Origin of the sequence: Roseburia sp. OM02-15 (genome assembly GCF_003481835.1) — a bacterium.
Lineage (GTDB): Bacteria > Bacillota > Clostridia > Lachnospirales > Lachnospiraceae > Eubacterium_I > Eubacterium_I ramulus_A.
The window spans coordinates 112,204-169,874 of record NZ_QULX01000006.1 but is presented as its reverse complement, the minus strand read 5'-3'; the positions used below and the strand labels follow the sequence as shown (position 1 = coordinate 169,874).

General features: G+C 35.6%; 63 protein-coding genes (1 of these 63 running past the window's edge). 62 read left to right on the top strand and 1 reads right to left on the bottom strand.

Annotated elements, in window-relative coordinates:
• From DXB15_RS08185 to DXB15_RS07975, 43 genes are all read left to right on the top strand, one after another.
• Positions 1–974: the final stretch of a transglycosylase domain-containing protein gene (locus DXB15_RS08185; RefSeq protein ID WP_118702619.1), read on the top strand. Its footprint begins 1,774 nt before the window's first position; 974 of the gene's 2,748 nt are visible here — the last part of the coding sequence; its start codon lies off the left edge, out of view; its stop codon occupies positions 972–974.
• A gap of 71 nt (positions 975–1,045) precedes the next feature.
• The gene (locus DXB15_RS08180) at positions 1,046–2,506 is read left to right on the top strand and encodes a hypothetical protein (protein WP_118702618.1); all 1,461 of its coding nucleotides are present in this window, start codon (positions 1,046–1,048) and stop codon (positions 2,504–2,506) included.
• Between the two features lie 93 nt (positions 2,507–2,599).
• A complete protein-coding gene (locus DXB15_RS08175; protein WP_187119652.1) occupies positions 2,600–2,998 on the top strand; it encodes a hypothetical protein in 399 nt (132 codons plus the stop codon).
• A gap of 72 nt (positions 2,999–3,070) precedes the next feature.
• Complete coding sequence (locus DXB15_RS08170; RefSeq protein ID WP_118702617.1) at positions 3,071–3,349, top strand: hypothetical protein; 279 nt, start codon at positions 3,071–3,073, stop codon at positions 3,347–3,349.
• Positions 3,350–3,403: 54 nt separating this feature from the next.
• The gene (locus tag DXB15_RS16945; protein WP_158582221.1) at positions 3,404–3,574 is read left to right on the top strand and encodes a hypothetical protein; all 171 of its coding nucleotides are present in this window, start codon (positions 3,404–3,406) and stop codon (positions 3,572–3,574) included.
• A 58-nt stretch (positions 3,575–3,632) separates the two neighbouring features.
• Positions 3,633–4,118: a hypothetical protein gene (locus tag DXB15_RS08165; RefSeq protein WP_118702616.1), complete on the top strand. Its 486-nt coding sequence runs from the start codon at positions 3,633–3,635 to the stop codon at positions 4,116–4,118.
• A gap of 40 nt (positions 4,119–4,158) precedes the next feature.
• The gene (gene cas12a, locus DXB15_RS08160; protein ID WP_158582220.1) at positions 4,159–7,971 is read left to right on the top strand and encodes a type V CRISPR-associated protein Cas12a/Cpf1; all 3,813 of its coding nucleotides are present in this window, start codon (positions 4,159–4,161) and stop codon (positions 7,969–7,971) included.
• Positions 7,972–8,249: 278 nt separating this feature from the next.
• Positions 8,250–10,811 (top strand): VirD4-like conjugal transfer protein, CD1115 family, encoded by a 2,562-nt coding sequence (locus tag DXB15_RS08155; RefSeq protein ID WP_147404790.1) that lies wholly within the window; start codon positions 8,250–8,252, stop codon positions 10,809–10,811.
• A gap of 15 nt (positions 10,812–10,826) precedes the next feature.
• The gene (locus DXB15_RS16820) at positions 10,827–11,027 is read left to right on the top strand and encodes a hypothetical protein (RefSeq protein WP_147404789.1); all 201 of its coding nucleotides are present in this window, start codon (positions 10,827–10,829) and stop codon (positions 11,025–11,027) included.
• Between the two features lie 358 nt (positions 11,028–11,385).
• On the top strand, positions 11,386–12,393 hold the full coding sequence (locus tag DXB15_RS08145; protein ID WP_330427488.1) for a DNA adenine methylase: 1,008 nt from the start codon (positions 11,386–11,388) through the stop codon (positions 12,391–12,393).
• Between the two features lie 177 nt (positions 12,394–12,570).
• Positions 12,571–14,424 (top strand): hypothetical protein, encoded by a 1,854-nt coding sequence (locus tag DXB15_RS08140; RefSeq protein ID WP_118702611.1) that lies wholly within the window; start codon positions 12,571–12,573, stop codon positions 14,422–14,424.
• 92 nt (positions 14,425–14,516) lie between these two features.
• Positions 14,517–15,602, top strand: a complete 1,086-nt coding sequence (locus tag DXB15_RS08135) for a S1 RNA-binding domain-containing protein (RefSeq protein ID WP_118702610.1) — start codon at positions 14,517–14,519, stop codon at positions 15,600–15,602.
• Positions 15,603–15,659: 57 nt separating this feature from the next.
• Positions 15,660–16,298 (top strand): hypothetical protein, encoded by a 639-nt coding sequence (locus DXB15_RS08130; protein ID WP_147404788.1) that lies wholly within the window; start codon positions 15,660–15,662, stop codon positions 16,296–16,298.
• A 179-nt stretch (positions 16,299–16,477) separates the two neighbouring features.
• Positions 16,478–17,062, top strand: a complete 585-nt coding sequence (gene clpP, locus DXB15_RS08125; RefSeq protein WP_118702608.1) for an ATP-dependent Clp endopeptidase proteolytic subunit ClpP — start codon at positions 16,478–16,480, stop codon at positions 17,060–17,062.
• A gap of 16 nt (positions 17,063–17,078) precedes the next feature.
• Positions 17,079–18,362: an ATP-dependent Clp protease ATP-binding subunit ClpX gene (gene clpX, locus DXB15_RS08120; protein ID WP_118702607.1), complete on the top strand. Its 1,284-nt coding sequence runs from the start codon at positions 17,079–17,081 to the stop codon at positions 18,360–18,362.
• Positions 18,363–18,583: 221 nt separating this feature from the next.
• Entirely contained in the window at positions 18,584–19,732 is a 1,149-nt protein-coding gene (gene dnaN / locus DXB15_RS08115; RefSeq protein ID WP_158582218.1) for a DNA polymerase III subunit beta, read from the top strand.
• Between the two features lie 61 nt (positions 19,733–19,793).
• Positions 19,794–21,029 (top strand): DUF5688 family protein, encoded by a 1,236-nt coding sequence (locus DXB15_RS08110; protein WP_118702605.1) that lies wholly within the window; start codon positions 19,794–19,796, stop codon positions 21,027–21,029.
• A 411-nt stretch (positions 21,030–21,440) separates the two neighbouring features.
• On the top strand, positions 21,441–22,169 hold the full coding sequence (locus DXB15_RS08105) for a sigma factor (protein WP_118702604.1): 729 nt from the start codon (positions 21,441–21,443) through the stop codon (positions 22,167–22,169).
• Positions 22,166–22,501 carry a hypothetical protein gene (locus tag DXB15_RS08100; protein WP_118702603.1) on the top strand — a complete coding sequence of 112 codons (336 nt, stop codon included), beginning with the start codon at positions 22,166–22,168 and terminating at the stop codon, positions 22,499–22,501. The genes DXB15_RS08105 and DXB15_RS08100 overlap by 4 nt, the downstream gene beginning before the upstream one ends.
• A gap of 22 nt (positions 22,502–22,523) precedes the next feature.
• A complete protein-coding gene (locus DXB15_RS08095) occupies positions 22,524–23,366 on the top strand; it encodes a sigma-70 family RNA polymerase sigma factor (RefSeq protein ID WP_118702602.1) in 843 nt (280 codons plus the stop codon).
• Between the two features lie 97 nt (positions 23,367–23,463).
• Positions 23,464–24,198 (top strand): class I SAM-dependent methyltransferase, encoded by a 735-nt coding sequence (locus DXB15_RS08090; RefSeq protein WP_118702601.1) that lies wholly within the window; start codon positions 23,464–23,466, stop codon positions 24,196–24,198.
• A gap of 149 nt (positions 24,199–24,347) precedes the next feature.
• Positions 24,348–24,800, top strand: a complete 453-nt coding sequence (locus DXB15_RS08085; RefSeq protein WP_118702600.1) for a hypothetical protein — start codon at positions 24,348–24,350, stop codon at positions 24,798–24,800.
• 11 nt (positions 24,801–24,811) lie between these two features.
• The gene (locus DXB15_RS08080; protein WP_118702599.1) at positions 24,812–25,003 is read left to right on the top strand and encodes a hypothetical protein; all 192 of its coding nucleotides are present in this window, start codon (positions 24,812–24,814) and stop codon (positions 25,001–25,003) included.
• 19 nt (positions 25,004–25,022) lie between these two features.
• A complete protein-coding gene (locus tag DXB15_RS08075; RefSeq protein WP_118702598.1) occupies positions 25,023–25,631 on the top strand; it encodes a hypothetical protein in 609 nt (202 codons plus the stop codon).
• A gap of 251 nt (positions 25,632–25,882) precedes the next feature.
• Positions 25,883–26,962, top strand: coding sequence for a DNA cytosine methyltransferase (locus tag DXB15_RS08070; protein ID WP_147404787.1), 1,080 nt, complete (start codon positions 25,883–25,885; stop codon positions 26,960–26,962).
• Positions 26,963–27,116: 154 nt separating this feature from the next.
• Positions 27,117–27,323 carry a hypothetical protein gene (locus DXB15_RS08065; protein WP_118702596.1) on the top strand — a complete coding sequence of 69 codons (207 nt, stop codon included), beginning with the start codon at positions 27,117–27,119 and terminating at the stop codon, positions 27,321–27,323.
• 27 nt (positions 27,324–27,350) lie between these two features.
• Complete coding sequence (locus DXB15_RS08060; protein ID WP_118702595.1) at positions 27,351–32,276, top strand: helicase-related protein; 4,926 nt, start codon at positions 27,351–27,353, stop codon at positions 32,274–32,276.
• A gap of 61 nt (positions 32,277–32,337) precedes the next feature.
• Positions 32,338–33,855 (top strand): DNA cytosine methyltransferase, encoded by a 1,518-nt coding sequence (locus DXB15_RS08055; RefSeq protein ID WP_118702594.1) that lies wholly within the window; start codon positions 32,338–32,340, stop codon positions 33,853–33,855.
• A 39-nt stretch (positions 33,856–33,894) separates the two neighbouring features.
• Positions 33,895–34,200, top strand: a complete 306-nt coding sequence (locus DXB15_RS08050; RefSeq protein ID WP_147404786.1) for a hypothetical protein — start codon at positions 33,895–33,897, stop codon at positions 34,198–34,200.
• Positions 34,201–34,358: 158 nt separating this feature from the next.
• Positions 34,359–34,646, top strand: a complete 288-nt coding sequence (locus DXB15_RS08045) for a hypothetical protein (RefSeq protein WP_118702592.1) — start codon at positions 34,359–34,361, stop codon at positions 34,644–34,646.
• Between the two features lie 15 nt (positions 34,647–34,661).
• Positions 34,662–35,501, top strand: a complete 840-nt coding sequence (locus DXB15_RS08040; protein WP_118702591.1) for a hypothetical protein — start codon at positions 34,662–34,664, stop codon at positions 35,499–35,501.
• Positions 35,452–35,709, top strand: a complete 258-nt coding sequence (locus DXB15_RS08035) for a hypothetical protein (RefSeq protein ID WP_118702590.1) — start codon at positions 35,452–35,454, stop codon at positions 35,707–35,709. Before DXB15_RS08040 ends, DXB15_RS08035 begins: the two co-directional genes overlap by 50 nt.
• A 102-nt stretch (positions 35,710–35,811) precedes the next feature.
• The gene (locus tag DXB15_RS08030) at positions 35,812–36,003 is read left to right on the top strand and encodes a hypothetical protein (RefSeq protein WP_118702589.1); all 192 of its coding nucleotides are present in this window, start codon (positions 35,812–35,814) and stop codon (positions 36,001–36,003) included.
• A gap of 40 nt (positions 36,004–36,043) precedes the next feature.
• Positions 36,044–36,388 carry a hypothetical protein gene (locus DXB15_RS08025; RefSeq protein ID WP_118702588.1) on the top strand — a complete coding sequence of 115 codons (345 nt, stop codon included), beginning with the start codon at positions 36,044–36,046 and terminating at the stop codon, positions 36,386–36,388.
• 436 nt (positions 36,389–36,824) lie between these two features.
• Entirely contained in the window at positions 36,825–37,391 is a 567-nt protein-coding gene (locus tag DXB15_RS08015; RefSeq protein ID WP_118702586.1) for a hypothetical protein, read from the top strand.
• Positions 37,392–37,456: 65 nt separating this feature from the next.
• Positions 37,457–37,885, top strand: coding sequence for a hypothetical protein (locus tag DXB15_RS08010; protein ID WP_147404785.1), 429 nt, complete (start codon positions 37,457–37,459; stop codon positions 37,883–37,885).
• An 18-nt stretch (positions 37,886–37,903) separates the two neighbouring features.
• Positions 37,904–38,350 carry a hypothetical protein gene (locus DXB15_RS08005; RefSeq protein WP_118702584.1) on the top strand — a complete coding sequence of 149 codons (447 nt, stop codon included), beginning with the start codon at positions 37,904–37,906 and terminating at the stop codon, positions 38,348–38,350.
• Between the two features lie 14 nt (positions 38,351–38,364).
• Positions 38,365–38,691 carry a hypothetical protein gene (locus tag DXB15_RS08000; RefSeq protein WP_118702583.1) on the top strand — a complete coding sequence of 109 codons (327 nt, stop codon included), beginning with the start codon at positions 38,365–38,367 and terminating at the stop codon, positions 38,689–38,691.
• A 72-nt stretch (positions 38,692–38,763) separates the two neighbouring features.
• Positions 38,764–38,988 (top strand): hypothetical protein, encoded by a 225-nt coding sequence (locus DXB15_RS07995; protein WP_118702582.1) that lies wholly within the window; start codon positions 38,764–38,766, stop codon positions 38,986–38,988.
• A gap of 18 nt (positions 38,989–39,006) precedes the next feature.
• The gene (locus tag DXB15_RS07990) at positions 39,007–39,369 is read left to right on the top strand and encodes a hypothetical protein (RefSeq protein WP_147404784.1); all 363 of its coding nucleotides are present in this window, start codon (positions 39,007–39,009) and stop codon (positions 39,367–39,369) included.
• 83 nt (positions 39,370–39,452) lie between these two features.
• A complete protein-coding gene (locus DXB15_RS07985) occupies positions 39,453–39,644 on the top strand; it encodes a hypothetical protein (protein ID WP_118702580.1) in 192 nt (63 codons plus the stop codon).
• Between the two features lie 262 nt (positions 39,645–39,906).
• Positions 39,907–40,797 carry a hypothetical protein gene (locus tag DXB15_RS07980; RefSeq protein ID WP_118702579.1) on the top strand — a complete coding sequence of 297 codons (891 nt, stop codon included), beginning with the start codon at positions 39,907–39,909 and terminating at the stop codon, positions 40,795–40,797.
• Positions 40,798–40,832: 35 nt separating this feature from the next.
• Positions 40,833–41,048: a hypothetical protein gene (locus DXB15_RS07975; protein WP_118702578.1), complete on the top strand. Its 216-nt coding sequence runs from the start codon at positions 40,833–40,835 to the stop codon at positions 41,046–41,048.
• Positions 41,049–41,421: 373 nt separating this feature from the next.
• Here DXB15_RS07975 and DXB15_RS16815 read toward each other — a convergent pair whose 3' ends face one another.
• Positions 41,422–41,634, bottom strand: coding sequence for a hypothetical protein (locus tag DXB15_RS16815; RefSeq protein ID WP_147404783.1), 213 nt, complete (start codon positions 41,632–41,634; stop codon positions 41,422–41,424).
• 569 nt (positions 41,635–42,203) lie between these two features.
• On the opposite strand from DXB15_RS16815, the gene DXB15_RS07970 reads away from it, so the two are divergent.
• From DXB15_RS07970 to DXB15_RS16930, 19 genes are all read left to right on the top strand, one after another.
• Positions 42,204–42,536 carry a hypothetical protein gene (locus tag DXB15_RS07970; RefSeq protein WP_118702577.1) on the top strand — a complete coding sequence of 111 codons (333 nt, stop codon included), beginning with the start codon at positions 42,204–42,206 and terminating at the stop codon, positions 42,534–42,536.
• Positions 42,537–42,559: 23 nt separating this feature from the next.
• A complete protein-coding gene (locus tag DXB15_RS07965; protein ID WP_118702576.1) occupies positions 42,560–42,817 on the top strand; it encodes a hypothetical protein in 258 nt (85 codons plus the stop codon).
• A gap of 37 nt (positions 42,818–42,854) precedes the next feature.
• The gene (locus tag DXB15_RS07960; protein WP_118702575.1) at positions 42,855–43,076 is read left to right on the top strand and encodes a hypothetical protein; all 222 of its coding nucleotides are present in this window, start codon (positions 42,855–42,857) and stop codon (positions 43,074–43,076) included.
• A gap of 24 nt (positions 43,077–43,100) precedes the next feature.
• Positions 43,101–44,078 carry a tyrosine-type recombinase/integrase gene (locus DXB15_RS07955; protein ID WP_118702574.1) on the top strand — a complete coding sequence of 326 codons (978 nt, stop codon included), beginning with the start codon at positions 43,101–43,103 and terminating at the stop codon, positions 44,076–44,078.
• Positions 44,079–44,156: 78 nt separating this feature from the next.
• A complete protein-coding gene (locus tag DXB15_RS07950) occupies positions 44,157–44,450 on the top strand; it encodes a hypothetical protein (protein ID WP_118702573.1) in 294 nt (97 codons plus the stop codon).
• A gap of 97 nt (positions 44,451–44,547) precedes the next feature.
• Positions 44,548–44,745: a hypothetical protein gene (locus DXB15_RS07945; protein ID WP_118702572.1), complete on the top strand. Its 198-nt coding sequence runs from the start codon at positions 44,548–44,550 to the stop codon at positions 44,743–44,745.
• Complete coding sequence (locus tag DXB15_RS16940) at positions 44,742–44,912, top strand: hypothetical protein (protein WP_158582217.1); 171 nt, start codon at positions 44,742–44,744, stop codon at positions 44,910–44,912. Before DXB15_RS07945 ends, DXB15_RS16940 begins: the two co-directional genes overlap by 4 nt.
• A 170-nt stretch (positions 44,913–45,082) precedes the next feature.
• The gene (locus tag DXB15_RS07940) at positions 45,083–47,140 is read left to right on the top strand and encodes a hypothetical protein (protein ID WP_118702571.1); all 2,058 of its coding nucleotides are present in this window, start codon (positions 45,083–45,085) and stop codon (positions 47,138–47,140) included.
• A gap of 84 nt (positions 47,141–47,224) precedes the next feature.
• The gene (locus DXB15_RS07935; protein ID WP_118702570.1) at positions 47,225–47,881 is read left to right on the top strand and encodes a hypothetical protein; all 657 of its coding nucleotides are present in this window, start codon (positions 47,225–47,227) and stop codon (positions 47,879–47,881) included.
• Positions 47,882–48,160: 279 nt separating this feature from the next.
• Positions 48,161–48,475, top strand: coding sequence for a hypothetical protein (locus DXB15_RS07930; RefSeq protein WP_118702569.1), 315 nt, complete (start codon positions 48,161–48,163; stop codon positions 48,473–48,475).
• A 6-nt stretch (positions 48,476–48,481) separates the two neighbouring features.
• Positions 48,482–48,805: a hypothetical protein gene (locus DXB15_RS07925; RefSeq protein WP_118702568.1), complete on the top strand. Its 324-nt coding sequence runs from the start codon at positions 48,482–48,484 to the stop codon at positions 48,803–48,805.
• Between the two features lie 57 nt (positions 48,806–48,862).
• The gene (gene ligA / locus DXB15_RS07920) at positions 48,863–50,860 is read left to right on the top strand and encodes an NAD-dependent DNA ligase LigA (RefSeq protein ID WP_118702567.1); all 1,998 of its coding nucleotides are present in this window, start codon (positions 48,863–48,865) and stop codon (positions 50,858–50,860) included.
• 10 nt (positions 50,861–50,870) lie between these two features.
• The gene (locus DXB15_RS16935; protein ID WP_158582216.1) at positions 50,871–51,035 is read left to right on the top strand and encodes a hypothetical protein; all 165 of its coding nucleotides are present in this window, start codon (positions 50,871–50,873) and stop codon (positions 51,033–51,035) included.
• Positions 51,036–51,095: 60 nt separating this feature from the next.
• Positions 51,096–52,355 carry a reverse transcriptase domain-containing protein gene (locus tag DXB15_RS07915; protein ID WP_118702566.1) on the top strand — a complete coding sequence of 420 codons (1,260 nt, stop codon included), beginning with the start codon at positions 51,096–51,098 and terminating at the stop codon, positions 52,353–52,355.
• Positions 52,356–52,892: 537 nt separating this feature from the next.
• Positions 52,893–53,324 carry a hypothetical protein gene (locus DXB15_RS07910; RefSeq protein WP_118702565.1) on the top strand — a complete coding sequence of 144 codons (432 nt, stop codon included), beginning with the start codon at positions 52,893–52,895 and terminating at the stop codon, positions 53,322–53,324.
• Positions 53,317–54,219: a hypothetical protein gene (locus DXB15_RS07905; protein ID WP_118702564.1), complete on the top strand. Its 903-nt coding sequence runs from the start codon at positions 53,317–53,319 to the stop codon at positions 54,217–54,219. Before DXB15_RS07910 ends, DXB15_RS07905 begins: the two co-directional genes overlap by 8 nt.
• A 246-nt stretch (positions 54,220–54,465) precedes the next feature.
• A complete protein-coding gene (locus DXB15_RS07900; RefSeq protein WP_187119651.1) occupies positions 54,466–55,074 on the top strand; it encodes a DUF7666 domain-containing protein in 609 nt (202 codons plus the stop codon).
• A gap of 2 nt (positions 55,075–55,076) precedes the next feature.
• Positions 55,077–57,245, top strand: coding sequence for a PcfJ domain-containing protein (locus DXB15_RS07895; protein WP_118702563.1), 2,169 nt, complete (start codon positions 55,077–55,079; stop codon positions 57,243–57,245).
• Between the two features lie 128 nt (positions 57,246–57,373).
• On the top strand, positions 57,374–57,535 hold the full coding sequence (locus DXB15_RS16930; RefSeq protein ID WP_158582215.1) for a hypothetical protein: 162 nt from the start codon (positions 57,374–57,376) through the stop codon (positions 57,533–57,535).
• Positions 57,536–57,671: the final 136 nt, after the last annotated feature.

The window sequence follows — 57,671 nt, the reverse complement described above, 5'->3', positions numbered from 1 at the left end:
AATATGGAACTGCTCATGAATATGTAAACGATAATCAGGTATATGCTGGAAAAACAGGTACCACAAACAATAATAAGGATGCGTGGTTTTGTGGATTTTCCGCTTATTACACTACCGTAGTATGGACCGGATATGATACGCCTCAATCTGTAGACGGCTTGTATGGTAATACATATCCGGCGCAGATCTGGAGTAATTTTATGAATGACATTCATAACAATCTTGCAAAGGAAGAGTTTACAGTTCCAAATACGATAAAGCTGACAAATGGAACAGACAAAACCAATGTAGATTATTCAGATAACATTTACTGGTCACGTCCAGACGGATGGGATTACTGTTCTGATCAGTTGGAAGAAAAATATGAAAAACATCAAAAAGCGGAAGCAGAAAAGAAAAACACTGCTGCTGCTGAAAGTGCTGTATCTGAATTTGAAAGTTATATGATCCAATCTACAGATGAAGCAAGAAATCTTGATGCACGGTATCAGGATGTGTTGAATAAGATTGAACTGGTAAATGATGCAAATAAGAAAACGTCTTTATATGATCGTGCTGCCAGAAAATACGAAACGTTCACGACAGAGATAAAAGACAGTTGGCAAAAGGCAATTGAGCAAGAGGCAGCAGAGCAGGAAAATTTAAAAAATGAGCAAGAAGTTGTAGATGCGCAGGCTTCTTATGAAAAATCTCTGGAAATTTATAATACATCAAAAGTCCGGCTTGCGGATTGGTACATTAATCAATTAGGACAGCGGACTGTTTATGGGGAATATACCCAGAAATTGTTAAGTGATGGAGAGAGTGCAGTTGAGGCTTGTAATGGCTTGGAAGATTATGAGAATTTAAGGAAACAAATGGATGCAGTGAAACGGCGTGTTACCTCATTGCCGACAAAAGAGGACATCTTAAAGAAAAATACCACTGGAGGTTTGCCTTCTGAGGAAAGTTATCCAAGTGATGATCCATCATAATTTTTGTAATGTTGATCCGAGAAATCACTTCACGTTCTTATACATAATGCTTAGGGTAAGGAAAAACTATTATGGTAAAAAAAATTCAAATATCTAAAAATACAGAAAATGCAATATTATTCGCAGCAATGACGATTTTTCTGTTATTTATTTTGTTATCAAATAACTTGACCGCTAATGATTATTTTTGGCATGTAAAGATTGGTGAATATATTGCAAAAAATAAAACTGTACCGGTATCTGGCATATTTTCCTGGTCCGCGCAGGAAGCCGGACTCTATTGGACATCCCATGAATGGTTAAGCGAAGTTATTTTCTATCTGGTTTATTTACTGGGAGGGAATAGAGCCATTTACATTATGTGCATGTTAATGGGAATGGGATTGGTCATTCTGATCGCTTATCAAAATAAGGTATATCTGAAAAAAAATATGTTATTCACCGGATTCTACTCATTATTAGCAGCAATCATTATATTCATGGCAGTCACACCAAGACCGCAGTTGTTTAGTGGATTTTTGTTTTTCTTTTTGTTGCAGATCCTATATCAATATCTTCAAAAGGATACAAAACTGCTTTATCTGATTCCAGTGATTTTTGTCCTGTGGGCAAATCTTCATGGTGGAATGGCTACATTAGGGTATATTACGTTGGGTGTATTCATTATATCCACACGTATCCAGATACCATTTGGAAGAATCGAAACAACAGTTCTACCAATGAAAAGATGGGTAAAACTTATTTCTGTATCTGGTGCAAGTGTTCTCTACATGCTGATAAATCCGAATACTTACCATATTTTTTCGTTCGTATTTAATCTTATGGGAGATCAAGTTCCTATGCAGCTTGTAAGTGAATGGTTTGCGCCGGATGTAAAACAGTTTTCCCACTTAATCTGTTTTATCATGGTTGTGATCACTATAATCAGTATGATCACTACAAAGAAAAACATACGATTGCATGATTTATTATTGTTTCTGGCGCTTTTCTATTTATTTATGAGAAGTTATCGTTTTTCTTTTTATTTTGTGATCGCATCGGCTTTTTTTGTATTTCATTACATTCCAAAACTTATGATGGAATCCAGAATATATAACAGTGTCAAAAATTCCAAGAAAATACTGGGGATTCTGCTGCCGCTCTTAGTCATCTGCCTGTTTGGAATAAATATCAGATCATATCAGGGCATGAAGGATTCTGTATTGTCACAGGAAGCAATTCAGGTATTAAAAGACACTGGATGTAAGCGGATGTATAATCATTATGATCTCGGCGGTGAGCTGATCTATAATGATTTTGATGTATTCATAGACGGCAGAGGAGATATGTATCAAGGTGAAATCCTAAATGACTTTAAGGATCTTACGATAGATATGACTGATGCGGACCACATTGCAGATATTATTGAAAAATATGATTTTGATTGTTTCGTATGCATGAAAGCAGAGCAATTAAACACTTATCTAAATCTTACCGGTAATTATGATCTGATCTATCAGGATTCTGCAATTAATATTTACACCCCAAAATAAAATTATATTTCTATGGCATTCTTGTTGCGAAACAGGGATGCCATTTCGTATTTATTATTAGCAGAAAATATATGTCAAAGAGAGAGGATACGGATGAATATACTAAATATTACTAAAAATGAAGGTTCTGTAACGGCAGAATTGAGTGCAGATGATCTGGTAATGATATGCAATGCCCTGTATGCACAATATGAAGAAAACGGATGTAAAGAAAAATTTCTTGAACTGTATAGCGATATGATGTTGGCAAAAGATTTATGTCAGTATGGTCATATAGACAGTTTTACACTTCGTAAGATTGTCAAATGCCGTAATCAAATCGGGAAAGGATTAAACGGAGTCCTTCCAGACAATGATATTAAAATTCTAAATTCGTATCTGGAAGGTGAGGATATTAACACAGCATTTGAAAATTCAGACTGGTGTGAAGTATATCGGAAAATCGCTGGTGATAAAAACATGTCAAAGTTCCGTAAAAAACTGGAAGAATAAAATGATTTTTACTAGCAAGAAGAAAATATAAATGGCTTATCATAGGCTTTTAATCAAGATCGGAGAAGCAGAATGACAGAAAAACAAAATGATAAAGATTTACATATTCAGAGATTGTTTCATCAAATACAATTTCTGAAGGCTATACCTATTGGAACAGTCTTTACAATGGGAGAGCAGTCTGATACTGACAGCTATCATAAAGATAATAAAACCAAAAGGAAGTTAAAATTAGTGAATATCCTGCCACATTATATGAGATTTTATGATGAAAAACAAAAATTCTATATCTCATATACATTTCAGGAAGTTGCTGTAAATGGGAAGATAGAAACGGCTGATCAGTATTAAAGCTACCGATTAAAAAAGAGAAAATAAAAAAGAATCTCGAGGGAGGGAACGAAAATGCGGTTTTGTGAATTTGAAAAATGTGGCAGTACTGATTGTAAACGCCATATGAGTAATGCACCGGAAGATGGATTATTCGAAACCAGCTTCTATCGCAGATACAAAGGTCGTGGATGTAAATTTTTTGTAGATGATAACAGAACAGAAAATGGTAGTAAATCACAGTAATTCAGGAGCAAAAGTTTACATTTTTTAGAAGAAATCTTAAAGATCTGGAGGTATGAGTGTGGGAAAAAATATTATAGATTTCAATGAAAGAAAAATATCTTTAGCGGAAACCACCAATTGTCCGGAAGAGAACACATGCATAACTATTCATGCAGATTGGGTAAAAAATTATCTGATGGATAGAATTGATTTTTACCAGAATAGATTAGAAGTTTTAAACAATGCTATGGATTATGCAACGGATTTTATCAAAAAACATGGGTTTCATCCGGAAAATTTTACTGTTCTACCGGATTCAGTCAATGAATTTATCCATTCTTCATGGACCGAATTTGGTGAAAATATTATGAAAAAAGGAATTTGCTTTAGTTTTGATAATGGATCGGAAATATATATTGTTGAAACTATCCAGATAAAATCATTGGAAAGAAAAGAGGAGTATGCGATTGGCTGTCGCTTTTTGTGCCGATCAGCAGAAGAATTATATCAATTTGATGAACAGGAAAAAAGATGGGTACCTGCTAAAGAGCTGATTGATAGGTAAGTATGTTCCCAGAAAGATGCGCATTTTGAAAGGTAATAAGATGAAAAGAACAAAAAAAGAGAGATTAACAAAAGTATTGAGTTTTGAATTAAAACCAATAGGGAAAACCAGACAGACAATCACAGATAAAAAGTTGTTGAAAACGGATCAGGAGATAAATGAGCGACTGGATACAGTGAAACCATTGATTGATTTGTTTTATAAGCACTATATCCGTGAAGCTCTTTTTTTAATGGGACAACCGGGTAGTGATTATTATATAGATTTCACGAAACTGGAAGCAGATTATCGTTTCACAAGCGATAAGGAACTATCTGCGGAAAAACATAGAGTTGTCGTGAAAAATTATCAAAAAGATATTACAGAGATTCAGAAAATATTTCATGCTGCTTTCTTATCGGTTTGTCCGGTAAAAGAAAAGGATTTGATTTCAGCTAAATTATTTGAAGGTATAAAAAAATACGTAGACACACATTTGGTCGGTGATCCTAACTATATGGAATATCAGGAAATTATGGAAAATGTTACCGGTTGTGCAGTGTTGTTGAAAAAATTTATGAATACACGATTAACAGCTTTAAATACGGTTGGGAAGCGAATCATGGAAAATTTTGAGTGTTACTGCAATAATATAGCTAACATTCAGCTTTTTATGAAATCACAGGTATTTTCTGAGTTAGAGAAAAATTTCCCGGATCTGTCATCTTTTCAATATGCTGATTACTATGCAAAGATTCTAACACAGGAAGGAATTGACTATTACAATCTTATGATCAGCGGTATTTTCTATCCAGATGGGACTCGGGTAAAAGGATTTAATATGTGTGTCAATGAAGAAAATATAAAAAATCGTAATGATCATACCTATACAGGCTCATTTTTCAGGACATTGAAAAAATTGGATAAACAGATTCTCTATCCTGCAGAAAAAGTATTTTCGATTGAACACCTTGATTCTGATGAAGAGGTACGTATATTATTCAGGGAATTAAATGGCAAAGTACCAACCAAAAAATTACTGGATATTATTCTCCTCTTAAAGGAAACGACTGGCGATGGGATTTTTGTGATAGGTAATGATGTTCATACCCTTTCACATCTTTGCATAAAAGACCACAATACATATCCTGAATTATTGGAAAAAAATTATATTGTGCAAAGGACCAACGAGCTGGAAACAGTTTCAAAACAAAGTGAACGAAAAAAAATTGAGAAAAATATCATCAATGCCAGAAGTATTGTAGGATCTGGAAATATACAATATTCATTGGAAGAACTTTCTGTAATCTGTAAAAGTGATGTTAAATCTCTGTACATTCATGAACTGGAACTGCTGTATAAAAGAGTATTGAGTAAAAAAGAATTATTTGATAAATCTGGACTGATCAAATTTGGTGATTTTCACAGTAAAGTAAATAAGAAAATTATTAAAGATTACCTGGAGTCCATCAATGATTTCCGACATGTAGTGCAGCTTATCGCAAGGGGTGCAGAGTCTGAACAGGCGGATATTTTATTCTATGAAGACTTAAATAAACAGCTGGAGTGCTTTACAACAGCTAAAAAAGCACTGAATCTGGTACGAAACTATGTAACCAGAAAACCTGCTGATACAGCGAAAGGTGCCACAACTGAAACATTTTTTGGATCAGCTCAGAAGACAATAGCAAAATGGTGGAATGGTGTAGACAAAATTGATGTCGGTAAAAACCTTATTCTTCAAAAAGATAACCGATATTTTTTTGCAACACTTCTTCCGGGAAATTCAATTTCAGCAGATTCCTTATTAACGGGAAAATCAAATTATTCTGTGTTGACTGTAAAAAAAGGTTCAAATGGAATGAAAAATGAATTACCGAAAAGAATGTTTGGACAGTCAAATGGAAAGATCAGTGTCAAAAAAATGTTTGAAGCGGACATTGACTATTGTGAGTGGAGTGGTACCAAGCAGGACATGAAATATCCTGTAAAAATTTCACGTGAATTATATGAAGCAAATGAGAAAGGGTTGAAGACACAGGATGCAGTAAAAAAACATCTTTGCACAGAAGAGGAACGGCGCTACTGGGAAGTTGAAACTATTCGTCTGGCGCAGCAAATTTTACCATTAACTGTGAGTTATGCCAATGTCAATTGGAATTTTAAAGCACCTGAAGATTATTCTTCATGGTTAGAATTTTGTGCTTATTGCGATACCAAAGCAGCGTATTATTCCTGGCTGGATGTAGATGAAAATCAGATTAACTCATTGGTGGAAGATGGTGCTATGCTTTTATTCCAGATTTCACATCGTGACCTTTACAAAAATAAAAAAAATCCAGACAGTTATGTGAAAACATTAGAATATCTACTTTCAGAAGAAAATTTTAAAAATCCAGTGATCCACTTAAACGGCGCACCTTCTTTTCAGTATAGAAAAGCTGTTTATGAAAGAAAAATAACTCATAAAAAAGGTTCCATCTTGGTAAATAGATGGGATAAAAATGGGGAACAGATTCTGAATGATATTTATATGGAAATATATAATTATTATCAGGGGTATGTATCAAAAGAAGAACTTTCCAAAGAAGCACTGGAAGAACTTCCATTTGTTCGTACAAAAACTGCATGGATGAATTTTATAAAAAGCGCAAAATATACCAAAGAAAAATTCCTGATTCGGATTATTTACACCAAAAATGCTGATGTATTGAATTATGGATATAACATGATCAATGAGGAAACAAAAGAAGAGATTCAAGAAGCTGGAAAAGCTGTTCTTTCTATTTCACGTAGTATCTATGATTTATTATATTGTGTGCTTTTTGATAAAAACGGCAAAGTAATAGAAAAAAGAAGCCTTAATATTATTAATGGCATTGATTATTATTCCCTTTTGAAAAAAATAGATAAATACAGAAAATCAGAAAAATCAAACAACTGGGAATATACAACACGGATAAAGGATATCCGCACACATTATATTGATCTTGCCATTGGCGAAATTGTAAAGTATGTCACAACCTATGATGCTGTTATTGTTTTGGAAAAAGTAAATAATTCTTTTAAAAATAAGATGCAGATGATTGATAATCAGTTGTTTAAAACATTTGAAAGCAGGTTGGAATTGAGATTAAATGACTGCTATAATAAAAATATCTCTGATGGTGAAGCTGGCAGTCTGACGAATCCATATCAGCTTACCAAACAAGGAAATTTAAGTTCGGTTCAAAATGGTTATGTATTTTATCTTAATGGTGCATATACCAATATGTGTCCAGTATCCGGTTTTGTAAACTTTTTCAATTTTGGTAATATAAACGCCTTAAAAACGAAAAAGGAATTACTGCTGGCCATGAAAAAGATTTCCTATATCAACAATAGTTTTCAGTTTGAATTTAACTATAACAGCATGGAACGATTTTTAAAAGATTCATGGAAAAATACTACAAAAGAAGTTAAGAAAACAGGATATGTATTAAAAACGGATTGGCTGATAACGGCAGTAGGACCGGTAACCAGGTATGACAGAGAAAAGAAGAAAAATGGTTACGTAGCAGATCGTACCCAGAAAGCTTATGATTTGTTAAAGGAACATAATTGTATAAATGATAATGGAAACGTGCTTGTAGATACATTGAATAATACTTCTCTTAATGCAGTATATGACCTGTTTGCTGAAACTGTAACCAATACCACTGTAAGGAAATGCGATGTTGTACCCGAGGAATATTATGTATCACCTGTTGCTGGAGCTTGTCCAGATATTTCACCATCTGAAATAATGGCTGAAAATCTTGGAAGAAAATTTTTCTATTTTATGATGCATGATACGACAGAAGGTTATATTGGATATATGCAGGAACAACATTAATACTCACCGTGGAACTTTTCTCTTGAATTTGAGAAATCACTGTTTTTTGTAATATCTCGTACACTAATATAAATCGAAACTGGGAGTTTACCTGTGACATGGGACGTGAAAAACGAATAATATCTCATAAGCTTAGGCTAAGTGAGATAACAGTTTTTTTCTGAGACTCCATACAAAAATTCCTTATTTCTAATTGCAAAATACCTGCTGCAGACAGTAACTATTTTACAGCAGGAAGATTTTCTGATTGCAATATATGAAAAAGGACGGATTTTTAAGTGAATAATTTTAAAGAACTAATGAAAGGGGACTTTGCCAGTCTGGATGATCGCGATGAACAACAGGCAGGTTCCCCCAAAACACATATTCTATGTGGAATCGGTTTACTCATTCTGGCAGCATATGTAAGCGGCATAATAGGCGGATTCAGTATTGGGAATAAAAAATTATTTAATATTGTTTCAGCCTTTAAATGTACCTTTACGACAAGTGTCGGAAGAACAGTTTTTATCATTTCAGCATTTCTAATCTTCATATTAGTAGGACTTAGAATCGTATCAGTAAAATTCGGGAAAAAAATTGAACATACCATGAATTTTACCCCGACACAAAGAAGTTCGAAAAACTATGGAGATTCTAAGCTTATATCAAATGAAAACGACATAAGAAGAAAAGGGTTTGATATATCAGATAGTCCATTGGAAACGAGTGGAACAATTTTAGGAAGAACCTGTGATACACATAAAATAATTTCTATCCCGAAAGATATGGGATATAACCGAAACATGAGTATCTGTGGTACATCCGGAACAGGTAAATCAAACTCTATATCAAAACCATGGATCATGCATTATGCAATGCGTGGTGAATCCATGGTCATTACAGATCCAAAATCAGAATTGTACGAAGAAATGTCCTATTATCTGCGCAAAATGGGATATAAAGTATATCAGTTTAACACAAATGATGAAGCTATCTGGAATTCTAATAGTATTGATATATTGGAAGATGCTAAAAATGCTGATAGTTTTGAAAGAGAAACTATCATAAATATCATATGCCACACTTTAATTGTAAATACTTCCGTGGCTGGAGCCAAGACAGAAGCTTTCTTTGATAATCTGGAAGAAAGTCTCTTAAAAGCCTTGGTTTTTTATGTTGTCGAATTTAATACTGCCGACTCCAAAAGAACACTTGGCGAAGCATATAAATTTCTACTCACTAAAAACCTGGAAGAATTAAAAAGTATGTTCGAAAGCATTAATGATGTCAATTCCAAAGCGAAGCAGAATTTTAACAAATTTCTTCAGGGTGAAAAGTTTATGCCTAATGCGATTGTTGGTTTAACATCACGTATGGATATTTTTCAATCAGAAATCGTACAGCGAATAACAGGAACCAGTGATATTTGTATTGCAGACATCCCACGAAAGAAAACAGCAATTTTTCTGATCACATCAGTAAAGACAAATACCTATACGGTATTACAGTCCGTTATGATTTCACTTATATTCCATAATGTTATGACTTATGCGGAGTCGCGTCCTAACCGAAAGTGTGATATACCCGTAAATTTCCTTTTGGACGAATTCCCAGCGCTGGGATACATGGAGCAATTCAAAACCTGGCTACAGGTGGCACGAAGCTACAATTTAAGTTTGGTCATTATGTTTCAGGACCTTTCGCTTTTAAAAGCAAGATATGGGAATAATGAATGGGAAGATATCCTTGGAGAATGTGATTTTACCTTCTATTTAGGATGTAATGATAACACAACTTCTGAATATTATTCAAAATTAACTGGACAGACTACTATCCGTGTTGAAACACGCAGGGAAAAAGAGATGTTCCCGGTATTCAATATCACACAGGAAACCAATGATAGCTTTTCTGTTGGCGAAGGGCAAAGACCATTAATCTATCCGGATCAATTAAGAAGACTTCCACGGGAATATGTCGTTATGTTTTTGTTGGGCCAGACATATTATTTTGAAAAGTTCAATTATTATATACATCCGGCAGCATTAGCATTGAAAGTAATAAAAGCAAATGAGATTGTTCCTCTGTGGCGGATTATGAAAAATGGAACCGATTTAAAAAATAATAGCAGCAATATTGCCACCATCGATATGGTGATTGAACAAAAAGAGCAGGATGAGAGTGCATATGTAATCAAATCAGATGGAGATTACGGCAACCAGAGAAAACCTTTGATCGAACAGTTGCATGTGTATGAACAGTTATATGCTGATGATAGTGCTTTTCCTTGTGGTTTACCGTTTCTTAATGATGATGGAAATTTCATGTCTGATACGGATAAAGTTAATCTGAAACAGCAACTGACGCAGGAACGCATTGCGAAAAGGAATAAGATCTTCAATACAAATAAAAATATTGATACCAATGCCCAGCCTGCTGATGATACATCGGATTTTGATACGACTTGTTATGAATACGGAGATGATCTTTCTGAGATACCTGTAAATGTGCAGAAGATGATGCATTTATATGATACTAATAATCAGGATAGCGATGAAAAGACCGGCGAAAATCATACAGAATGTAACAAGGTATCTATGGAACCGAATGTTACAGAAGAAAAAGTTGAACAGGTGGAAGATGAATTTCCAGATACAGACCAAAATAGTGAGCCAAAAATAATTGCTGTTACAAGATCTGATGAAACTTCTGCAGTTGATGATGAGCCTGCAGAAACAATAGAAGGTGACTCATGGGACGATATGGGTGAAACTGATACAGTTGATAATAAACATAGCAATACATCTGGAAATTTAGGAAGGATCACAAGGGGATCTAACATAGGAAATTTGGATCTATAAGGAGGAATCCGAACAATGAGTGAAAATATACGATGGTCACAAATGTCAGATGCTGACATTATAAAAATCAAACGTGAAAAGTGCAATAAATGCTATTATGGGAGAAAAACGTCTTCTCCATCAAAAAATTACGGAAATGTATATTGCGATTATATTACGATTGAAGGGCATCCCAGAGGATGCAGACCGGAAGAATGTGATAAGTTCAGACGTTAATGAAAGCAATGTAAATATCTCATTATTTTTGAAACACACAGATGCAAGTGTAAAGTGTAGCAAAAAAAGACATCAGATGATGGTGTCACTGAGACGCATGGTGACTGGTGTTGGGTTTTAGTATATTCCATGGAATTATTTCTAATAACACATAATAATAGAGTCCTGTCCTTGATAAGGCAGGACTTTTTGTTGCACAAATACAGATTCATGCCGTATTTATCATTATAGGCAGAAACTGCGATAACTGAATCAGCTTTTTTAAAGAGTTATAGTCTTCTTTACAAGCTGAATGCATGAAAAATAACGTATATAGCCTAGAAAAAATGTCTGTAGTGCAAAAGAAGGGAAAAATATAGTGGATAGACGAGTAAGGAAAGATAATGGATATGTATGTGCTTTTTGTGGATTCTCATCCGAATTGCTTGATGATTTCGAAGAAGATTATCAATTGCATAGAGGATATTGGTGCCCAGTATGTGAAGGATTTAATAATTTCAATCAGCAAGAAATAAGTCATCAGTTTAAACTGATCTTAGAAAAGAAAGTAAACAATTGCCGAACTGACGCGTCAGGTAGCAGGTATAGACCAGGATTAAAAGTGCAGGTGTCTCCACTCAGATGGCCGGGTGGTAAAAGCCGATTGGCAGGAGATATTTTACAGATGTGTGATACAGATCATATGCTAAATTTTATTGAACCATTTGCCGGCGGTGGATCGGTGGGCTTATCATTATTGATGTCAGGCAATATCAAAGAATTATACCTTAATGATAAGGATTACGGTATCTATTCTTTGTTTCAGGTTATCAAAACTGATCCATTTCCGCTTCTGGAGCTGATTGATAATTTTGTCCCATCAAAAGAAGAATATAGAAAAGCACAGACGATTGTAAATCGTAAGTATGTTGGATGCGATTTGTTGGCAGCAGCGTGGAATCTGCTGATCACAAACCGCTTATCATTTTCTGGCATTGTCAAAGCTAACTGTATGAGTGATCCTGCTGCCAGATGGACTCCTAAAACCTTACGAAAACGAATCTTAGATATCCATTCATACAGCTCTCACATACATCTGTCAAATCAAGATGCCTGTGAGTTTATTGAAGAGATGTATTGGATGCCACATGCTACATTGTTTATTGATCCACCATATTATGAAAAAGGAAAACAACTATACAGTGAATACTACACAGAAGAAGAACATGAAAAATTGGCATTTTTACTAGAAAACCTGTATAAAGGCTTCCCAGGTACGGATATCATACTGACTTACGATGACAATCCGTATATCAGAAATCTGTACCAATATCCAACAGTAGAAGTAGTAGAACGCAAATACAGTATTGTTACACACCTAGCATAAGAAAAGAATTAAAAGATGGTGGTAACCAATAATCATAACTGTTAATATTAACATATAATGCACTTGTGGAAATGAAAACAGATGCATTTTTTGTTAAGTCAGGAAAGTATATATACCAGATGAAGCAGAGGATATGAAAAGAGAAGATATATAATAAGACAAAGAGGTGTAAATCAAATGAAAAATTTTATAGATATACTTAACCGGTATACAATAACAGAGCTGGTATTCCGACTTCATACGGCAGCAGCTACAGAAGAATACTATGATCTAAAACAGCAGATAGACAAAGATATTGTCCAATTATTGCCGATATTTCAAGAATTAGTTCCAGATAAATTGTGGGTAGGAAATACAGAATTGAGTTCGTATTTTACTAAAATCGAATTGATCAGGAAATATTTGGAAAACAGCGGGAAGAAATTTATCCCAGAAGATTATATCAAAATCTTCAATAATACGGCGATGCCTTTATCAAAGGAAAATCAAGAGATACTTAATAATCCGGCTATGATATATAAAAAGATAGACGAGGCAGGATTTACCAATCCATCAGCATTTGATAAAAATAAAAAGATAACAAAATATATAGCGGATAGTCGTGTCTGTGCCGATATGTCACGACAATATGTGGAAAAACTAATGGCTGATGATCTTGGGTATGGGGATTTTTATGATATACCTATGGTACAGAAAAATAAGGAGCGTCTGGAAAAGAGACTGATTGATTATTGTATTACACAATTTCTGCCACTTAGACATTTTATGCTGGATGGAAATGAAGTATCACTTAGCGCAATAAGTAAAGTATTACTATTTCAGGTTGCGCAAAATAACTGCACACCAGATAAGCTGATCTGGACACCTGGAAGTGCATCCTTTCATTTTCAACTAACGGAAGGAAGCGAAATGTGCAGAATCATTAATCAGCTTTTGGTAGATCAACACGTTTTGCTTGATATTTTTTCGATACATGCAGATGAAAGTGAAATCGCCAAATTGTCTGGAATTGTGGAAGAAAGATTGGATGATATTTTAAAAATGTATGTTTTTAAGGAATATGAAAAATGTTTCAAACAATCTACAGAAGCAGATGTGGATAATTTTAGTGAGTATTCTGCAAATAAAGGAATCAGAAGTATTGATATGAAAGAATTAATCACTAATTGTATCTGGTCCATTGCTACGGAGGCTGTATTATATCATGCACGAAAGAAGATTAAGACATACGAACTGACTGAATACGAAAAAGAAAATAGCATTGGATTAGAGCGTCAGACAAATCAACAACTATTAGATACGATAAGAAAACTCACCGAAGAAAATCGAACTTTGAAAAAAGAGCTGGAAGTGAAAGATTCCATGATAGATGCTTATCAACAATCACAACAAAAATTAAAAAAAGAGGCAGCTGGATTCGAAAATCCGGAAACACTGATGCTTCAAAAAGAAGTGTTAGAAAAAGAGCTGGCAGATTGTAAGGAAAAATTGGAACAGCAAAAAAAACAGTCCTCTGAAACAATAGATACCTTGCGCTATGACATTAAACTTCTACAAGAAAAATTAGAACAGAAGAATCCGTATTTAAGTATGAAGAAAAGTCAACAGAAAGGCCAGCATTCACATACGACGATCCTGTTAGATTCAAATGAAGAGAATTTTTACCCAGATGAAATACGGGATGTAGTGATTGCTGCCATTACAGAAAAGCATAAAAATATGTCCCATAATAAAAAAAATCTAAGTCGGCGACAATACCATATTTTAACAGATCTTGTTAAGACAAATACTATTACCGGAAATGCCAAAATATATAGAGATAAAGTAAAAACTATCCTACAAGGCAGTGGTGATTTGACTCCACGTATTAAAAACCAATTGGAATCATTAGGATTTGCGATTACAAAAGATGCACATTATAAGCTGCGGTTCCGTGATGATGACCGCTACCTGATGATTTTATCTGGAAGTCCAAGTGATTACAGGGTAGGAGAGAATAATGCACACATCATAAATAACATGTTATTTTAAGCTTGGATTGCAAAGTTGTATGCCATTTTAGTAATTACTATGTGGCAACGAAAATAGTCCGCTGTTTATAAAATATAAGGAGGTGTAACATAATGGCGGAAGATACAAAAAATACAACTTTGGAAGAAAACGAACTGCAGTCTGCGCCGGAAAAAACACCGGAAAATCAAGAAGCTAAGTCTGCGGCAAAAAAAAGCTCAACAAATGTTAAAAGTGACGACAGTGTTCTGGTCCCGAACCGCATTAAAACACATCAGTATGATGAACGAGAAGTAATTACGGTAGATCGTTTTGCAGGCGGTTATGGTGATGAAGAAAATATGCGACAGGAAATTGCCTGGCATGAAATTGAAAACTCATATCACCGCCGGAAATCCCTTTCAGGCATTATCTCCGGTGTGGAACCATTTTCAGTCGGTGGAAAAACAATTAATGTAGTTGTTGCTGATTATAAGGGCATGAGGGTTATCATTCCGGTGGATTACATGAATGTTTTAATTTCAGCACCGGATAAGACAGAGGAAGAGATCAACGAGGCAAAATCCAAAATTTGCTCCAGCATGACAGGAGCCGATATTGATTTTACAGTCATTGCGTTGGATAAAAAAGCTCATTCTATCATGGCATCCCGTCAGTTGGCCATGAACGCAAAAATGCATGACATGTTTATTGCAGAAACAGCAAAAGGACATCCCATGGTACAGGTTGGTTCTATCGTAGAAGCAAAAATCCTGTCTGTCGCTACCACAGTAGTAAGATTAGAGATCTTTGGTGTCGAAACACTCACATCTGTATATAAATTACAGAACCGCTGGGTATCTAACGCAAGGGATCGCTATTTTGTAGGCGATAAAGTAAGAGTTCGGATCACAGAGATCATTTATTCTGAGGATCATAAAAAAGTAGAGGGCGTTTTCTGTGAAGCACGTTCTCTTAATGCGGATGATATACATATGTGTAAACCAGGAGCAACGTATTCTGGCGAAGTAACACGCGTAAACAGTGGTGTCTATTCTTTGTATCTGAATGTTGGTACAAATGCATTAGCACATACATCTTTAAGATCCAGAAGAGAACCGCAGAAAGAGGATCAGGTACGTTTTTATTGTACGAAGATGGATGAAGAAAAAGGATTGGCGATTGGTCAGATTATTAGTGTTATCAGACCACATAAATAGGAATAAGACAGGAGGCATTTCTGGATGGAATATAAGATCAAACCAAAAGAAAATCTTATGATGAATGCATTAACTGATTCAGAAAAACATGCAAAATATATTTTTTTAGAGTGTGGGATTGGTTTTGCAATCATTATGATCGCCGTATTATTTCCAGTGCCGGCCGAGACTTTTTTTAGTATTTTCAAGCTGATCCTTATTGTATGTGCATTAGGGGTAACATGTATCGAATCAGTTAAAATGTACATGAAATCACAATCTGCAACTAAAAAACTAACTGATATCAAGGAGAGCTATTTAAACATCGAAAATGGCTGGCTTAATTGCTATCAGGCTACAGGAGAAAACTATGAGGGGTGTAAAATCTGTATCTCCGAAATTACCAGCATCGTAGAAACGAAAGATAAAAAAATTTATATCCAATTTAATACGGATACCGGTTTAAGTTTTATCTTCATTGGCGGTCAGACAATTCCAAATGACTTTTTTGAAATTGATGGTACGTTTTATGATACAGATGAACTTATTGCTTTTATGGATAAGCTACAATCCCGACTGGCTGAGACAGTCACATATGATGAAAACCATATGTACTGGAAGAGCAAGCGCAAAAAAATAAATTTATATTATATTGGAACATGGCTGATTATTCCGGGTGTATTTCTGATCGGGATAGTGATCCGGTTTCTGCTATGATTTATCCCCACGAGCGTTTAACGTTCGTGGGGTTTTTAATAAAATTAACAGATATATGTTGCAAAACAATATATTTCTTTCGTATTAGTAAATAGAGCACAAGTAATTGGGACAAAAACCAAAGAAAACGCTAATATCATAATTTCAGTATTATAAAAATTGAATGGAGGATTAATTATATGAGTTTTGTACCTTATGTTGTAGATCAGACAAGTCATGGTGAAAGAAATTTTGACATCTACTCACGATTATTAAATGACAGGATCATCTTTCTGGGAGAAGAGGTAAATGAAACTTCTGCCAGCTTAATCGTTGCACAGTTATTGTTTTTGGAATCGGTAAATCCGGATAAGGATATTCAGTTGTATATTAATTCCCCGGGAGGTATGGTTTCTAGCGGCCTGGCAATTTACGACACTATGCAGTATATCAAATGCGATGTATCTACGATCTGCATTGGTATGGCTGCAAGCATGGGAGCATTCCTGTTGGCAGGTGGCGCAAAAGGAAAACGATTTGCTCTGCCTAATGCTGAGATTATGATCCATCAACCTTCTGGTGGGGCAAAAGGGCAGGCAACGGACATCCAGATAGTAGCTGAAAATATCTTGCGAACAAAAGAAAAGCTGAATCATCTTTTGGCTGAAAATTGCGGACAGGATTATGAAAAAATCAAATATGATACAGAACGAGACTACTACATGTCGGCAGCAGAAGCTCTGGAATATGGAGTAATCGATCAGGTAATTAATAACCGAATCTAAAAAGGAGAAATGCTTTATGAAAACTATTTTAAATGAGAATAACAGAAAATGTGCTTACTGCCAGGATAAAATTGAGGAGAAGAATACCTTTTTTATCATGCCAGATGGTACACATTTGGTATGTGAAAAATGTGCAAAAAAAATGCTGAATGTGAAAGGAATTCAGATGAACGATTCCATTATGACTCAGATGTGTCTGGAACTGGATAATGAATTGGGAAAAGCTTTGGGAATTGCCGAAACAGTATCTTTTGAAAATTATAAAGATGATAAAACAGAAGAAAATGCTATCCCGGTTCCACATGATATTAAGAATTTTCTGGATGAAAACGTGATTGGTCAGGATGCAGCAAAAAAGGTTCTTTCAGTTGCCGTATATAACCATTACAAACGATTGCAAGACGCGACAGGAACACTTAAAAAGAGTAATATTCTTTTGGCTGGTCCAACTGGATGCGGAAAAACATTGATTGCTCAGACGCTTGCAGAATTTTTAAATGTACCTTTTGCGATTGCGGATGCAACTTCTCTTACTGAAGCTGGTTATGTCGGAGACGATGTAGAAAATGTGATCCAGCGCTTATATGTCAAAGCAGATTATGACGTAGAAAAATGTGAACGTGGAATTATTTTTATTGATGAAATTGATAAAATTGGTCGTAAATCAGAATCTGCATCTATCACGAGAGATGTATCCGGAGAGGGAGTGCAGCAGGCACTTTTAAAATTGATCGAGGGAGCCGAAGTATCTGTTCCAATTACCGGCGGCAGGAAACATCCACAGACCGGTAATGTTATGATTGATACGAGCAATATACTATTTATTTGCGGTGGTGCGTTTGAAGGAATGTTTCAGACTACACCTGAACCTGTAAAATCCATTGGCTTTTTGAAAAATTCAGAGCAGACTGAAAAAACAGATAGTTTAACATCGGATTTATTGAAAAAATATGGTATGATTCCGGAACTTATCGGAAGATTGCCGATCAGGATCACATTAAACGAGCTGAATGAAGATGATCTGGTTCGTGTCCTGACAGAACCAAAATATTCAATTACCAAGGAGTACAAACAATTATTTGCATTTGATAATGTTGATCTGGTTTTTGAGAAAGAAGCATTACAGAGCATTGCCAAGATTGCGTATGATAATCACACAGGCGCAAGAGGATTACGTACTATCGTAGAAGAAATCTTAATGGATGCCATGTACGATATTCCTTCTGATCCAGATATTGTAGAATGTGTTGTTACGCCAGAGGCTGTGATCACCAAAAAAGCTCTTCTAAAAACAGCATAAAAAATTTGTATCTCCTTTGCAGAATAGTGAAGTTTAGTAGTAATTATAAAATGTATATATATTTATTTTTCTGTATTACCTCTTAGATGAGGATTAAGGTTTCGGTTCGCCGGAACCTTTTTTATTACAAATTTTTAGAAAGGAGTCACATAATATTTTTTCAGAAAAATTATATATCTACTGGTAACAAAAAAATATTTTTTATAAAAAGGAGAAAAACGATGAAGGTAAAAATTGAGAAAAAGAAACTTATTAAAGTAGCAAAAATGGCAGCAGAAGCACTGCCAAGTGAAAAAACAAATCTGCAAATCACAAAATGTTTTGTGATAAAAGCCGAAGGGCAGTTCCTTTTTATTCGCTCTATGAGCATGGAAGAAGGCATCGGCATTCAGACAGGAATCACCTGCAGCAAGGTGGAAGAGCCAGGAGAAATCTGTGTAGATGGCTCTATGTTTTTGAACCTGATTTCAAAAGCACCGGAAGGAGAGTTGAATATCCAGACCAACAAAGGGAAATTGTTGGTGAAACAGCAGAAGTCAAAGATGCAGTTGGCTTATCAGGATACAGATCAATTCCCTGATGACATGACAAGACCGGATGATACAGTTATTAGTATTGACAGAAAAAAACTGTATGCTGGCATCGAAGCTGTGTTATTTGCAGTAGCAGATGATGCAACGCAGAAGAAAGAGCTTGGTGCACTGCATATTAATTTGAGTAATGGAGTGCTTCGTTTAGAGGGATTAGATGGATTCCGTGTGGCATCCAGTTCATTTGCAATTCCAGAGGCAAATGATATAACGCTCGATACATTAATCCCGAAAAATACTGCTAAGAAATTAATGCGGTTATTATCAGAAAAAAATTCCGATAAGGAAAGTGATGCCTGCAAGATATATTGTAATAATAATGTAATGGCAGTATCAACAGGATATTCTCTGTTGACAGCCAGACTCTTAGAAGGTTCTTATTTCGATGTGGCAAAATTGACACCACAGGAGTACAAGACAATGCTGACAGTAAACAAAACAGAACTGTTAGATAGTCTTAATAGATCTCTGTTGTATTGCCTTACCGGCGGTGATCGTGATAAACCTATCAGTTTCTCTGTTAAAGAAGGAAACCTGACTGTAGCAGCAAACTCCGCAATTGGGGAAATGAAAGATGAGCTTATGGCCAAAACAGACGGTGAAGATGTTGTTCTTCATTATAACCCACGTTACATGATGGAAACATTAAAAGCCATTATGGACGAGGATGTTACTTTTTATTTTAATGGGAACAAAACTCCTTGTGTTATAAAAGGCGAGGACTATGAATACATGGTTCTTGGAGTAACTGTAGCGGCAGAATCAGAAAAAGTAGCATAAGTAAATTATATATTATAGAGGTCTGCGAAAAATACGCAGACCTCATTTTGGAGGAATAAAAATGACGTATAATGAGTTTAAGAACATAGTAAAAGAAAAAATTTTGGAATATATGCCGGATGAGTTCAGAAACCACGAATTAATAACCTTTCCGGTAGAAAAAACGAACGCTATACTGGATGGCCTTAGCATAAAAAAGAAAGATGGAATTTCACCTATCATTTACATTAATGATATGTATCAATCTTATTTACAGGGAGATGATTTAGAACAGGTATTAAAAAGTACTTGTGATTTGATCGTCGAGCGATATGATGAGGCTCCATCGATAAATAGGGATGAAATTAGGGAAAATTTAAAAGAAAAAATTGTTTTTCGTATTATCAATACACAGATGAATCTATCGATGTTGGAACATGTACCGCACAGAGCATTTCATGATTTGTCAATTATTTATGAAATAGTTTTCAATCAAAATGATATGTTGTTTGCGATCAAAGTTACTCATGAAATTGCTGAAGCTATTGGCATGAATGAGGAGAAATTATATCATTGTGCTTATTTAAATACGAGAAAAATGTTTCCTATCGTTGTTAGAAGTGTTCTTGATATGTTAAGAGAAAACTTTATAGATGAGTCAGCTACTTGTCTTTCAATAGATAAAGATTTATGGGCAATCACCAATGTTCAGGATTACTATGGGGCTGCTAATATGTTATACGAAGATAGGTTATATGAATTGGCTAAAAAGCTTGAAAGCAATCTCTATATATTACCCTCAAGTGTGCATGAGGTACTTGCAATAGCTGCGGATATCGTAGAACCGGAAGAGATGCTAGCAGCTGTATCATATGTTAATACTGATGTTATAGAAGATGAAGAAATACTTTCAAATAGTGTGTACTTTTATGATAGAAATACACGACAAATCACAATGGTTGCACACAAGTTACACACAATGGTTACAGAAACATTTGAAGGTGGAATTGAAGAAAGGCTTGTTTCACTGCAGGATGGAACAGGTATGGGCGGAGAACTCATCGTTTTCCGTACAAATGCCCCGGTTGATGAATTGAAAAAACTGGAGTATGAATCATGCCAGTGCTATATAAATGGAGTAGATGATGAAGATATTCCAATATGGCAAAATGAACTAGAAGCGAAAGGCTATACATTTTCTTATATCGATTCATACGAAAATGTAACAGCCTTTGCTACTTCTGACGAATGGATGCAGGAAATGTATCCAGTTATTGAAGAGCATTATCTGATAGATGATCAGCCGTCAATCAGATAACTACAACAGAAAGCAGTCAACCTACAGGGGGTTGGCTGTTTTTTTTTGTAAAAATTTGTTTTTGTGCCTTTCCTTTTTTTTCTTGACTTCAGTAATTAAATTGCATAAGAGATTAATGCCATTTCTTACAAAATTAAAACGAAAGGAGGAGTGACAACACTTTTCCCTCAAAAAAAAACAGCTATTTTCCCCCACTTTTTCGAAGAAAATAGTGTGTTTTTTGTGCATATAAAACAAAAAAATGTACCAAAATGTTGCGTGTAAGATATGAAATTGTGCATATTTACCTGTTTTTTCGTTGTGCTTTTTTTTACTAAAAAAATTTCTGGTTCGTTATGATATAGCCATCCCAAAAACTATGAGGGTGGTGACTGGGATTTCTAAAAATGCACAAAGGAAGGATTTATAAAAATGGGAAAATTTAGATTTTATGTTTTTACATCATGCGATGTAACAGATACAAAACTTGAAAATCACTTAGAGTTTGTAAAAGCACAGGTTTATACCTTTATCAGCGGTAAAGTTCAGAACGAGTTTATCTACGATAATGATGATTTATACCAGGAGGGATGTTTGGCATTCATGTACGCGGCAGATACGTACAACCCAGTAAAGGGAGACTTTAGAGGTTATGCCAAAAAAGTTATTCAGCACAAACTCTATGATTTTTGGAGAGTTATAACAAAACGTGGCAATTTAACAAATGAATTTCATTATAACGAATATGAAAACCCTAACAATTTTCTGGATGAAACCAAAAAATTATCCTCAAATTTATCGAACAAAGGTTCTGTTGTTACTCATTTCGTTGAAGATGAGATGTTTCAAAAATTTGATACAATGCTCAAAAGAGCGTATGAAAATGAAACTTCTAAAGTAATCCGCATTGGATTGGAATTTCTGTATGAAAGCGCACATGGGAACGTAAATGCGAGACAGGAACTGATCCAGAAATATTCTAATTTAGGTAAGAAGACATTAACTGAGATGGAAATTGGTAAAAGTCATCTAAGTCCTGAAAAAGATAGACAGTTTACACTGACATCAAATTATATTTCCATTGCAAAGAAAAGAGCTGTAGAACGTTTAGCACGTTACGGCTTGAATGAATTTGTAGAGGATTATTTAAGAAGGGAGTGACACACATTAGCTACGATTGGTATCAGGAAAAACTTCAATTTGCTGACACAGAAGAAAATATACGCTGGTTATATTTAGATTTGAATGTCACTATGGCATTGACTGCAAAGTTAATAAACAGGCCCATTGCGGACTTGAGCAAATATATCTGGAACCATGGTCTCGCTGCAGAAAAGAAGATTAAGTTTCAAGAGGGGACCAAGGAGGTAAGCCGGATATCAGAACTTCGCAAATTATTACAGGACAGTGATATAGATCATGCAAAGGGATCTGAAAATGAAACCCGAACTGAATCGCTTGAAAAACAATTTTTAACCGAACTTGGTCTCTGATTGATAATCAGAGGAGGTTAAATTGAAAAAACTCATTGCTGAATCATTTGCAATATTACGTAAACAGTGTTTTGAGACTCCAAATCTGGAGCCAGATGAATTACGTGAATTACTTATCAGGGCAAAGGCTAAAGACACCGATGCACAAAATACCATTATAATGGCACATATGAAACATGTGTTTACATATCTTGAAAGACATTTTGAATTCAAATCTCAAGATGATTATGAGGAATGCTTTATTCTTGCCTACTTTTCCCTATATCCTGCAATTCGAAAATATAGGTTCGATAAAGGAACTTCATTTGCATCTTATACTAATAACTGGATTCGTAAAGCTGTATTAGATTATTTTGAATCAAAAAAACCAAAAATTTCAAATGTTCAGGAAGTCAATCGCTTAATTAAAGCTGAAGAAGCGTACTATAAAAAATATGGTCTTTTTCCAACGATAGAAACATTAAGTGAGATGGAAGGAAAATCACCTGAAAGAATTCAGAAACTCCTTGATGAAAGATACAAGAGAGAACGAAATTATGACGTGAATGAGGAATATCGCGATTTATTGTATCCAGATAAAAGCATCGCAGATAATGTAGAATATAGCTGTGATATTTGCGATGTAAAATGTGAGATGGAATTAGTAAGAAATGATTTATCTTTGGATAAAAGAATTGATGCGGTCGATTTAAAAATTTTTGATATGATGTTGATGGATGGATTTGGGAAAGCCGATAAATTTACAACAACCAGAGCTGCCGAGATTCTTGGTATAACGCACCAGGCGGTTGGTGAGCGTAGAAAAAAAATCCGTAAAATTTTAACGGAATATGGATTAGCAGATTTATTGCATACTTCTTACTAATCATTTATAACGTACAAATAAAGCTGTCTTACTGTTTTATAATAACAGCAGGACGGCTTTATTTCTTTGAAATCTGTAGCATATAAAAGGAGCAATTATGGAAAAATCACAATATGACGAATTAAAAAAAATGCAGGAAATCCATTGGTGGTTTAAAGCGAAAAAAGAAATTGTGTTGGCATTCATAAAAAAATATGGGAAGTCGGATGGCAATGTTCTTGATGTTGGATGTGGTATGGGACTCATGCTTCATGATTTTCCACCAGAAAAAATATATGGAATTGATATGGAGCAGACAGCAGTAGATTATTGCCGTGAAAATTACCATGGTGAGAATGCATCTGATCATATCAAGCAGGGAAGTTTACCTGAGAACATACCTTTTCAGCATAAATTTGATACCATAATAGCTCTGGATGTTCTGGAACATATAGAAAATGATAAAGAAGCTGTTCTTTCGTTATATAATATACTTGCACCTGGGGGTATATTAGTATTGACCGTACCGGCTAATATGAAATTGTGGAGTAATGATGATGTAATGAATCATCACTACAGAAGATATGAAAAACAGCAACTCATGGATCTGTTGTCAGAAAATGATTTAGAAATAATGCGTTGCACGTATTATAACAGCATCTTATTATTACCTGCATATATAGAACGGTTATGGAAAAAGATATTTAAAATTACGAAAACTGATGTAGAAAGTAGCTCATCCAAGCTATTAAATACATTTTTATATAGAATTTTTAGGATGGAAAAAAATATTATTTTAGAAAAAGATCTGAAAAAAGGAGTTTCTTTGCTTGCTGTAATAAAAAAATATTGAATTTTTATTGCAAAAAAAGATCTTTTCTTAGTACCTATATAATGTAAACATTTTTATTAATTTCCATCTCGTGAAAACGAAAACCACTAAATATGTACGAAAAACAGATTCATTTTAATGAATCTGTTTTTTTGTGAAAGGAGAAAGGAATGGAAGAAGCACTGAAAGTATTGCAGGATCTGGTAGAGAACAAATTACTTGCTGCGCATCGAAATTGCCCGGACTGTGATAAACAGCCACGTTTTCATGTTGCGTATGAAAAATTGCGTAAATGTATTATCTATCAGTTATACCAGGTATTTATTAAACTTGATTTCAAAGTTTTATTATGTTCCGACACACCACGGTCAAACGGAGTGTATATGGAATTACTCAGTGAATGTTTGAACAGCCATAAAACAGAGTGCTATCACTTTATTTATGAACTTCATTCATGGGATGAAATTGAGCCAAAAATCAAAGAGGTATATCCAAAACTGGAGGCGTTACGAGACGAATATGTAGATGAGTCAAATAACGAAAGGGTTGAGTATCAGATCATGATGCTTAATCAAAATACAGCAGAGGCATATTATAGAAAGGAAGCTCAGGCAAGTGCCTGAGTTTTTTACTTATGTATTATTTAACTAAAAAAGAAAGGGAAATGTTTACGATTAGTGAGATGGAAAATGAATTATCTGAGATTGCGGAAAAAATAAAATCTCTCAATGAAAAATCTGGATATGGTTACTACTTATCTGGGAAAAAAAGATTATTAGAAGAAGCAATCGCAGAGAGAAAACAGAAACGTATGTTTCAAATTTAGAAATGAAGGAGAGCGAAAAATGGCAAAAAAAAACAAAAAAAGAATATTTAGCAGTGAACACCAACTGATACAAACACTCTGTGAAATGGATCATGATAGCAGATGGTATCCTGTAAAAACGCAGGAAATCAGTTTTATTGATCCGACGAAAAAAAACGTCGATGAAATGATACTTGAAGAAATACGTAGCCATGCAAAAGTATTGGCTGGTTCAGGTATGTATTTACGTTTTGATCCAAAGCTCAATGATTTTCCCGTTAATGAAAATGCGTTGGTCTCTATATGTCAATGCATGGGATTCAAAGGAACTATGCTACAGGAGTTGAAACGAAAAGATTTAAGGATTCTTTTAAACAAAAGTATCCTACGTTCTAAAAACAAGGATATGTACATCCATGTCTGGCACAATCAGGTGATTTTTATGTCGATGTCACCAGATCACAGAAACTGGGTACAGGCATATGAAGATTTGCGAAGGGAACACCGATGTGAGCAAATTGACATGTCTAAAACTTATTTTATACCGGGTGTCCGGTTGGTTGTTAAGTTTGAAGGGCAAACAGCAATTTGTATCAAAGAAAACCTACGGAAGAGGAATAAAACTCAAAAGGTTTCAAAAGTAGTATAAAAGGAGGTAGAAAATTGAAAAAAATTAAGAAAAGTAACCGTGGACTGACATTTTCCTTGCCGGCGGAACATCAGGATCGAATCGGGACAAAATTCCGATATGTTATTTCCAGAGACAAATCAGAAATATATATAATTTCCGATCCAGATGGTACCAGTACGGTAAGTAGAAAAAAGTCGGGAAAGATATACAAACCTCTGTATGACATCAGATCACAAGAGGTTCGTACTCTGGTATCTGAAGCTGATTACATGGAAGTAACAGATGCATCAGACAGAATCATTGTCCATATATATCGTAGAGAAAAGACAGGCTTAGGCACTGTCTTTTTCTTTTCTGATTTTCAAAAAGAAGATTACATTCTTGGTGAAAAAACAGGAGAAATCATTCTGAAAAAAGCGTCTGGAGATAGCTTTGTTACTTTACCAGAGCTTGGATACGTTAATGGAAACGTATTTCCGGAATGGGATGAACGCAAAGAGCGGAAACATATACAAAACGTATATGACACGATTTCACTATTTTCAGGTGCAGGACTGCTTGATTATAGCTTTAAAGGTCCCAATATCAGGTTCGTTTATGCGGTTGATTTTGATAAAGATGCTTGTCTGACATACAGACATAACATTGGACCACATATTCATTGTCAAGATATCATAACTGTGAATGAAGATGATATTCCAGATGGCGATATTGTCATAGGTGGCCCATGCTGTCAGGCATATTCCAGTGTAAACCATAACAATCAAAATTCGGCAATAGCAGAACAGAAGCGATTATTGATAGATGACTTTTGCAGAATCGTAAAAGCAAAAAATCCATTGGTATTTGTAATGGAAAATGTACCGGAGTTTTTGACACAAAAGGATGCTATGTATTTGAAACGCGTAGAAGAGCGGTTAAGTAGTTATGCACTATCCACTACTATTTTAGACGATACTAGGCTGGGCGGTTATACAAGAAGAAAAAGGGCAATCGTAATAGGTTCGCTAATCGGAAAAATCGTTTTACCAAGTATAACGGTATCTGTTATGCATACGGTTCGGGATGCTTTATCCAAAGTTGATAAAAGCTGGTTTAACTGGATGGACTGCAGCAAGCCTTCTCCACTTACTTTAGAGCGAATGTCATTTGTGCCTCCAGGTGGAAACTGGAAAGATCTTCCGAAAGAGCTTCAAACAAAAAGCAAGTTTTCAAACATGTATCGGAGACTTTCGTGGGATGAACCTGCGATAACACTGGCCAACTGGAGAAAATGCTGTATTACACATCCAGATGAAAATCGCATCCTGAATGTAAGTGAAGCGGCAGCACTGATGGGACTTGATTAATCTTTTCAGGTTTATGGCCATTCCCTTGATTCAAAACAGCAGCAAATAGCAAACGGTGTCACACAGCATATGGGACGTTTTATCAGGGAACATATTTTAGTGGCATTGGACAAATTTAAATTATCAATTTGTCCGTTATAGAAAGGAGAACTAAATGGCAACAGTTTACAAAATGGCAAAAGGTAATTTTTCAAGATATTTTACAACATACAACGTTGGTTTTATCAATGACATTGGCGCAGAAGATGAAACACAGTTTGATGATGTGAAATCTGTTAAGGAGTTTTCTGAGCTTTTTCGTGAATTTTGCAAGGAAAATGATATTCCATCAAACACAGTGTTGTATGTAGAAGCTGTGTGAAATTACAAAAATAGGAGAAATAAATATATGCACGTAAAGAAAAATAGATTTTTCTTTATGTTTTGGAGAGCGTTATCCAAACATGAAGAGAAAGCAAAAGTAAATGAAGGTTCTGAACAAATATCATTTCATGATTTATTTATTCAAAAAACAGAGGTAGAAGAAAAAAGCAATATGATTTCTACTCTTAAGGATTTTGTTCAGAAAGCAAAAAGTGCTTTAAAAGGTAAGAAGGAACGTTATTCTTCAAACTTAAAAGCCATATGTACCTTAAGGCAGATTGAAAATGAAAAAAGATTCGCAACAGCGGAAGAGCAGGAGTTATTAGCTCAGTATTCAGGCTGGGGTGGAGTAACAGAAGCTTTTGATTTTTCAAAGGATGATTGGAAAAAGGAAAGTACGGAGTTAAAAGAGAAACTGTCGGCTGAAGAGTATGAAAATGCCCGCGCAACTGTAACAGATGCTTTTTATACTGACACAGAAATAGCAAAGTATATGTGGGAAACATTGCAACGCTTCGGTTTTCATAAAGGAAACCTTTTGGAGCCGTCCATGGGAATTGGAAATTTCTTTTCCGTAATGGAACTGAAAAATGATGACGTGAAACGATATGGGGTTGAAATTGATCCGCTGACGGGACGTATTGCAAAGCAATTATACCCAAAAGCTAATATCCAGATTAAAGGGTTACAGGAAACCAGGTTTGAGAATAATTTCTTTGATGTGGCTATCGGAAATATTCCTTTTGGTGAATTTAAGGTAAACGATGTGAAATATAATCGTTTCAATCTTTTTATTCATGATTACTTTATTGTAAAGGTATTGGATCTTGTCAGACCTGGAGGAATCATTGCATTGATTACTTCAAAAGGAACCATGGATAAGGCTGATTCTTCGGTGCGGAGATTGATGGCTCAAAAGGCATCACTCATTGGAGCTGTCAGATTGCCAGATAAAGCATTTCATCACTCAGGAACAAAGGTTACGTGCGATATTCTGTGTTTTCAGAAAAAAGACCATGCAACCGATGATGAACCGGAATGGTTAGAAACTGGTTTTATTGATGGCTATCGTGTGAACAACTATTTTTTATCACACATGTCAAATATGCTTGGAAGTATAGAAGCAGTAACACGATTTGGTAGTGATAGAAAAATGTATACGATTTCCAATAAGGATTTTCATCCAGATATGGTAAAAGATATCTTGGATAGTTTTCATGCAATACTTCCAGAACCTGTACTAGATGAAGATTTGGCAGGCAAGGATATTGTTCCGGCAGATCCGGATGCAAAAAACTACACCTATGTAGTTCAAAATGGAAAAGTATTTTTTAAAGAAAATTCCATTATGCGTCGTGTGAACGGGACAGTAATTACAATGCAGCGTATCATCGCACTGGATAATATCCGGAAACAGGTAAGGGAACTGATTGCACTACAGTTGAACGATAGCGATTCATTAGCAATTATTCAAAAGCGACAGCAATTAAACCATTCCTACAATCAATTTGTTGATAAATACGGATATATTACATCCAGACAGAATAAAAGTGCATTCCGAGAGGATGCAGATTTTCCATTACTATCAGCATTGGAAATCGTAAATGAAGATGATCATACAGTCACTAAAGCAGATATTTTCTCAAAACGGACTGTAGTACCAGAGAAAATGGTGGTTCATGTAGACACTGCTGTTGAAGCTTTAAACTGTAGCCTGAATGCCTATGGCAAGGTGAATCTTGATTATATGGCAAAACTGTACAGTAAATCAAAAGATCATATTGTAAAGGAACTAAAAGGAAGAATTTTTGGGATTCCCGGCACTTATGATTCAGAATCTGGGGATATACGTTATCAGACATCAGAAGAATACCTTTCTGGAAAAGTAAAAGATAAACTGTTGGTTGCTATTCGTGCATCACAGGAATATCCAGAAGTATTTACTGAAAATGTAGAAGCATTAAAGGCTGTACAACCAGAGGATATTCCGGCAGGTGATATAGATGTACAGATTGGCACCACATGGGTAGAACTTGCTGATTATGAAGCATTTCTGTATGAGACATTAAAAGTACCAGAATATATGCGATTTTCCCGTGAATTGCAGTCATATAATAACCGGTATTATCGAAGACCTAATTATATTATGATCGAAAAAGATGATAGTAAGCAGGCATTTTTTATCGAAAATAAAAAAATGCAGGCACATTCGGTTATGGCTACAAAAACATTCGGTACCGAACGGATGAATGCCTATGAAATTTTTGAACGGGCATTAAATCTGAAAGATGCCGTCGTGAAAGATGCGTCTGAGGATGAACATGGCAATGTCAAATATGTGGTAAATCAGAAAGAAACAATTCTGGCAAAAGAAAAATTACGTCTTTTGCAGGAAAAATTTAGAGAGTGGATTTTTGAAGATGCCGAACGACGTGAAAAATATGTGAGGTATTATAATGATACCTTTAATACGATTCGTCTGAGAGAATATGATGGAAGCTATTTGACATTTCCAGGAATGAATCCAGATATTGAATTAAAGGATCATCAGAAGAATGCGGTAGCACGTATTTTATCTGGAAAAAACACCTTGCTGGCCCATGTAGTGGGCGCCGGTAAGTCCTATACAATGATTGCAGCGATAATGGAGCAGCGTAGACTTGGTCTTACAACAAAACCTGTTATTGTGGTGCCAAAATCATTAGTGGGACAGATGGCTGCAGAATTTTTACGGTTATATCCGGCAGCTAATATACTGGTAACGACTGAAAAAGATTTTTCCAAACAGAACCGAAAGCGATTTGTGGCAAGAATTGCCATGATGGATTTTGATGCTGTAATCATGAGTCATTCACAGTTTGAGAAGATCCCGTTATCTCCAGAGTATCGAAAGAAACAGATAAAAAATGAAATATTTAATGTTACAACAAGCATTGAGCTTGCATCTGCTTCTGGCGACAACAACTGGTCTGTCCGCTCACTGGAGCGCACCAAGAAAAGTCTGGAGGCAAAATTGGAAAAATTAAACAATGATTCTCAGAAAGATACCGATAATATCTATTTTGAGGATCTTGGCTTTACCGCAATGTATGTTGATGAGGCTCATTCGTATAAAAACCTCAGTGTTTATACGAAAATGGCAAATGTTGCTGGTATCAATACGATTACAGCGCAGAAAAGCATGGATATGTTAATGAAATGTCGGTATATCAACGAGAAAAATCACGGGAAAGGCATTGTATTTGCTACTGGAACACCGGTAAGCAATACCATGTGTGAACTCTATGTAATGCAGAATTATCTGCAATATGATGAGTTGGAACGTACAGGATTAAATGTATTTGATGCGTGGGCTGCCAATTTTGGTGAAATTACCACTGCATTAGAATTAACCGTGGAAGGAAGCGGTTTCCGATTTAAAAGCAGGTTTAACAAATTCCGTAATCTTCCTGAGTTGATGACGTTGTTCAGAGATATTGCCGATATTAAATTGGCCAAAGACCTGAATCTTCCAGTGCCGGCTTTAAGGACAGGGAAAAGCATTATTGTGGAAAGTGAACCAGACGAGTATACGAAAAAGGTCATGGATGAGTTTGTAGAACGTGCAGATGCAATCCACAAAGGATTAGTAGATCCGTCTAAAGACAATTTCCTTAAGATTACCCATGAAGCAAAATTGCTTGGTACGGATGCAAGGTTGTTAAATCAGGATGCCCCTATGAATCCAGACGGAAAACTTTTGAAAGTATGTGCGAATGTACTGAAAGAATACCGAATGGCAGAAAAGAAAGGTATTATCGGAACACAGTTGATATTTTCTGACATTGGAACCCCAAGTAAGGAGCATTTCAATGTATATGATTTTATTAAGGCCACATTAATTGAATGTGGTATTTCGGAAAATGAGATCAGGTATATTCATGACGCAAAAACAGATGATGCAAGGAAAAAACTGTTTGAGCAGATGCGAACGGGTACCGTAAAAATCCTGATTGGATCTACAGATAAATGCGGCACAGGCGTTAATGTTCAGACACATCTTGTTGCACTGCATCATGTGGATTGTCCGTGGAAACCATCAAGTATCGAACAAAGGGAAGGACGTGGTATCAGACAGGGAAATCTTAACCCTGAAATTGCTGTATACAGATATGTAACTAAAGGAACTTTTGATGCTTATTCCTGGTCATTAGTAGAGAATAAGCAGAGATTTATTAGCCAAGTTATGACCTCAAAAGTCGTAGCCAGAAATTGCGAGGACGTGGATGAGGCAACATTATCATATGCCGAGATTAAAGCAGTTGCTACCGGCAATCCTTTAATCAAGGAAAAAATGGAACTGGATAATGAGGTTTCAAAACTGAAACTGATGAAGGCAAGCTATCGTAATGATAGATATTCATTGGAAAAACAGTTTACTGAAACAATTCCAGAAAAAATTAAACTTTGCAATAAGTATTTGGATAACCTTCGAAAAGACATCGAAATGCGTAAGCAAAACACGGAATATCAGGAAGATGTTCCGGTATGGAAAGTTCTGATAAATGACATTCCTTATACTACATCAAAGGAAGCAAAAGAAGCTTTAGAACCGTTAATGATTGAAAGTCTTACAAATCCAGAAATCACAATCTGTGAGATTGCTGGATTTAAGATCAGAAGAGCTCGTAATTATATTTCACCTGCGTTTACGATTATTGGTCACAATACATATGAAGTGGATTTGCTGAAGTCAACAAGTGGAAATTTATCCCGGTTGACTACGCTTATATATGAAACTTTAGATAATAAGGTGGATGCGTATGAGAGACGTTTGGAACAGTTACAGGCTGATTTAGACAATGCGAAGACATTGTATGAAAAACCTTTTGAAAAGAATGAGGAATTGAACCAGAAAATGGAGCGCCTAACTGAGCTGAATACAATCCTTCAGCTTGATAAGGCATCATAAAGTAAAGTTTTAAAAGTGCCTTGGAAACAGGGCACTTTTCTTTAGAAAGGCAGGAAAAATAATGAAAGAATTACCATTAGTAATAGATTTTTTTGCAGGAGGCGGTGGTGCATCCGTCGGTATTGAAATGGTTCTGGGGCGTCAGGTAGACATCGCAGTTAATCATGATCCGGAGGCAATACGAATGCATACAGTAAACCACCCTAACACGTTGCATTTGACGGAAGATATATTCAAAGTAGATCTTTCGGAATACATAAAAGGAAGAAAAGTGGGGTTATTATGGGCCAGTCCCACATGTACCCATTTTTCAAGAGCAAAAGGCGGAACACCTTTGAGTGAACAGCTACGGGTACTGCCGTGGTCTGTTTACAAACATGCAAAGAAATTTGCACCATCTGTCATATGTATGGAAAATGTATGTGAAATAAAAAACTGGTGCCGGTTAGAAGATGGAAAGCCAGTAAAAGGGGAAGAGGGTACGGAATATAACCGTTTTATAAATGCAATGAGATCACTTGGATATGAATTTGATTCAAGGGAGCTTGTTGCCGCTGATTATGGCGCCCCTACTACTCGGAAAAGATGGTATGCGATTTTTCGGAATGATGGTAAACCAATCAACTGGCCAGAACCTACACATAGTAAAAATGGTGCTAAAGGTTTAGAACCATGGGTTCCGGTTCATACCGTTTTGAATCTGAGTGATTTTGGGAAGTCAATCTTTGACCGCAAGAAACCATTGGCAGAAAAGACATTGCGCCGTACAGCAGCCGGACTTAAAAAGTTTGTATTTGAATGTGATAATCCTTTCATCTATCAGATACAAACATCTGAATCGGCACCTTTTATGATTCAGGTAAATCATGGTGGAGAAAATTTCAGAGGGCAAAGTCTTACTGAACCACTTCCTACAATAACAACCAAACACGGATTTGGTATCGTTTCACCCAGAATAGAGCGAATAGAAGGAATCGTTCAAGGTTTAGAGAAGCGCAATAAGAAAAATGCATTAATCGCCTCGTTCATAGAAAAATTTTATAAATCAGGTTCTGGGCAGAGTATGCATGATCCAATACATACAATCACGACAAGTCCTGGCCATTTTGGCATGGTTTCAGTGCAGATGATAAAAAAGGATGTACTTCTGAAAAATGGTGTTTCGGAAGAAACTATAAAAAAATGCAACTGGGTTGCGCAGTATATGATTGAATATTATGGATGCAGCATAGGATCTTCTATGTATGATCCGCTTCCTACTGTTGTGACTAAGGATCGTTTTGCACTGATCACGGTTCTTGGAACAGATTATGTTCTCCTGGATATATATTTAAGGATGTTATCACCGGAAGAATTGAAAAAAGGACAGGGATTTCCTGATGATTATATTATTGATCGGGACATCAATTGGAAAAAATATAAAAAGTCTGAACAGGTGGCGCGAATCGGTAATAGCGTGGTACCTGAAATGGCAAAACTTTTAGTAGAAGCAAACTGCAGCTACTTAAAAGTAGGGGAACGGATACCATGTATAAATATTGATACAGAAGCATCCGGACAGTTAAAAATGATAGTATAAGAAAGTGAGAGAAATATGAAACACATTGGAAAAGTAATTATGGACGAGTTATTAACAGACGATGTCCATGAAATAAAATCTAAAATAAGAATTGACGAACAAAAGATAATGAATGTCCTTTCTGTTCCTGGGTATTATGCCAAATTCATACCAGATACGGCAGATTCGGAAGCAGATACAGCTATCATAGCAGTACAGATGCCAAATGGAATTGTTTCTGTATCATTAGAAATCACTGGAACAGAAGTAGGAGAAAAAATTATTGCTGAAAATAGTAAAAATGCCATTTTGGCGGCAATTGATAAAAAAAATATTGAATACTGGCAGGAAATGAAAAAAAGATAGTACAATTTCTGTCTATTCACTAAAAATAAATGACTATGTTTTGCAGAATAGTTCTTATTTTTAGTATTTACTTATGTATAACAATTCAATATTTTATTTTGGTCGAAAGACCTGAGAGCCACCCCTGCGGGTGGCTTTTTTCAGAAAGGAGAAAAGTGATGACAAAAGAAATGATTAAAAAAGGAATCCAGGAGGGAACTATTTCCTTTGAAGATTCGTATGGCGGCTGTATCGAATTATGCTGTCGCATAGGAGAAAATGCATTTTATTTTGCATCTCCTGATGTCTGCTATTTATCAAAGGATCAGTTTTTAGCAAAATATTCTATGAGCGAAATCGTAGATATGCTTTTTGCTGTTTTAGAAAATGAGCAATCAGCAGAAAGATATGGGATAAATGTTGATGAATTTTCATACTATGAATTTCTCATTAACTATATTCGCTAATAGAAAGGAGTACGTATGAAAATAAAATATCACGAATATGGAAAAGGAACTGAATATGGAGAGGATCACAGATTAACAGATAACTGGAATCCTGATAAAGATTATGGGAATGAGTATGTTAATGTATATTTTAATATTGATACGCCTTCCTATGATTTCCGAACATCTTTTGAAACAAATGAAGATGCAAAAAAATGGCATAACGAAGTCAGCAATGTCATTTATTCGTGCCAGATAGAGGAAGGAACTGCTATGGAAATGGACCGTGATAAATGTAAATCTGGTTGTTTATATCCACATCCGCAGCAAATTAGTGGGACAATTAAGAAAAATGATGTTAAGAAAGTGGCAGAAGCCATTGACCATATGGCACTTTCCTCTATTCGTTGGGTAGATATCCGGCAAACAGTGTACGATATTCCCGACAGTCAATATTTGGAGTATCTGGATAGTAAACAGGATGACATCCGAAAACTGATTTTTAAATTTGCATCTACTAATAGAACTGCAAAATACTGTAGGAAAATCGATGTTTTAAGAAGAGTTGCTGATCATGTACGTTTGCAAAGATTGTTTGAAAACGATGGTAAAAATTACGGTTCAGGCATGACCATAGAATATGTAGAGAACATCGCAGATACGATGGTGCAAGAAGGTCTACTTATAATTACCGTAAAAGATAATTGTACCTATATCCGGAGTTTGAATAAAACAGAACAGAAAAAATATCGGAAAACAATATATTTGCCGAGTGATAGGTATGTTAGAAATATGTATTTCATTAGGTTAGAAAGGCGGTATCTATATGTCAAAACCAAAAGTAATATCTCAATGGCGAAAATTCTACAACAATAAAATGATTAATATTGTTGTTAAACATTCTGATTGGTGGTATCAAGCTTTTATAGACGACAAACCAATCACAAGGGCAGAAGTCTTGTGTGAAAAATTGGAAGATATTTTATATGGCAATGGATGTCAGAAAAGGAATAAAGGAAGTTTTATGTACAAGAAAAATGTCAATTTAGTAGATTGGCAAAAAATAGATTGGGATAAAATTTGAACAAAAACGTGTAAAAAATACATGATTGAACTCGGAATCACAAGGCGAACCAAGTTATTTGGCACTTGAGTATTATGGGTAAGAAATGGAGGAATTTTCAATATGGATAAAGAAGGCTTCATGGACTATATTAAAGAAGAATTTCCAGGTGTAATAGACGCACATTGGAATTGGGATTTATTAGATAATATCATTGAATATGCCACGTCGAAATATACGGGGCAAAAATTGATAGAGTTTTTAATGCAGATCATTCCAGAGGTTACATTTGAAGAATATGTAAAGTATATATAAAAAGCTAACTAACTTTCAGAAGAATATGAGGAAAAATTTTATGTTAAAAGTAAATGAATGTGCAGATGTATGGAAAAATATAGTCAAATTATATAACAAAACCAAAGATAAAAGTCCGGTAGTAACAATAGAACAAATTCTGGAGAGATTTGGAAAGGAAACAACAGAAGAAGTATTTGCTACCGTAGCAGCAATAAAAGCGGGAGACGGGCGCATTTACGGAAAGAATCGCGAATATATGAACAGCATAACAATTAATCCAGATGCTGTTGTTATGTCAGAGTGCAACAATCCAATGATGTATTGTGGATTGGATGATATTCACAGCGCACATATTGATCAGATGATTACTGAATTAAGATCTATTTGCCAGTTTTTAAAATGATAAAACGAGTGGTAGATGATCATTAAGGATGTTTAGTATGGACTATTTTGCAATAAGATTAAGCAATGTTACAGATTCGTATTACGGATTTGTTGTAGCTGTATTAACATATGTAAAGAAAAAACAGTCCAGACGGTGGAACATTTTATGGACAATCACCCATCTGCATTGTCTGCGGATATACTTGAATTTATATCGGCACAAGACGATTTTTATGAAGATGCAGCATGTGCACATGCTGATGCTGTCTAAGTTTTAGAGATTTTAAATATAGTCAATCATAAATATGGTTGGCTATATTTTTTTAAGTCAAGCATTGCAAAATAAGCACAGATATTAGTAATTATATGATGTAGTATACAAAATCATTTTAATTGGTTGAGAAACCTGGCCACCCAGTATGGGTGGTTTTTTTATTGAAAGGAGAAAAAGGAAAATGAAACAATTATTAGCAACCTTCGAAGTAGAAGGAAAAAGGTTTAGTGTTTTTGGAGCTTACAGTCTCGAAACCATTAAATTCGACGAAAAGGATTTTGCATATCCTGAATTTTACGATCTGTCCAGTACAACGATTTTAGACGGAAAGCCTAAAAATTACAAACCATCTGGTAGCACTTTCGACGGCAGATCATATGATATAACTGATATGATCAGTGGATTCATAAGTGATCAGATGTTTGGAGAAAAGGTATATAAAAAAATATATCTTGAAGACAAGCTGACAGATCTTGTAGATCAATATCGCAAAAATACCGTAGCAGTAAAAGGAAATGATATAGCTACATACATTCTGTACGGACATAATCTTGATTTGTATAAACTTGAGATTGTGACAACAGAATATATGTACTATTCAGCAGATGATAGCATATTAATGTTCAACGCAAAAGATTGTCAGCTTATAAGTGATAATTATTTTGCAGAAATTGGGTTGTGGGATTCGATGGAGGCAATAAAAGTTGGTAAAGAAAAAATTCTTTGGGGAAATCTACCAATGGAATAAAATGATGAAATGGAGGAAATATTGATGAAAAAAGAAGCGGATTATGAAGTGGGTATGGAATTTGTATGGAATGGCCTGGTGAGGTTCCAGAAGTGGAAAAAATTTTAACACTTATAAAACAGGCACCGGGCGTATTTAAAAAATTACAAGACTGCTTTCCGGGGAAAAAAGATAAGGACTTTACCATTGAAGACATATTAATAACATATGTTGAAGAAAAAGGTGAATTTGGCTTCGGATTATTAGGCGAGATTCTCTATGAAGTTATTAAAGAGAGGGAAAATATCTCACTTTCTGTAAAACAGGATTTAAATTTAGTTGTCTACCTTCTATATATTCCACATTATCCATGGGAAAAAATATCAAATATAGAAAGCAGTTTAACTGAAGAAAAATTATCAGTGATTTACAGAAAATATCTGAGATTTGTTGTAGATCCAGGCACTATTAATGAATATATAATGCCGGGACATCTTAAATTTACTTTAATGTAGTAGGGAAAGAAGGAAAAAATGTCAAAATATAATGAATTAATGAAAAGTAACTATTTTGCGCTAAAAAATAATACATGTGAAAATGAACTCAGAAATATAGTGAGTAGTGTACTTGCTTATGATGACGTTCAGATTTTCAGCCGTGTAAAGGACGAAAAACAAACCTATGCGATAGGATGTGCCAGTAATGTCCTCGGGATTTACGATAAGGATAAAGGACATCCGGATATGGGCACCCTGTATAGAAAATTGCAGGAAATAGTAGCACCGGATGATGCAATCATCCTTTTTGCAGCAGGAAATGACGGACTGGATTATGTAACCGGCTCTTTTACCTGCATTACTGCGAATGACATCAAATATGTTGATATGGAAAAATTAGCGGTAAAAACGGCAGCAAACATGTTGGATAATCCGGAATATGGAACAGAATGTAGTTATTACATAACCGCAGATGAAGTCTGAAAGGAGCTGTTGGCATGAGTCAAAAAGCCGTTTTTGTTAGAATTAATGGACAGTTATTGCCAAAGATTTTCTCAACTGTTCCAGATTACAATGATGCGGTAAAATTATGTATGCATTGTGATTCGGTATCATTAGGCAAGAATCTCCAGTTAGATTATGAATGGATTGAAATTGGGGATGGAAAAAGTGGAGTAGATACATTTTATGACGATAATCTGTTACTATTTTTATATAACACCTTCGGATATGAAGATATCCTGAGAAGTGCTGGTGATGCTGTCAGGACAGTGGAACAGGGAAGTTACACTATATCTTGTGAGACTTCTGAAATGCTTGCGTAAAGAAATGAATAAATTATTACACCTCTGAATTTATTTTCAGGGGTGTAATTGTATTATGGGAGGAAATATATTATGATGTTATCTGTGCGTTGTTATAAAATTAAAAAGTCTGACAGACAGCCAGTTTATAAAACATATCGTTATCCAGCTTTTGATACCTGTGTAGATGGCGATAATATTGGTGAAAAATTCAATAAGGCTTTTAAAATACTGAAGGAAGAAATCAATGAAGACAGAAATCACAATGACTTGAATCTATATGAGAGTATTGTGATTGCAGATGTTTGGATAAGCTAATTGAAAGGATTTATTTTTATGATATGTAAAATAACATATATCGCATTTGATGGAACAGAATTTTCAGATGCTGCTAAATGTAAAGAATATGAAGAAAAGCAGCTTACTGAAAAGGAAGTTTTTCTGGAAAGAGAAGCAAAAACTGTAGGCGAAAATCTGTGGTGTAAATATTTTCCAGATATCAGCCCACAAAATGTTAAGCTGAAATCTGGACAGGAACTGCATTGGTTAGAGAAAGAAATTCCGGAGATTATATTGAAAAGTGATATACACCCATCTCTTGAGATGATCAAAAGAGATATCCTTTCATTATCGGAAAAATCTGGTACGAGACTCCTGGAAAAATTGAATTTCGAAGAAATACGGAAACAATGTCAATAATAATCATTGAAGAAAGTATCACGATTATTATTGACATCCATAGAATAAAGTATTTGAACAAAATCAATGTGGAGGATCAAAAGATGGCAGCTAGAAAAACAGCACCAAGAGCTACAACAGCTAAAAAAGCAGTAGAGGCAAAACCTGCTGCACCAGAAAAATTTGATGAAGCTGAATTAACCAACAAAGCGATCGATCAGTTCCATTCCGATGAAGCAGGAACAGATGTGAAAAAAATCACATTATATCTGAAACCGGAAGAGGATGCCGCATAATATGTAATTAATGAGCAGTATACAGGAAAAATTGAATTATAAGCTTTTAAATGATTAAGCTTTAGATGTAGTGCGACCGAATACAGACAAAAAGATCTGTATTCGGTCTTTTTTTTCCATTAACAATGCAAATATTGCAAAATATATCCGGTTGATAGTAATTTTATATTAGCTACATTGAATCATTAAGACATGTGGTTTTTGTCCTATATTTTTGTCAAACATGTCATGTCTGACCATATTTTCAGGAGGGTAGAGAAAAATGTACCACAAAGAAAGAAACGACTTTAATCAATATCACACAATAAAAGCAGAAACATATTATGAAAATTCAGACCAGTTTAATCATGGATCAGATGAAAACGATTTGGTATTAGATGAGGGAAACTACGTTTTGCCGGATCAGAACGTATCAGTGCAACAAAAAGATGAGAAAAAGAGTTCGTTTATCGGAATCTTTATTGCAGTATGGTTTATTGGCTCAATCATATATATGGCTGTAATAAGCAATCATCAGGATATTTATAAAACAGAAAAAATTTGTTTGTGTGCTGGGCAACTTTTTCTTGTATTGGGTGTGATATTCCTTATTTCTGCATTGATGAAAAAAGTGAAAATGAGTAAGTCTACTTATCAAAAAACAACAATCGGAATGCCGATTCTTTGTGTTTTGATTGGAATAGGTCTTGTCATTTTCAGCGGTATAAGAATCTGGGGGAATACGTCTGAAAAGGAAACCCTTGAAATGGCAGTACCACATATTTTAGTATGGTTGTTTATCATTGTAGGTATTGGAATGTTAAGTCAGGCAATTTTTCAACTACATGAAAAAAAGCAACGATGTACGATACCTGTGAACGTTACTTGTGACATGATAAAGAAAAAGATTGCTCATGATGGTGAAAATAGAACAAGAGTATATTCTCCGGTCTGGAAAGGGTACCTATCTGGCAGTTACAGAATATTTGAGTGTAGTACATATACAAACAGAAGATATCATGAAGGACAAATGGAAACCATCTTGGTAAATCCATCTGACTTCGCAGAATATATCGATACTATGGACAGGTCCAGTAAGAAAATTCAGATTATCCTTGGGTGTGTATTTACTATCGTGGGTGTGGTTGCTGAATACTCGTTGCTTATGGGGTAAATTCTACAGTAAAATTAAGGAGAGGAGCAGGAAAGATGACTAAAGAAAAAATGGCTTTGGAGGAGCAGGTTAAGGAAATACGGTCTTTTGTAGATGGACGCTTCAGTGCAAAAAAACCAATCAGTACAGAAGATGACAGAACAGATGATACAGAATGGATTTGTCCTTCCTGCCTGAAAAAATATCGGGATCAGCATAATTATTGCCCGAACTGCGGACAGAAGATAGCTTGGGGAAATGAAGCAGAATAGCATAATACAAAATTATAATCTTGAAAAACTGAATGCCACACCAGTGGTGTTCAGTTTTTTTATGCCTAAAATAAAAAAATAATGAAAAAATATAGTAAATGTTGTTGCGAAACCAGCAGTACGATTCGTATTTATTAATGTAGGGCATGATACGGACCGCACGCTACGGTATATGCATGTGAAAAGATTTACATTACCGGAAGAGATAGATCTTCCGTTTTCCTCAGTAATATGACTTTGGTAATAGCCTTTAACGTCTACACAAGTACATGATACTTAATTATGTCCCAGTATTAACAATCTGTGTGGTACGTATCATTCCTATTAAGAGTGGCATAATGAATAGCGTCGTAATACAACAAAATATGCGAAGCTATTCTTTATGTATAAATCCATGTGCCTGTGTTTTTCTTCTTATGTACGGCCTGGACATATATATTCCCTTCGGGAAGTGGCTGCTGGAGTTTTTGGAAATCCTCGGAGTTTGTGACGATCTTTTGTTTGTATTTCTTCCTGTTCCGGCAATTCCATATTTTTCCCTTTGAGAGATGTTGTTGAATGGTATCAGATTTTTCCTTTTTCTCATTGTTATTTTCTCACCATTTCACAATATTCTTTCATGTTCTGGAAGAGAGTAGGAGTCTGGCTGCTGCCTCTCATAGACTGAATAAATCAGGAAAAGAGAAAAGAGAGAATACAGGAGAACGTGGGTGTCAACATCTTATTTGATGAAGAAATGATTCTTCGTCATAATAGATCCTTTCTTATTATCACCGTTTCGTCCTGCTGCCAAACCCTCATACTATTCAAATTTAAGGTAGCAGGAAAGCGAAGCGGTAAAGAGTAAAAGGAAAGAAGAGAGATAAGAGAGGAAAAAATATAGGAGAAGAAAGAGAAGAGTAGAGGGGGAGAGAGAAATAGAAGAGAAAAATATAAGAGAAAAGAAAGAAATAGAAAAGTGCAGACGGCAGTTATCCCGGAATAATGGCAGAAATAAGCCGGAAAAAAGAAGAAATACATCAAAAATGCCTCACCGGATGCCAGGAATGCAGCGAAGAGAAAACATGCCCGTTTGGATATATGTATAGAATAACGTCGCATATATTTATATAGAACGAAGTAATTATTAGCAATTTTATCAGAAAGGGGAAGGCTATGATTGAAAATTACAGAATTGAATTGCGTTATGCCAGAGCAGAAGCAACTGGTGAATACGAAATCACAAGAAGGAATACTCGCAGGAAAAAGACCGTACTTGTGGAACGCTATAAAACCCCGGTCGGTTTATTTCTTCCAGATGAATGGCTGCAGCTTGCTCTCAAAGCTATTGAAGATGCAGGCAAAAATAAATTGCTGGAACAGATCAAAGATTATACCCGGGAACATGCGGCATGGATACACTCAGAAAAGGATGTCGAATTCCACGCAGTAGATTGTTTATGCTCTGGAGCATATCGGTATTGGGAAAACTTTCATTACGAAGAATAATACATGAAAGGATGGTGTCGTATATGATGCGCTTTTACTCTGATTTTGACAAATTCGAACAGAAAGCCAGAATGTGTGTGGTCAAAGAATATGTACAACTGGATGCTGATCTTTCAAATTTTGAAACGCTCAGAATGATGAGCCCGGATGAAATGAATCAGAAAGTCAAACGTTACAAAGGACTTCGGGCAATCCTGACACAATTTTATCTTGCCGACTGTGGATATGTATACGATGAAGTTCATGAACGTTGGTACATGGAATCCGACCAAAAGGAATAATGCCTACCTGTTCGGCAGCAGAAATAAGGAGCAAAAAATGTTTGAAGACTTAAAGAAAGAAGAGTTAGCGGTAATTTTTCAGGATTATACGCTTTCTCATAATGATGGGAGAATGTGCGAAAGCCTTGTTCCTTTTGCAGAAGAATATCGGAGAACATCCGGTATGAATGACCTGCTTCCACTGTATGTTGCATTGGAAATTGTATGCAAGGACTTTTTTGAGGAAGTGGCAAAGAGATTTTTTGAATATGATAACTAATTTTTATGAAAGGAGCTGATAAACGTGTCTTATGCTTATTATACGGAGAGCTATGAAAGCAAATTATTTGATGATCTGAAAAAATCCATTAATGCGGTTCTTACGGATCTCCCAGAATATTGTGCTTCTTTTTTTCAGGACATGGCAGATGCCGGCAAGAAGAACCGGACCATCCTGTGCTATTTGCTGGATATGAAAACATTTTTTTATTATATCAAGCAATCACATACTTATTTTTCAGATGTTGCACTTAAAGATATCCCGGTATCATTTCTGGCCACGATTGAACCGGAAGATATAGAATCCTATCTGCTCTGGCTTGAAAACTATAGCATGGACGGGGAAGTTTTCCGGAACAGTTCTCATGGAAAGCGTCGGAAATTAACTTCGTTACGCAGCTTTTTCATGTTCCTGAACAAAAGACGTTATATCAGGTCAAATCCAGCGATCCTTGTAGATCTGCCCGGACAGGCTTCTAAAAGGCAGCAGGCATTTACTGTTGAACAGCGCAATGACCTTTGTGCTTACTTACAGGATCTGTTGGATGATGCACTGGATTCTGCGCAAGAGGAATTTGACAAGGAAGAGAGAAAAAGGAAAAAACGGGTACTGATGAAACCGTATTTTATCCGCCGGGATATTGCTATCATGGAGCTTTTATTTCTTGGCAAATTAAAATTGTATGAAATGCTTGCACTTGATGTGGATGATATTGACCTATCAGCAAAGCAGATAACAGTTTATGATTCCGATGCCACCGCCAAAAAAATCGGGTTTGATGAATCAACACGATTGGCACTGAATGAGTACCTGGAGAATGCAAGGACTTTCCTTTCGCCAAATGCACATAATGACCGGGCATTATTCATTTCAGCAAAACATACAAGAATATCTGCCAGAGCCGTTGAACGTATCATTAAGACATACACGACAGATTTATTTGGAGAAGATACATATTTTACACCATATGGTCTTTCAGAATCAGACAAGGAGATGTATTGATATGGGTAGTTTTTCATGGTTAAGAGCTGATACAATCACAAAACAGGATAATATCGTCTTCAGGACAGTTATAAGATTTTGATCCCGCAGGCATTCGGCGGAGGATGCATAAAAGATCACTATTATGATTGCGGCAGAGTATTTGAAGGTACTGATCACGAAGCGGATCTGTATGGCATCCTTGCTTATTGGAACCATTGCCCCGGGATGAAATACGATGGGGAAGAATATCCAACTACCATGCAAGATATTCTGGAGCATGGGAATACCTGTCTGCCTGAAAAACGGATGAAAGGATTATCTCTTTATGCAGGCTGCAGTCAGGAAAAAATTGCTGCCCTGGAATATCCGCTCAAACTTGTGTCAGCATGATATAAAGAAGCTTATGAAGAATGTGCAGATATCAGCTATACCGATCCGGCACAGGGGTTAAAAAGAACCTATCGTTCGTAATGGGAGAGAGCAGTAGATGAAACAAATAGATATGATTAAATCACAGATACAGGATATTGATGATCCAATGGAGCTGGCAGGTTTTTTGGATGGGATTAAGACTGCTGCGGCTATATATTGTCAAAAACATTTTCCGGACGAAGTCATATTTGAGAATGACAGATTAATAGAAATAACCATATATGGGATGTCCCACTATTTGGATTCGGCATGAAGATAACGATACGCGAAATTAATTACAAAGATGTTGAGGTGCCACATGATATTACAGATGCTGAAATTAAGGAATTGATTTGGGATGGTCAGATCATTGTCGGGGACACAGATGCTACTGATTATGAAGTAAAGTACAGTGAAGAGGATGGCTGGCATCCATTATAAGGTAGGGGGAAAAATACAATGAAAAACAGGGAAAGATAATTAACATTGATTTTCAGGGATTGCGTAGCTTCATAGATTCTTTACCAGTAAGTACATGGTCAGAAAAAATATTTCCAGATTCGTTATCTGATTCATGTAGTAAACTGATTGCCAAGGCGATCGAAGACGAAATGATCATTCCTGATACTGACTTTCCACAGTTTAAGGGTATCAAAAGGACTGTACAGAAGCAGATTTTTGAAAAATTTACTTCATGGATTAAATATACTGGGTATGATTCCGTAAAACATAACAGTGTCAAGAAACTAGAGAAGTTATTTCAGTACGCACGTACCTATGGTCAGTCAATCGAATACATCATAGTGGATGATACAATTGTCCTGCTTACTGCTGCTGGTGCATATTATGCATTTCCAGTAAGTTGTGTGCAAATACAGGCTTATCACAATTACTCAGATACACCAGTGCAGATGCTTGGTAATAGTAGTGACTTATCCGGTATGTTACCGGCAATAAGTGAAGAAAAGACTGAAAATTCCATCAGATCAGAGATTATGGATAAGCAGAAAGAAATCCAGGATGCGTTAAATGAAATTGCTGAAGAAAAGGAAGCACAGCGAATGGAAATCGAACGGATGAAAGCTGAAATCGAAGCCATGTATGCCAGCAAATTTGAACTTTTGAATCAGAAAAAAGCAGAACTTGAAATGACCAAACAGAAATTATCCAATGAACTGTTTGTGCTGGAAACTCAGATTTATGGAATCCGATGCTACTTTGGTGAAGTTGTTTCCTTTACAGCTGTTTCTGATGGCTGGAGTGCTGATCAGGAGATTCCGGTTGTTCTGTATCAGAAAATCCGCTTTTTAGACGAAGAATTGGCAAAATGGATGTCTATTTATGGATTTGATGGGGAAAACACCGACATGTTTGAGGAACTTATCCGAACCAGATCGGATATGAGAGAGTTCTTCTTTCCGGGTGAAAAATCAATCAGCCTGATACGTATCAGCAAGGATGGAAAATTATACCAGTCCCAATATGCACCCAGCACAGATGGGAAGCAGGTTATATTTAACAATATAATGAAAGAATATGCGCTGTATCATGGGGAAAGACTTGGAATCCTTGTAAGAAATGGCGAAAACTGCTATATCGGATGGACCGACGAAGATCAAATCTCTATATCAGATGGAAATGTATTTTTAACTCCGCAGGAAAAAAGGATCGATGAAGAAATTCCTGCCGAAGAGACAGACAGTTTTGGCCATACGAAAGAACGGAAAGGCATCCGCACAGATAAGAAAGAAATTGCATCCAGATATTTTTTATTTTCCATTATGCAGGGAGTGATTGATCATTCAAAACTGATTAGCCTGCCGGCAGGAGTAAAAGTTACTGCAGACAGTCCGTATGTTCAGTTCTCCATGGCAGATGCATGGTTGAAAGATACCAGATACGGAACATTGACTGATATATTAAAGAAATATAATGGACTTCTCCGGAAAGGTGATCATATCCTGACGCTATCTGGTCTTGGTGCAGAAGGGCATAAATACAGCAGATACAGTAACGACAGAGGAATCGGCTGCGCAAACCGTACGCACGATGTTTATGCTTCTAATAATACGATATATCCTGTGAATCTTGTTGTAAATACTACAAAGTATTTATATACCTTTGAGAAAAGGGATTACAAAAATTTCTCCAAAGAATACGGCAAGTGGAAAACATGCTCCTACCGATCAGAAAAGGCTACTTTTGAAGAATTTGTAAAAACTCCGGGGACTTGTTGGATATTTCCAGAAGAAACACAGTTCCGTAATATCAAACAGCAACATATTACTGAACAAAATGTATTTATTTCTTTAGAAAAAGATCCAAACTGGAGAACCGGTGCAGTCAGTACCGCCAATTTCCAGTTATATTCAGACGAATACATTAACCTGACATTCCTAAACACTGATTTGATCCGGTACGTATTAACCAATGGAGAACTTGGGACCGACTTCAAAAACCGCAATTTTTCTTCCTTCATTCCGTATCTTAACCACGCAATGGAAGTATTAAAAGAGCGGGAGGAAAAGGAAAAAGAGCTTATCCTGAAATATGTGTCAAATATCCCGGATAATTGGCGAATGCAGTTAAGCGATTGGAAAATAGCTTACAATATACATAAAATTTCTGACTACCAGGCTAAACGTTTTGTTAATAAGCTAATGAAATAGCATTTCTACTAAATAATTAAGTTTGCAAAACATCAACATATAGGTTATGATAAGATAAAAATATAACTGTACAAGGAGCATTTTATGAAAGATTTATTAAAGTTCAGTGATAAACATCCGATATTGCACAGTAACCTTTTGGGGATTAGTATAGCAGCCATAGTATATGCTATGTCATATATGCTCTTACATAACTATATAAAAAGTGTTTTGCTCGTATTTTTTTTATGGATGCCAGTAGGCGTACTGTTTATAATTCTTGAAAATATCATTTACAACAGACACACAAAAAAAGCAGAAGATTATTCATATAATATAGATTATAAACTAGAACTTTTAACGTATAATGCTATTGGTAAAAAAAAGGTGAAACGTAAATCTGATATCCAAAAATTTAGTAAATACACTGAGTGGAAAAAATATTTGGAAGAAAAACACCGTCTTCTTTTGAATCACGAGGATGCATATCATTATATGCTAAGAAAGTTAAGGATCAAAGAAAGTTTCAAGGACGCATTTATTTCTCTCTTAGTACCGTTTGAAATAGGCATTATTAGTATATTTTTTACTTTAAATATGTTAGAAAAAAATGCAGGAATGAAAACATGCTTATGTTTAATGGGTATTACCTTTTTTACGATGGGTATATTAATAAGCGATTATCAGAAGTGTAAGAATGAAATATATTTTATCAATGATTTTATAGACATTATATTTCCTCAATACTCAGAGAAAACATAATTATATTATAGGTAAACTTAAAATAGCACGTAATAGATACTATTCTTTCACATTCTAAAAATTTATTTAATTATTTAGAATTCGAATTGCAGAAATGCTCATATCTTTTGTAATTATTACATGTAAAATATATCATTAATCTTTTAATCCCCCTGTGAAGGGTTAGACCGGTCAAGCACCGGTCTATTTTTTTATCAATTTTCAGAAAGGAGACTAAATATACATTTAAAAAGATTTTGAATATTTTTTACAAATATTAATTTTCGGAGGAAATGAAAAATGAGTATTTTGTTAAAAGTAATCTTTAGTATTTATGTTCTGGGTGTTATTTATGAAATGGCGGCAAAAAAATCAGAGTATATTTCTCTGTTTGCCATGGGGATAAGCTGTAGTGTAATGATCAGCTATGTTGATCACTATACGACTCTTAATCTAAGCATCTTTCATGTGGGAATGTTTGTGTTTGTTATGTACGCATATATTTATAAAATTGTGCGTGATTACAAAGAGAAGCAGGAAAAAAAGAAAGAGCAGGAACGTATGGAACAAAAACGTTCGGAATTTCCACTCTATAACATAAAAAAGGGGGCATAAGGAAAAATGTATAATGAAGAGGAAGTTAATAAGTCTGCGTTGGTATACGTACCTATAATGCAGTCATTGTTTTTTCTCCAAGAAGGAGATGGCTCGCAACTGTCCCAGGAAGATTTGGACAATGGTTTTGATTCGTATATCGACTATAAAATCAATAAATATGTCGGTAACGGTCAAGATATATTATTTAAAGAAGGGGATGGCGGGTTATATTTGTACAACCGCCAAGATGTATGCTGTTGGAGCCAAATGATTGCACCTGCTATTGCAGATGCTTTCGATATCGAGCCACCTATAATCATTTATTTGGGAACTGGTGAAGTTCTTTAAGAAAAGACATAAAGGCTTCTGTTCTAACTGAAGCCTATTATAAGGAGAAATAAAAGGATGACCAAACAAGAATATAAGGATCTTGTAGAGACCTTAACCGTTTACAGTGATGCATATTATAAGGAAAACAAATCACTTATCAGCGATTTTGAATTTGATCTCATGATGATGGAATGCAAAAAAACAGAAAAGGAACACCCGGAATGGGTAGCTTCTGATGCTATAACACAAATCGTAGGAAGTGATCTGGTAAGTAATGATGGGAATGTAACTCATCACGTACCAATGCTATCTATTGAGGATGTTTTTTTGAAAGAAGATGTAGTCTGCTGGGTAGAAAAAGTATTACATGAACATCCAGATGCTATTTTTTCTGTGGAAGAGAAAATAGATGGCACCTCAGCAACGCTTCGTTATCAGAAAAATTCTGATTCTGGAATGGATTTGGTAATGGTTGAATCGAGGGGGGATGGTTATGTAGGTGTCAATAAAACCTATCTGGCTCCTGCAGTGGAAGATATCAGAACATCTTTAAATGAAGCCTTTGATTATCTCGAAATCAGAGGCGAAGTTTATATGAAACATGATAACTTCAACCGATATAATGAGCAAATGGAAGAGGAAGGGAAAAAAACTGCTGCCAATGCCCGGAATCTGGCATCAGGAACTTTTAACCTGAATGATCCGGAAGAGGCTGAAAAACGCGGACTTAACATGTTCATTTTCAATGTTCAGGATGGTCCCAAAGATATGATGCAGTCTCACATCAAAGCATTAGAGTATCTTAACAAAAAGTATGGTATTCCTGTTGTGAAATACTATAAATGCCATACGGCACAAGAAGTTCTTACTGCTATAGATGCAATTGGTGAAAGCAGAGGAAATCTTTCTTATGATATTGATGGTGCTGTAGTTAAAATTGATCAGATTGCGTACCGCGATGATTTTTCATCTGCCGCAAAATATTCAACTGGTCATATAGCCTACAAATATCCACCGGAAGAAAAAGAAACTGTTGTAACAGGAATTGAGCTACAGGTTGGTCGTACTGGACGTATTACACCAGTTGCCGTAATGCAACCGATTCATCTGTGTGGAACAACTGTTACACATGCAACTTTACATAATCAGGATTTTATCAATGAACTGGGGATAGATGTTGGTTGTTCGGTAGCAGTTTTTAAAAGCGGAGAAATCATTCCGAAGATCAAAACCGTTTCAAAAAGCACTGGAACGATCTATCAGATCCCAGATGTCTGCCCAGTATGTGGAGGTCATGTTAAGAAAGAAATTGATACAGCCGACTATCGGTGTACTAATCCTTCCTGTAAAGCTCAGTTATTCAGAAACATCATACATTTCGCAAGCAGAGATTGTATGAATATTAAAGGCTTGGGAAAAGAATTGATTGAAACTTTAATCAATGCCGGTTATGTCTCAAATTATACGGATCTGTATCGTCTGAAGGAGTTTCGTCAGGAGCTTGTAAATAGCGGTATTATTGGACGTGACAAAAACACAGACAATATTCTGCAGAATATCGAAGCTACAAAGGAAAATCCCCCAACAACATTGCTTGGTTCTCTTGGAATCTTAAATGTGGGAATTTCAACAGCGAAGTCCTTAATGAAATCTTTTTCATCCATAGATGAGATTGCTGCTGCTTCTGTAGAAGAACTTATGCAGGTGGACGATATCGGTGAAACGACTGCCGGTAATATTGTTGATTTCTTCCATGATTCTCAGACTGCAAAATTATATTTTGAACTGAAGGAGCATGGTTTAAAAACCTATGTGCCGGATAATGAGAAAAAGGAACAGACTTTAACAGGTATGACAATCTGTATCACAGGTTCACTAAATCATTATAAGAACCGGAAAGAATTACAGAATCTTCTGGAAGAACGTGGAGCAAAAGTAACAGGAAGTGTTTCATCCAAAACTACTGTATTGATAAATAATGATATTACAAGTAACAGTGGCAAAAATAGAGATGCAAAAAAGTATGGTCTTCCTATTATGGATGAAGAAACTTTCACAAATACATATTTATAAAGGAGAAAAAATGGAAAACTATCTTACAGAAGAATCGGTTGAATTACTATTGGATGAAATTATTGATGCAGTGGAATCTAATAGCACACGAGAGATGCGATTTGAGGAGATACGCAATATTCTGGTATCCCAGGGAATTATCGTAACCGATCGCGAGAAAGAGAACAAACATTAGAATTAGAAGAAAGGCGAAAAGAAAATTTTCGTCTTTTTTTATTATTTAGAAAGGGGAAAAATGGATTATTTATTGCAAAAGTTTTTCGAAAAAAAACGTTGGGAAAAAGGAATTTCTGATGCAGAACAAAAAGGGATTCATAAAAACTGTCTGATCAAGCTGTGTGATCCGCATATTCGTATTGCATTGTTACGTCGTATCATAGCAGATGAATATGAAATAGCACCTCCACATCAGCAGAAGATCCCGAAGGATAACAGAGATTTCAGAATTGTCTATATAAATGAAGATATAGACAGAGTATTCCTAAACATTGCAAACAATCTGCTTTTTGAGGAATTTCATGACATGATCCATCCGGCTTGCAAAAGTTATCAGACCGGTATTGGTTGTGGAAAGGTCGTAAAGGAAGTATCCAAACAGGTATCACATGCAGGTGGGGATGTAATCGGTTGGAAATCTGATCTTTCAAAATATTTCGATAGTGTGTCCATAGATCTGATTGATCAGGTCTTTGATAACATCGAAAAAAAAGTCGGGAAATCCAAAATTATCCATGTTTTAAGAAGATATTACCATTCGGGCCTTTGTTTCGATATAGAGGGAAATCTGGTAGAAAAATACCAGTCTCTGAAACAGGGATGCCCGGTTGCTGCATTTTTAGCAGACGTCCTGTTGTATGAAATGGATCAATACTTATCCAGTATGAATGGTTTTTATGTCCGATATTCGGATGACTGTCTTTACATCGGTTCTGATTACCAGAAAGCGATGGATGATATGCAGTTAATACTTACCGGATATGGTCTGACATTAAACCCGAAAAAGGTAGAATATCTTTCTCCTGACAAATGGTTTAAATTCCTTGGTTTTAATGTTAGAGGTGAATCCATTACATTGGGTAAAAAACGTGTGAAAACGTTTCAGAAGGAAATTGAAGAAAGGACCATTAAATCCAAGTACAAGCAGATGGCAAGTGCCGTTAGTGCCGTCCAGCGCTATCTATATAAAGGAGATGGCTGCTATAGCTGGGCAACATCCGTACTTCCAGTGATCAATGTTCAAACGGATATTGATACATTAAATTTGTTTGTTATGGATTGCATACGGGCGGTCGCTACCCAAAAAAAGAAAATAGGCGGGTTAGGTTCAGTAAGTAATGAATCACATAAAACAATCCTACGTGGAACAGGACGCAATGTAACTGCTAACAGGGCAAAAACGTCAAAAAACATTGACGGATATTATTCCCTCCGATGTATGCAGAATGCACTTTTAACAAATCGCGCCCTGTATGACACTTTAATAAGATTAATGTAAAAAAGGATTTGTGCTGATCCATTTATCTGTTCAGACCTAACTTCAATTACGCAGGCTGACAATGAGCAGCTGCTGTATCAAATCCGGGTTACCAACCAGGATTAGCTACAGCCGCAGCTAACACAGCCTGCCTAATATCAAAATTTTAAAGAAAAGCACATTTAGGTTCGAACAGATAAAAAAGAATGTACCTATTGTTTGTTACAGACTGTACTAATTCAGAATCACCGTAATATAGGATATGTCAAACCCTCAGTCAGAAGCTTATCAGCTTCCAACTAAGGCTTTGACATCCATACAACGGTATTTCATCAAATTATTAAAGCAAGGTACGTCGTACAGCTGTAACAATATGTAAAGAAATGCTAAAAACATATACTGGCTCTATAAATTCAATACGTGAGGCTAAATAATCCAAGAAGTCATCTCAAGCTGGAGTATCCTCCAGCTCGATCTGACTCTTTGGGTTCTTCCCTCACTTTATATCAACAAATTAAAGATAAGCACCAGTAGAGATGTATATGGGAAAGGAAGTTTATGTACCAAAAATTAATCGAAAAAGTAGGACATGGTGCGAAATTGAAAATTGACTTTCAGAGACGCACAATCAACCGAAAGAAATGCGTGTTTTCTTTACCACTGGAACCATTAGAATGTGTTCTGGAAAATATTGAAAATTTATATGAAAATTTTCGGTTTTCTGTTCCTACAAAAGAAAGTGCTTCTTACGGAAAATGCTATTTTAAGGCATTGCCGGTAGGAGATCTGTCTGATTGGGACATGGTCAATAATGAAAAAAGGGAAGTAGCGAAAGCAAAATTAGAACTCTATATTCTTATGTCTGTAATCGCTGGTTCCCTGTATTGGAATGAAGAAATTATGGGCAAATGGTTTTGGCAAAGTAAAAAATGTCCAGACTTAATCTTACTTAGAGATTGGATTGAAGAAAAGGAGAACAAAAATGAATAAAAATAGAAAAATGAAACTTGAAGAAAAAGGGATTCAAACTGGAAAATATTTCAGTCTGGAAATTCCGGAAGGACTGAAACCTGGTTCAAAAATCAATATTCTTGTAACGGAAGACAATGCTGTTATTTCCAATATTGATGATATGGAAAAGAATATCCTGGAAGACGGCTATGTACGCAATACAAAGCTGTATCGAAGATTTGTCATGGCACAGATGTTTAAAATGCTGAAAATCGGATACACAGAAGCATTAAATCAACTGACGTATGATTATACGTTTAAAACATTGATTGAGGAGATTCATGTTCTGTCAAAACTTCAGAAAAGAGATGCCGAGGCATTTTATGAACGTGTACAGTTCTTCAATTCGGATGTAGCTATTTGTGTTTGTCAGCATTATATGAAACAGTTGAAAATTTTCCTGGATTCTTTACCGGATAAAAAATGCAAAGGTATCCTTTATAAAAAGGTGAAATCCGTAGGAAATGTATTTAATGAGGATATCGAGAGAAAAATTCTTAGGCCCAAATTCGACATGATTACGAAAGTGAAAATGAATTCGTCAAATTATGAAGCGCTTTACTATAATTTGAAGCATTTCTGGGATACAAGAATCCCGTTGCCGCAGCAGACATCAAAATCTCCAGCGTGGGTTGATGCATATAAAGGTGCGGGTGCATTTTATACTTGCAAGAACCTAATCATGTATCACAATTGCTATGTTTTAGATCAGGATCATTTTCTGAATAGAGATGCAAGCTTAAGAGAGTTATATCAAAAGGTAGTTTCCTACAAAGGAGAGTATTATCGGTTATTGGCTTATATGAAAAAGCTGATCAGTGATAATAATTTCTCATTTGATGAGAGAATGGTAGAACTGGCAGAAAATAAATAACCTGTTAGTTTTTAGTCCTGTCAGGGGGATCTCACGTATACGAGGCATTTAACTTCAATAATCAGGCGATGGACCGTCCATCCGGATCTTTCTCCCGGTGTACCCACCGGTTTCAGATCCGGATTTGTCCGGCGCAGCCTGATTTCATATCAAAAAAATAAAGAAAACCTGTCATAAGTGAACAGTATACAAAAAAAGGAAGTCATACTTTGACTTCCTTTTATTTAAAGAAAGGATTGATAATGCATGATAACTTTTAAAGCCTTTAATCAAGATTTGACATCACGCCTGGGCGGAAAACCCTTCCAATATCGTCTTGGCATATGGAACGAAGAACCGGAAGCAAATTGTGTCAAGAACGGATTCCATTCTGCTACAAACCCGTTGGATTGTCTTAACTATTATCCGCGGTGGGATGATTCCGTATATTATCTGGTACAACTTGCTGGAGACATTGACGAGGATGGAACAGATTCAAAAGTCAGTTCAACAAAGCTGAAGCTTTTAAAACGGCTGACTTTAATCCAGTTTTTGAAATTTGCAATCGCATTTATGGCAGATTATCCCAATATAGCTGTCAATAAACATGTACATATGCAGCAGTCAGTAACAGACATAGAGAATCACGTAGATAACCATTTTGTGATAGTACGTGGAAAAGAACCAAAAGCCATATCAGATGAGCTTGGTTCTTATATTTGTCTGGTAAAGGAGCAATTGTCAAGTCAGGAAATAACGGAATATTCCATCATAAAAATAGATGGGAAAAAGTATAAAACAGGTGAAATATATTCTTTTCAAAATATTGATCCTGTAGATGTAACACTCATACCAACAGAAGAGAAGGGGATATAAAAATGAATAAAGAGAAAATGAAACAGATTAACTGGTTGCCTGTAAAGTGGGATGATATACAAGCAGCAGCTCCAAAGAAAAATGGAAAACTGGCAAGCAACATGAGCGAATTAATCTCTGAAAGAGTATTAACAGCACGAATCGTCCACATCGGAAGATCGGATATCTTGGTCATTGACCTGTATTATAAAGGATACGAACACGTTTGTCGTGTTTGCCTGACAAAGAATAGCTATAACAACTATTTCCCAAGAACTAATAAGTGGAATTCTGTACGTATATCCAATTATACATTATACGACTGGAAAGAAGACAGTGGAGCAAATGTTACACAACCGGCTTGGTGCGCTTTTTATATTGGAAAAAAATCGAGAGAAACTATGAAAAAATTTCTTTCTCTTGATCATGAACCATCTATACAGGACGTAGCCAGATGGGAAGATAACATTGCACAGAAAAAATATGATCGCAAGATGCAGTTACGCAATAATAAATTACGTACACGCATGGAAATGATAAGCGATCCGACAAAGAAATTTATTGAATGGGCGAAAAGAAGCCTTAGATGTCACATGATAACCATTTTACCATACAAGGGAAAGGATTTTACATATGGCATATGCTCGGCATGTGGAAAGGAAAGCCTGTATGGGCCAAAATTAAAGCCAGGGCAAATTGTTTCTTGTCCGTGTTGCCGAAAGAAAGGTACTATAAGACGTATGGATTACACAAAAAAAGAAAAGCTCAAAGAAAAAGAAGAGGAGACACAAGTTATCCTCTTCCAAAAAGTAAATGAATTTTTTGTAGAAAGACATTTTGGTGTCTATCACTATATATCTTTAGACAAAGAGGAAACACATGTAATGGAAATTGGCAGAATTTTTCTGAATGAAAATGGGAAAAAGGATTATTATTATCATAAATATAATCCTTATACCAGACAGAACTTCTGGGATGATGTTAATTTTCGTATGTTCGAACATGCTGCTCCGATTATTTTAGGTGACTCTATGGTTTACCTGAATGATATAAAAGGAAAACTTGTAGGTACCAGATATCAGTATAGTGCTATTGAATATCTGGGAAACCGAACTGTATTCAGTCCTATCGATTATCTTTTAAAATATGAACAGGTACCTGCATTAGAAATGGTTGTTAAATTTGGATTAAAAAAACTGGCCGTACAGTTAAATGCTGGTGATTTTAGTTTAAAGGCAAAAAAACCATGGGAAATGTTATCTTTAACTAAGGATAAATTCTATCGTTTACGTGACATGAATGGAGGAAAGGAAGAAAAAAACTGGATGGAATTTTTGGATTTGCATAAGATTTCGGTATCTGATGATCTGATATTAGCTATGACGAAAAACGGCATCCAACCATCTAATGTCGCTACATTCGTGCAGCAGATGGGTTTGAAATCCATCCTGAATTATTCTATCAAACAGAAAGGAATCGGTGGATATCCGACCTGCAGTGATGTATTGAGTGATTGGCAGGATTATTTAGCCATGGCTACTCATTTAAAAATGGATATTACAAAATCTCTGATATATAAACCGAAGGATTTGAAGAAACAGCATAACGCACTGGTACAACTCTGTGGAGGTGTAACAGTAGCAAAAAGAACCGCCGAAGTCTTTAAAAGTTTTCCAGAAGTGGAAAATATTATAAAAATGGTTTCTGAAAGCGGTATTTATCAATATGAAAATGCTAAATATGCCATTGTGCTGCCGGAAAGTATTGAAGATATTATTCGTGAAGGACAAATTCTTGGACATTGTATCGACAGATCTGATATATATTTTTCCAGGATCAACACCCATGAATCTTATATTTTCTTTCTCCGCAGGAAAGAGGATCTTGAAAGCCCTTATTATACTCTGGAAGTGGAGCCTGATGGTACAACCCGGCAAAAAAGGACTGTAGGGAACATCCAGGATAAAGATTTTGAGAAGTTGTTACCATTTATAAAAGAGTGGCAGGTTCAGTTACAGTCCAAATTAACGGATGACATTCGTGAACTGTCAAAGAAAAGTATCGTGCTTAGAAATCAGGAATTTGCTGAATTACGGCAAAATCAGACCAGAGTACGTGCTGGCTATCTTATGGGACAGTTACTGGCGGAAGTTCTTGAAAAAGATCTGATGGAAGTAGAAGAAACTGCATAAATTGGACAAAATAGAAAAAAATGTTCGATTTATGATATAATATTTCCAAATAAAGAAAACATTTCAAATACTGAAACATCGTTTTTAATGATGTTTCAGTATTTATAGAAGGTAGGATATAGACAGATATGAAAGATAAAAAAATTTTGGTGAAATGGAATACAGATGAGCCAGTTGAAACGATAGGGCATCAAATGCCCGATGGCTGGTGGTATATATATCTTCCTTTCGATCATGCATGGCATTATGTGCAGGAAGAAGATGTAAGCGAAGTAAAAGATGTTATTTAAAAAATGCCTTTTAGATTGCAAAATAATTGCCTTTTAGTGTAATTAAATTATGTAGTCTAATATTTATATAATTACTAATTTACCTCTTATGAGGAAGCTCCGAATTATCGGGGCTTTTTTATTTACAGAAAGGAGA

What these genes read in the sequence shown, in the direction of transcription:
- DXB15_RS08180 (WP_118702618.1), top strand. Translation starts at nt 1,046, where the DNA reads ATGGTAAAAAAAATTCAAATATCTAAAAATACAGAAAATGCAATATTA.
- DXB15_RS08175 (WP_187119652.1), top strand. Translation starts at nt 2,600, where the DNA reads ATGAATATACTAAATATTACTAAAAATGAAGGTTCTGTAACGGCAGAA.
- DXB15_RS08170 (WP_118702617.1), top strand. Translation starts at nt 3,071, where the DNA reads ATGACAGAAAAACAAAATGATAAAGATTTACATATTCAGAGATTGTTT.
- DXB15_RS16945 (WP_158582221.1), top strand. Translation starts at nt 3,404, where the DNA reads ATGCGGTTTTGTGAATTTGAAAAATGTGGCAGTACTGATTGTAAACGC.
- cas12a (WP_158582220.1), top strand. Translation starts at nt 4,159, where the DNA reads ATGAAAAGAACAAAAAAAGAGAGATTAACAAAAGTATTGAGTTTTGAA.
- DXB15_RS16820 (WP_147404789.1), top strand. Translation starts at nt 10,827, where the DNA reads ATGAGTGAAAATATACGATGGTCACAAATGTCAGATGCTGACATTATA.
- DXB15_RS08140 (WP_118702611.1), top strand. Translation starts at nt 12,571, where the DNA reads ATGAAAAATTTTATAGATATACTTAACCGGTATACAATAACAGAGCTG.
- DXB15_RS08135 (WP_118702610.1), top strand. Translation starts at nt 14,517, where the DNA reads ATGGCGGAAGATACAAAAAATACAACTTTGGAAGAAAACGAACTGCAG.
- DXB15_RS08130 (WP_147404788.1), top strand. Translation starts at nt 15,660, where the DNA reads ATGATGAATGCATTAACTGATTCAGAAAAACATGCAAAATATATTTTT.
- clpP (WP_118702608.1), top strand. Translation starts at nt 16,478, where the DNA reads ATGAGTTTTGTACCTTATGTTGTAGATCAGACAAGTCATGGTGAAAGA.
- clpX (WP_118702607.1), top strand. Translation starts at nt 17,079, where the DNA reads ATGAAAACTATTTTAAATGAGAATAACAGAAAATGTGCTTACTGCCAG.
- dnaN (WP_158582218.1), top strand. Translation starts at nt 18,584, where the DNA reads ATGAAGGTAAAAATTGAGAAAAAGAAACTTATTAAAGTAGCAAAAATG.
- DXB15_RS08110 (WP_118702605.1), top strand. Translation starts at nt 19,794, where the DNA reads ATGACGTATAATGAGTTTAAGAACATAGTAAAAGAAAAAATTTTGGAA.
- DXB15_RS08105 (WP_118702604.1), top strand. Translation starts at nt 21,441, where the DNA reads ATGGGAAAATTTAGATTTTATGTTTTTACATCATGCGATGTAACAGAT.
- DXB15_RS08090 (WP_118702601.1), top strand. Translation starts at nt 23,464, where the DNA reads ATGGAAAAATCACAATATGACGAATTAAAAAAAATGCAGGAAATCCAT.
- DXB15_RS08085 (WP_118702600.1), top strand. Translation starts at nt 24,348, where the DNA reads ATGGAAGAAGCACTGAAAGTATTGCAGGATCTGGTAGAGAACAAATTA.
- DXB15_RS08080 (WP_118702599.1), top strand. Translation starts at nt 24,812, where the DNA reads ATGTATTATTTAACTAAAAAAGAAAGGGAAATGTTTACGATTAGTGAG.
- DXB15_RS08075 (WP_118702598.1), top strand. Translation starts at nt 25,023, where the DNA reads ATGGCAAAAAAAAACAAAAAAAGAATATTTAGCAGTGAACACCAACTG.
- DXB15_RS08070 (WP_147404787.1), top strand. Translation starts at nt 25,883, where the DNA reads ATGGAAGTAACAGATGCATCAGACAGAATCATTGTCCATATATATCGT.
- DXB15_RS08065 (WP_118702596.1), top strand. Translation starts at nt 27,117, where the DNA reads ATGGCAACAGTTTACAAAATGGCAAAAGGTAATTTTTCAAGATATTTT.
- DXB15_RS08060 (WP_118702595.1), top strand. Translation starts at nt 27,351, where the DNA reads ATGCACGTAAAGAAAAATAGATTTTTCTTTATGTTTTGGAGAGCGTTA.
- DXB15_RS08055 (WP_118702594.1), top strand. Translation starts at nt 32,338, where the DNA reads ATGAAAGAATTACCATTAGTAATAGATTTTTTTGCAGGAGGCGGTGGT.
- DXB15_RS08050 (WP_147404786.1), top strand. Translation starts at nt 33,895, where the DNA reads ATGGACGAGTTATTAACAGACGATGTCCATGAAATAAAATCTAAAATA.
- DXB15_RS08045 (WP_118702592.1), top strand. Translation starts at nt 34,359, where the DNA reads ATGACAAAAGAAATGATTAAAAAAGGAATCCAGGAGGGAACTATTTCC.
- DXB15_RS08040 (WP_118702591.1), top strand. Translation starts at nt 34,662, where the DNA reads ATGAAAATAAAATATCACGAATATGGAAAAGGAACTGAATATGGAGAG.
- DXB15_RS08035 (WP_118702590.1), top strand. Translation starts at nt 35,452, where the DNA reads ATGTCAAAACCAAAAGTAATATCTCAATGGCGAAAATTCTACAACAAT.
- DXB15_RS08030 (WP_118702589.1), top strand. Translation starts at nt 35,812, where the DNA reads ATGGATAAAGAAGGCTTCATGGACTATATTAAAGAAGAATTTCCAGGT.
- DXB15_RS08025 (WP_118702588.1), top strand. Translation starts at nt 36,044, where the DNA reads ATGTTAAAAGTAAATGAATGTGCAGATGTATGGAAAAATATAGTCAAA.
- DXB15_RS08015 (WP_118702586.1), top strand. Translation starts at nt 36,825, where the DNA reads ATGAAACAATTATTAGCAACCTTCGAAGTAGAAGGAAAAAGGTTTAGT.
- DXB15_RS08010 (WP_147404785.1), top strand. Translation starts at nt 37,457, where the DNA reads ATGGAATGGCCTGGTGAGGTTCCAGAAGTGGAAAAAATTTTAACACTT.
- DXB15_RS08005 (WP_118702584.1), top strand. Translation starts at nt 37,904, where the DNA reads ATGTCAAAATATAATGAATTAATGAAAAGTAACTATTTTGCGCTAAAA.
- DXB15_RS08000 (WP_118702583.1), top strand. Translation starts at nt 38,365, where the DNA reads ATGAGTCAAAAAGCCGTTTTTGTTAGAATTAATGGACAGTTATTGCCA.
- DXB15_RS07995 (WP_118702582.1), top strand. Translation starts at nt 38,764, where the DNA reads ATGATGTTATCTGTGCGTTGTTATAAAATTAAAAAGTCTGACAGACAG.
- DXB15_RS07990 (WP_147404784.1), top strand. Translation starts at nt 39,007, where the DNA reads ATGATATGTAAAATAACATATATCGCATTTGATGGAACAGAATTTTCA.
- DXB15_RS07985 (WP_118702580.1), top strand. Translation starts at nt 39,453, where the DNA reads ATGGCAGCTAGAAAAACAGCACCAAGAGCTACAACAGCTAAAAAAGCA.
- DXB15_RS07980 (WP_118702579.1), top strand. Translation starts at nt 39,907, where the DNA reads ATGTACCACAAAGAAAGAAACGACTTTAATCAATATCACACAATAAAA.
- DXB15_RS07975 (WP_118702578.1), top strand. Translation starts at nt 40,833, where the DNA reads ATGACTAAAGAAAAAATGGCTTTGGAGGAGCAGGTTAAGGAAATACGG.
- DXB15_RS16815 (WP_147404783.1), bottom strand. Translation starts at nt 41,634, where the DNA reads ATGAGAAAAAGGAAAAATCTGATACCATTCAACAACATCTCTCAAAGG.
- DXB15_RS07970 (WP_118702577.1), top strand. Translation starts at nt 42,204, where the DNA reads ATGATTGAAAATTACAGAATTGAATTGCGTTATGCCAGAGCAGAAGCA.
- DXB15_RS07965 (WP_118702576.1), top strand. Translation starts at nt 42,560, where the DNA reads ATGATGCGCTTTTACTCTGATTTTGACAAATTCGAACAGAAAGCCAGA.
- DXB15_RS07960 (WP_118702575.1), top strand. Translation starts at nt 42,855, where the DNA reads ATGTTTGAAGACTTAAAGAAAGAAGAGTTAGCGGTAATTTTTCAGGAT.
- DXB15_RS07945 (WP_118702572.1), top strand. Translation starts at nt 44,548, where the DNA reads ATGAAACAAATAGATATGATTAAATCACAGATACAGGATATTGATGAT.
- DXB15_RS16940 (WP_158582217.1), top strand. Translation starts at nt 44,742, where the DNA reads ATGAAGATAACGATACGCGAAATTAATTACAAAGATGTTGAGGTGCCA.
- DXB15_RS07940 (WP_118702571.1), top strand. Translation starts at nt 45,083, where the DNA reads ATGATCATTCCTGATACTGACTTTCCACAGTTTAAGGGTATCAAAAGG.
- DXB15_RS07935 (WP_118702570.1), top strand. Translation starts at nt 47,225, where the DNA reads ATGAAAGATTTATTAAAGTTCAGTGATAAACATCCGATATTGCACAGT.
- DXB15_RS07930 (WP_118702569.1), top strand. Translation starts at nt 48,161, where the DNA reads ATGAGTATTTTGTTAAAAGTAATCTTTAGTATTTATGTTCTGGGTGTT.
- DXB15_RS07925 (WP_118702568.1), top strand. Translation starts at nt 48,482, where the DNA reads ATGTATAATGAAGAGGAAGTTAATAAGTCTGCGTTGGTATACGTACCT.
- ligA (WP_118702567.1), top strand. Translation starts at nt 48,863, where the DNA reads ATGACCAAACAAGAATATAAGGATCTTGTAGAGACCTTAACCGTTTAC.
- DXB15_RS16935 (WP_158582216.1), top strand. Translation starts at nt 50,871, where the DNA reads ATGGAAAACTATCTTACAGAAGAATCGGTTGAATTACTATTGGATGAA.
- DXB15_RS07915 (WP_118702566.1), top strand. Translation starts at nt 51,096, where the DNA reads ATGGATTATTTATTGCAAAAGTTTTTCGAAAAAAAACGTTGGGAAAAA.
- DXB15_RS07910 (WP_118702565.1), top strand. Translation starts at nt 52,893, where the DNA reads ATGTACCAAAAATTAATCGAAAAAGTAGGACATGGTGCGAAATTGAAA.
- DXB15_RS07905 (WP_118702564.1), top strand. Translation starts at nt 53,317, where the DNA reads ATGAATAAAAATAGAAAAATGAAACTTGAAGAAAAAGGGATTCAAACT.
- DXB15_RS07900 (WP_187119651.1), top strand. Translation starts at nt 54,466, where the DNA reads ATGATAACTTTTAAAGCCTTTAATCAAGATTTGACATCACGCCTGGGC.
- DXB15_RS07895 (WP_118702563.1), top strand. Translation starts at nt 55,077, where the DNA reads ATGAATAAAGAGAAAATGAAACAGATTAACTGGTTGCCTGTAAAGTGG.
- DXB15_RS16930 (WP_158582215.1), top strand. Translation starts at nt 57,374, where the DNA reads ATGAAAGATAAAAAAATTTTGGTGAAATGGAATACAGATGAGCCAGTT.